46 protein-coding genes (1 of these 46 running past the window's edge) are annotated in these 57,671 nt (G+C 68.9%); 25 read left to right on the top strand and 21 right to left on the bottom strand.

From position 1 onward, the window contains the following. From A5730_RS05715 to A5730_RS05640, 16 genes are all read left to right on the top strand, one after another. Positions 1–3: the final stretch of a 6-carboxytetrahydropterin synthase gene (locus A5730_RS05715; protein ID WP_067896831.1), read on the top strand. 519 nt of this gene lie to the left of the window's left edge; only the last 3 of its 522 coding nucleotides appear in the window; its start codon lies off the left edge, out of view; it ends in the stop codon at positions 1–3. A 44-nt stretch (positions 4–47) separates the two neighbouring features. Beyond that, on the top strand, positions 48–263 hold the full coding sequence (locus tag A5730_RS05710) for a hypothetical protein (RefSeq protein WP_082946721.1): 216 nt from the start codon (positions 48–50) through the stop codon (positions 261–263). Positions 264–322: 59 nt separating this feature from the next. Then, positions 323–1,462 (top strand): flotillin family protein, encoded by a 1,140-nt coding sequence (locus tag A5730_RS05705; RefSeq protein WP_067896828.1) that lies wholly within the window; start codon positions 323–325, stop codon positions 1,460–1,462. A 99-nt stretch (positions 1,463–1,561) separates the two neighbouring features. Next, entirely contained in the window at positions 1,562–2,041 is a 480-nt protein-coding gene (locus A5730_RS05700; protein ID WP_067896826.1) for a GreA/GreB family elongation factor, read from the top strand. 114 nt (positions 2,042–2,155) lie between these two features. After that, positions 2,156–2,521: a GtrA family protein gene (locus A5730_RS05695; protein ID WP_156745703.1), complete on the top strand. Its 366-nt coding sequence runs from the start codon at positions 2,156–2,158 to the stop codon at positions 2,519–2,521. A 32-nt stretch (positions 2,522–2,553) separates the two neighbouring features. Beyond that, a complete protein-coding gene (locus tag A5730_RS05690; protein ID WP_067896820.1) occupies positions 2,554–3,954 on the top strand; it encodes an FAD-binding oxidoreductase in 1,401 nt (466 codons plus the stop codon). Next, complete coding sequence (locus A5730_RS05685) at positions 3,955–4,719, top strand: decaprenylphospho-beta-D-erythro-pentofuranosid-2-ulose 2-reductase (RefSeq protein WP_067896818.1); 765 nt, start codon at positions 3,955–3,957, stop codon at positions 4,717–4,719. It abuts the gene before it with no gap. A gap of 2 nt (positions 4,720–4,721) precedes the next feature. After that, the gene (locus A5730_RS05680; protein ID WP_067896814.1) at positions 4,722–6,656 is read left to right on the top strand and encodes a galactan 5-O-arabinofuranosyltransferase; all 1,935 of its coding nucleotides are present in this window, start codon (positions 4,722–4,724) and stop codon (positions 6,654–6,656) included. Further along, a complete protein-coding gene (locus A5730_RS05675; RefSeq protein WP_067896811.1) occupies positions 6,656–9,910 on the top strand; it encodes an arabinosyltransferase domain-containing protein in 3,255 nt (1,084 codons plus the stop codon). Before A5730_RS05680 ends, A5730_RS05675 begins: the two co-directional genes overlap by 1 nt. 11 nt (positions 9,911–9,921) lie before the next feature. After that, on the top strand, positions 9,922–10,545 hold the full coding sequence (locus A5730_RS05670; RefSeq protein ID WP_067896874.1) for a maleylpyruvate isomerase family mycothiol-dependent enzyme: 624 nt from the start codon (positions 9,922–9,924) through the stop codon (positions 10,543–10,545). A 71-nt stretch (positions 10,546–10,616) separates the two neighbouring features. Next, entirely contained in the window at positions 10,617–13,952 is a 3,336-nt protein-coding gene (locus A5730_RS05665; RefSeq protein ID WP_067896808.1) for an arabinosyltransferase domain-containing protein, read from the top strand. Then, positions 13,949–17,152 carry an arabinosyltransferase domain-containing protein gene (locus tag A5730_RS05660; protein ID WP_067896805.1) on the top strand — a complete coding sequence of 1,068 codons (3,204 nt, stop codon included), beginning with the start codon at positions 13,949–13,951 and terminating at the stop codon, positions 17,150–17,152. Before A5730_RS05665 ends, A5730_RS05660 begins: the two co-directional genes overlap by 4 nt. A 156-nt stretch (positions 17,153–17,308) precedes the next feature. Then, entirely contained in the window at positions 17,309–17,815 is a 507-nt protein-coding gene (locus tag A5730_RS05655) for a hypothetical protein (protein ID WP_067896802.1), read from the top strand. A 105-nt stretch (positions 17,816–17,920) separates the two neighbouring features. Then, positions 17,921–18,388, top strand: a complete 468-nt coding sequence (locus A5730_RS05650) for a hypothetical protein (RefSeq protein WP_067896799.1) — start codon at positions 17,921–17,923, stop codon at positions 18,386–18,388. After that, on the top strand, positions 18,385–18,822 hold the full coding sequence (locus tag A5730_RS05645) for an FHA domain-containing protein (RefSeq protein ID WP_067896796.1): 438 nt from the start codon (positions 18,385–18,387) through the stop codon (positions 18,820–18,822). The genes A5730_RS05650 and A5730_RS05645 overlap by 4 nt, the downstream gene beginning before the upstream one ends. 10 nt (positions 18,823–18,832) lie before the next feature. Then, positions 18,833–20,605, top strand: a complete 1,773-nt coding sequence (locus tag A5730_RS05640) for an acyl-CoA dehydrogenase family protein (protein ID WP_067896793.1) — start codon at positions 18,833–18,835, stop codon at positions 20,603–20,605. 40 nt (positions 20,606–20,645) lie between these two features. Here the strand turns inward: A5730_RS05640 and A5730_RS05635 are convergent, their stop codons facing one another. The 12 genes from A5730_RS05635 to glf form a co-directional block, all read right to left on the bottom strand. After that, positions 20,646–22,013, bottom strand: a complete 1,368-nt coding sequence (locus A5730_RS05635; protein ID WP_067896790.1) for a tetratricopeptide repeat protein — start codon at positions 22,011–22,013, stop codon at positions 20,646–20,648. 41 nt (positions 22,014–22,054) lie between these two features. Then, positions 22,055–23,548 (bottom strand): acyl-CoA carboxylase subunit beta, encoded by a 1,494-nt coding sequence (locus A5730_RS05630; RefSeq protein WP_231994636.1) that lies wholly within the window; start codon positions 23,546–23,548, stop codon positions 22,055–22,057. A 77-nt stretch (positions 23,549–23,625) separates the two neighbouring features. Then, positions 23,626–28,953, bottom strand: coding sequence for a polyketide synthase Pks13 (gene pks13 / locus A5730_RS05625; RefSeq protein ID WP_067896872.1), 5,328 nt, complete (start codon positions 28,951–28,953; stop codon positions 23,626–23,628). Positions 28,954–29,024: 71 nt separating this feature from the next. Continuing rightward, entirely contained in the window at positions 29,025–30,923 is a 1,899-nt protein-coding gene (fadD32, locus tag A5730_RS05620; protein ID WP_067896784.1) for a long-chain-fatty-acid--AMP ligase FadD32, read from the bottom strand. A gap of 288 nt (positions 30,924–31,211) precedes the next feature. After that, positions 31,212–32,222 carry a cutinase family protein gene (locus A5730_RS05615; RefSeq protein WP_067896782.1) on the bottom strand — a complete coding sequence of 337 codons (1,011 nt, stop codon included), beginning with the start codon at positions 32,220–32,222 and terminating at the stop codon, positions 31,212–31,214. Positions 32,223–32,432: 210 nt separating this feature from the next. Further along, positions 32,433–33,335, bottom strand: a complete 903-nt coding sequence (locus A5730_RS05610; protein WP_067896870.1) for an esterase family protein — start codon at positions 33,333–33,335, stop codon at positions 32,433–32,435. Positions 33,336–33,493: 158 nt separating this feature from the next. Next, on the bottom strand, positions 33,494–34,543 hold the full coding sequence (locus A5730_RS05605) for an esterase family protein (RefSeq protein WP_055403908.1): 1,050 nt from the start codon (positions 34,541–34,543) through the stop codon (positions 33,494–33,496). Between the two features lie 329 nt (positions 34,544–34,872). Continuing rightward, entirely contained in the window at positions 34,873–36,843 is a 1,971-nt protein-coding gene (gene aftB, locus A5730_RS05600; RefSeq protein WP_304442312.1) for a terminal beta-(1->2)-arabinofuranosyltransferase, read from the bottom strand. After that, positions 36,830–37,738: a decaprenyl-phosphate phosphoribosyltransferase gene (locus A5730_RS05595; protein WP_067896775.1), complete on the bottom strand. Its 909-nt coding sequence runs from the start codon at positions 37,736–37,738 to the stop codon at positions 36,830–36,832. Before A5730_RS05595 ends, aftB begins: the two co-directional genes overlap by 14 nt. Further along, on the bottom strand, positions 37,731–38,270 hold the full coding sequence (locus A5730_RS05590) for a phosphatase PAP2 family protein (protein WP_067896772.1): 540 nt from the start codon (positions 38,268–38,270) through the stop codon (positions 37,731–37,733). The genes A5730_RS05595 and A5730_RS05590 overlap by 8 nt, the downstream gene beginning before the upstream one ends. Continuing rightward, positions 38,263–40,158, bottom strand: coding sequence for a glycosyltransferase (locus tag A5730_RS05585; RefSeq protein ID WP_067896770.1), 1,896 nt, complete (start codon positions 40,156–40,158; stop codon positions 38,263–38,265). The genes A5730_RS05590 and A5730_RS05585 overlap by 8 nt, the downstream gene beginning before the upstream one ends. A 73-nt stretch (positions 40,159–40,231) precedes the next feature. Beyond that, the gene (gene glf / locus A5730_RS05580) at positions 40,232–41,431 is read right to left on the bottom strand and encodes a UDP-galactopyranose mutase (RefSeq protein WP_067896766.1); all 1,200 of its coding nucleotides are present in this window, start codon (positions 41,429–41,431) and stop codon (positions 40,232–40,234) included. Between the two features lie 267 nt (positions 41,432–41,698). Between glf and A5730_RS05575 the strand changes: the two genes are divergently transcribed. Both A5730_RS05575 and A5730_RS05570 read left to right on the top strand, forming a co-directional pair. Next, complete coding sequence (locus A5730_RS05575; RefSeq protein WP_197506160.1) at positions 41,699–42,829, top strand: PirG; 1,131 nt, start codon at positions 41,699–41,701, stop codon at positions 42,827–42,829. Between the two features lie 132 nt (positions 42,830–42,961). Beyond that, the gene (locus A5730_RS05570; RefSeq protein ID WP_197506158.1) at positions 42,962–44,593 is read left to right on the top strand and encodes an LGFP repeat-containing protein; all 1,632 of its coding nucleotides are present in this window, start codon (positions 42,962–42,964) and stop codon (positions 44,591–44,593) included. Here the strand turns inward: A5730_RS05570 and A5730_RS05565 are convergent. The 4 genes from A5730_RS05565 to A5730_RS05550 are packed head-to-tail and all read right to left on the bottom strand — an operon-like array spanning position 44,590 to position 47,756. Beyond that, positions 44,590–45,411: a Cof-type HAD-IIB family hydrolase gene (locus tag A5730_RS05565; protein ID WP_067896758.1), complete on the bottom strand. Its 822-nt coding sequence runs from the start codon at positions 45,409–45,411 to the stop codon at positions 44,590–44,592. The genes A5730_RS05570 and A5730_RS05565 overlap by 4 nt on opposite strands. A 15-nt stretch (positions 45,412–45,426) precedes the next feature. Next, a complete protein-coding gene (locus A5730_RS05560) occupies positions 45,427–46,212 on the bottom strand; it encodes a 1-acyl-sn-glycerol-3-phosphate acyltransferase (RefSeq protein WP_055405401.1) in 786 nt (261 codons plus the stop codon). Positions 46,213–46,226: 14 nt separating this feature from the next. Beyond that, positions 46,227–46,982: a 1-acyl-sn-glycerol-3-phosphate acyltransferase gene (locus tag A5730_RS05555; RefSeq protein WP_067896755.1), complete on the bottom strand. Its 756-nt coding sequence runs from the start codon at positions 46,980–46,982 to the stop codon at positions 46,227–46,229. 6 nt (positions 46,983–46,988) lie between these two features. Further along, on the bottom strand, positions 46,989–47,756 hold the full coding sequence (locus A5730_RS05550) for a 1-acyl-sn-glycerol-3-phosphate acyltransferase (RefSeq protein ID WP_067896752.1): 768 nt from the start codon (positions 47,754–47,756) through the stop codon (positions 46,989–46,991). Positions 47,757–47,922: 166 nt separating this feature from the next. Here A5730_RS05550 and A5730_RS05545 point away from each other — a divergent pair, with 166 nt between their 5' ends. Beyond that, entirely contained in the window at positions 47,923–49,473 is a 1,551-nt protein-coding gene (locus tag A5730_RS05545) for an MBL fold metallo-hydrolase (RefSeq protein ID WP_067896868.1), read from the top strand. Further along, positions 49,470–49,814 carry a hypothetical protein gene (locus tag A5730_RS05540; RefSeq protein ID WP_067896749.1) on the top strand — a complete coding sequence of 115 codons (345 nt, stop codon included), beginning with the start codon at positions 49,470–49,472 and terminating at the stop codon, positions 49,812–49,814. The genes A5730_RS05545 and A5730_RS05540 overlap by 4 nt, the downstream gene beginning before the upstream one ends. Positions 49,815–49,822: 8 nt before the next feature. Here A5730_RS05540 and A5730_RS05535 read toward each other — a convergent pair whose 3' ends face one another. Both A5730_RS05535 and A5730_RS05530 read right to left on the bottom strand, forming a co-directional pair. Further along, positions 49,823–51,385, bottom strand: coding sequence for an NAD(P)/FAD-dependent oxidoreductase (locus A5730_RS05535; RefSeq protein WP_067896747.1), 1,563 nt, complete (start codon positions 51,383–51,385; stop codon positions 49,823–49,825). Positions 51,386–51,459: 74 nt separating this feature from the next. Continuing rightward, the gene (locus tag A5730_RS05530) at positions 51,460–52,080 is read right to left on the bottom strand and encodes a TetR/AcrR family transcriptional regulator (RefSeq protein WP_067896744.1); all 621 of its coding nucleotides are present in this window, start codon (positions 52,078–52,080) and stop codon (positions 51,460–51,462) included. A 70-nt stretch (positions 52,081–52,150) separates the two neighbouring features. Here A5730_RS05530 and A5730_RS05525 point away from each other — a divergent pair, with 70 nt between their 5' ends. Next, positions 52,151–52,636 (top strand): DUF2834 domain-containing protein, encoded by a 486-nt coding sequence (locus A5730_RS05525; RefSeq protein WP_067896741.1) that lies wholly within the window; start codon positions 52,151–52,153, stop codon positions 52,634–52,636. On the opposite strand, the gene A5730_RS05520 is transcribed toward A5730_RS05525, so the two are convergent. Beyond that, on the bottom strand, positions 52,633–52,902 hold the full coding sequence (locus A5730_RS05520; RefSeq protein ID WP_067896738.1) for a helix-turn-helix domain-containing protein: 270 nt from the start codon (positions 52,900–52,902) through the stop codon (positions 52,633–52,635). The two genes, A5730_RS05525 and A5730_RS05520, sit on opposite strands and share 4 nt — an antisense overlap. 85 nt (positions 52,903–52,987) lie before the next feature. Between A5730_RS05520 and A5730_RS24910 the strand changes: the two genes are divergently transcribed. Then, on the top strand, positions 52,988–53,158 hold the full coding sequence (locus A5730_RS24910) for a hypothetical protein (RefSeq protein WP_197506156.1): 171 nt from the start codon (positions 52,988–52,990) through the stop codon (positions 53,156–53,158). A gap of 12 nt (positions 53,159–53,170) precedes the next feature. Then, positions 53,171–53,575 (top strand): carboxymuconolactone decarboxylase family protein, encoded by a 405-nt coding sequence (locus tag A5730_RS05515; RefSeq protein WP_197506164.1) that lies wholly within the window; start codon positions 53,171–53,173, stop codon positions 53,573–53,575. Positions 53,576–53,581: 6 nt separating this feature from the next. Here the strand turns inward: A5730_RS05515 and A5730_RS05510 are convergent, their stop codons facing one another. Then, on the bottom strand, positions 53,582–54,151 hold the full coding sequence (locus A5730_RS05510; RefSeq protein ID WP_067896736.1) for a class I SAM-dependent methyltransferase: 570 nt from the start codon (positions 54,149–54,151) through the stop codon (positions 53,582–53,584). A 55-nt stretch (positions 54,152–54,206) separates the two neighbouring features. Here A5730_RS05510 and A5730_RS05505 point away from each other — a divergent pair, with 55 nt between their 5' ends. Beyond that, on the top strand, positions 54,207–54,956 hold the full coding sequence (locus A5730_RS05505; protein WP_067896732.1) for a helix-turn-helix domain-containing protein: 750 nt from the start codon (positions 54,207–54,209) through the stop codon (positions 54,954–54,956). Here the strand turns inward: A5730_RS05505 and serS are convergent, their stop codons facing one another. Further along, positions 54,957–56,219, bottom strand: coding sequence for a serine--tRNA ligase (gene serS / locus A5730_RS05500; protein WP_067896867.1), 1,263 nt, complete (start codon positions 56,217–56,219; stop codon positions 54,957–54,959). It abuts the gene before it with no gap. Positions 56,220–56,330: 111 nt separating this feature from the next. Here serS and A5730_RS05495 point away from each other — a divergent pair. Continuing rightward, the coding region (locus A5730_RS05495; RefSeq protein ID WP_067896729.1) for a septum formation family protein at positions 56,331–57,671 on the top strand (1,341 nt) is incomplete at its 3' end.

Raw genomic sequence — 57,671 nt, 5'->3', positions numbered from 1 at the left:
TAGAACGAAACACGACGCTCGCAATGCCGATGCGGGAGTATGCGTTCGTGAGCGACGCCTCGGCAATCGGCTGCGTTGGGACGTTGACCGTGGCAACCCGCGGCGACCGCGGCGCCGGGGAGGTACTGGTCACCGTGCACGGCGCCAAGGAGGCCTTCCTGGCCTGGTCCGACGAGCCGCTGCCGAAGGGCGCCGAGGTGCTGGTGGTGGAGGTCAGGGGAGGCCGGACGGTGGTCGTCGAACCCTGGCACGGCCTCGCCTGATCTGAATTGACCACCCGGATCGTCCGGGATACAACAGCGAAACCCAAAAAGGAGTCCCCATGCTCGGTTACAAGGTGCCCTCCCCCGACGAGGCGATGCTGATCTCGGGCGGCCGAAGCAAGAGCAACGCCCCGTTTCGCGTCGTGACGGGCCACGGCGCCTTCATCATGCCGTTCTTCCGCAAGGCCCGGTTCCTCACGCTGGCGATGTGCGAGGCCGAGGTCGGCGAGAAATGCGTGACCCAGCAGGGCATTACGCTCAACGTCCGGGCGGTGATCGCCTTCAAGGTCGGCAACGACACCGAGAGCATCATCAGCGCCGCCCAGCGATTCCTGTCCGAACAGGATCAGATGTCGGTGCTGACGGGCCGGATCTTCGCCGGCCACCTGAGGTCGATCATCGGCTCGATGACCGTCGAGCAGATCATCCGGGAACGCCAGAAGCTGGCGACCGAGGTCCTCGACGGCTCCAAGGAGGAGATGGCCCGCATCGGGCTCACCGTCGACGCGCTGCAGATTCAATCCATCGACGACGACGGGCTCGGCTACATCAACGCGATGTCGGCGCCGCACAACGCGGCCATCCAGCAGCAGGCCCAGATCGCCCAGGCGCAGGCCAACCAGGCGGCCGCCGAAGCCGAGCAGGAATCGCAGCGCAAGCAGGCGGAATTCGCCCGCGAGACCGCAATCGTCAAGGCGCAGTACAAGGCCGAGGTCGATAAGGCCCAGGCCGAGGCCGCGCAGGCGGGTCCGCTGGCGGAGGCCGAGGCCCAGCGCGAGGTGCTGCAGATGCGCACCGAGTTGGCCCAGCGCGCGGCCGAACTGCGCCAGCAGGAACTGGTCGCCGAGGTGGTCAAACCCGCCGAGGCCGAGGCCGAGCGCGTGCGGATCCTGGCCGTCGCCGACGCCGAGAAGATGAAGATCCAGGCCGAGGCCGCGGCGTCGCACAACCGGGTGGCGCTGGACAAGGCGCTGATCGATCAGCTGCCCGAGATCGTGGAGAAGGCCGCCCGCGGGCTGGCCAACGCGAACGTGACCGTGCTCAATGGCGCCGAGGGGCTCACCGAGGTGGCCAGCGGGCTGGTGGCGCAGGGCCGGGCCATTTTCGACGCCCTGCGCGGCACGGTCGACTACTACGACGACTCCGACGACGCGGCGCCGATCACCACGAACTCCGAATCGGGTTCGATCGCCCACTGAGGGGGAACTCGCCGCTTGTCCAATAATGGTGACGGCCGGCTCGCCGTGGTGCGACACTGGAACGCCATCTGAGCTAATTGGGCGAAAGGGTCCACCGACGTGAGCAAGAAGGGCCAGTCAGCGGCGGACGCGGCTAAAGAGAGCCTGGCCGCGGAACTCGACCGGCTGCGGCAGCGGCGTGACCGCCTCGAGGTCGAGGTCCGCAACGACCGAGGGATGGTGGGCGATCACGGCGACGCCGCGGAGGCGATCCAGCGCGCCGAGGAGCTGGTGGGGCTCAGCGACCGGATCAACGAGCTGGACCGCCGGCTGCGCACCGGGCCCTCGCAGCCCGACGCCTCGGAAACGCTGCCCGGGGGCACCGAGGTCACCCTGCGGTTCTCCGACGGCGAGGTGGTGACGATGCACGTCATCTCGATCGTGGAAGAGACGCCCATCGGTCGCGAAGGCGAGACGTTGACCGCCCGCAGCCCCCTGGCCCAGGCCCTGGCCGGGCACAAGGCGGGCGACACCGTGACCTACTCGACCCCGCAGGGCGAGGATCAGGTCGAGTTGATAGCGGTCAAGCTGCCCCGATAGCACGCCCGCCGCATCCCGGGGCGCCCCGGCCGCCCCGTTAGACTCCCCCCAATGGTTGCCCCGCTGCCCGATGCCGCGCCGCCGAGCCCGCAGTTGAGCCTGACGACTCAGGTGATGCGTTTCGTCGCCACCGGCGGCCTGGCCGGCATCGTCGACTTCGGCCTGTACCTGGCGCTGTACAAGGCGGTGGGCGTCCAGGTCGACCTGGCCAAGGCGACCAGCTTCGTCGTCGGGACCATCACCGCCTACCTGATCAACCGTCGGTGGACGTTCCAGGCGGCGCCCAGCACCGCCCGGTTCGTCGCGGTCATGATCCTCTACGCCATCACCTTCGCCGTGCAGGTCGGGCTGAACCACCTGTGCCTGGCGCTTATGCACTATCGCGGGTGGGCGATACCCGTCGCATTCGTGATCGCGCAGGGCACCGCGACCGTGATCAACTTCATCGTGCAGCGAGCCGTTATCTTCCGCATCCGCTGAGCCACACACCGCAGGCGGTACCCTCTTTGACGATGTTGAGCACCGATGTTGTAACCACCACCACCCGGCTGACCGGCTTTGGCCGCACCGCGCCGTCGGTGGCCGAGGTGCTCTCGACCCGCGATCCGGAGGTGATCGCCAAGGCGGTGGCCCGGGTCGCCGAGTCCGGCGGCCCCAACGGGCGGGGCGTCATCGCCCGCGGGCTGGGCCGGTCCTACGGGGACAACGCCCAGAACGGCGGCGGCCTGGTGATCGACATGACCGGGCTCAATCGCATCCACTCGATCAGCGCCGACACCCGGCTGGTCGATGTCGACGCCGGGGTGAGCCTGGACCAGCTGATGAAGGCGGCGCTGCCCTTCGGGCTGTGGGTTCCGGTGCTGCCGGGCACGCGTCAGGTCACCGTGGGCGGGGCGATCGCCTGCGACATCCACGGCAAGAACCATCACAGCGCGGGCAGCTTCGGCAATCACGTCCGCTCGATGGACCTGCTGATGGCCGACGGCACCATCCGCACCATCACCCCCGACGGCCCGGACGCCTCGGACGCCGAGTTGTTCTGGGTCACGGTCGGCGGCAACGGCCTGACCGGGATCGTGCTGCGCGCCACGATCGAGATGACACCAACGGAGACGGCCTATTTCATCGCCGACGGCGTCGCCACCAAGGACCTGGACGAGACGGTCGCGGTCCACCTCGACGGCAGCGAGGCCAACTACACCTATTCGAGCGCCTGGTTCGACCTGATCAGTCCGCCGCCCAAGCTCGGCCGGGCCGCGGTCAGCCGCGGCAGCCTGGCGAAGCTGGACCAATTGCCCGCGAAGCTGGCCAAGAATCCGCTGAAATTCGATGCCCCGCAACTGTTGACGGTGCCGAACGTCTTTCCGGTCAGCGCGATGAACAAGCTGTCCTTCATGGCCATCGGCGAGGTGTACTACCGGCTGGGCGGCACCTATTCCGGCAAGATCATGAACCTGTCGCAGTTCTACCACATGCTCGACCTGGTCAGCGGATGGAACAATGCTTACGGCCCAACGGGTTTCGCCCAGCACCAGTTCCTGGTTCCGCCGGACGCGATGGACGAATTCAAGGACATCATCCGCTGGATCCAGACCAGCGGCCACTACTCGGCGTTGAACGTCTTCAAACTGTTCGGCCCGGGCAACCGCGCGCCACTGAGCTTCCCGATGGCCGGGTGGAACGTGGCGATGGACTTCCCCAACAAGCCGGGGATCAACGAGTTCCTCAACGAACTCGACCGGCGCGTACTGCAATTCGGTGGCCGGGTCTACACGGCCAAGGATTCCCGTACCAGCGCCGAAACCTTTCACGCCATGTACCCGCGCATCGACGAGTGGATCGCGGTGCGCCGCAAGGTGGATCCCTCGGGGGTGTTCGCCTCGGACATGGCCCGACGTTTGGAGCTGTTGTAAATGGTGCTCGACGCTGTGGGTAACCCGCAGACCATCCTGCTGCTCGGCGGCACCTCGGAGATTGGGCTGGCCATCTGCGAGCGCTACCTGCAGAACGCGCACGCCCGGATCGTGCTGGCCGCCATGCCCGGCGACCCGGGCCGCGACGCCGCCGTCGCTCAGATGAAGGCCGCGGGCGCGCGGTCGGTGGAGCTGATCGACTTCGAGGCCACCGACCCCGACAGCCATCCGAAGATGATCGAGGAGGCGTTCGCTCATGGCGACGTCGACGTGGCCATCGTCGCCTTCGGCATTCTCGGGGACGCCGAGGAGTTGTGGCAGAACCAGCGCAAGGCCGTGCTGGCCGCCGAAATCAATTACACCGCAGCGGTTTCAGTGGGTGTGCTGCTCGGCGAGAAGATGCGCGCCCAGGGCTTCGGCCAGATCATCGCGATGAGCTCGGCCGCGGGGGAACGGGTGCGACGGTCCAACTTCGTCTACGGCTCCACCAAGGCGGGACTTGACGGGTTTTATCTGGGACTCGGAGAAGCCCTGCGCGAGTACGGGGTTCGCGTCCTGGTGATCCGCCCGGGCCAGGTCCGCACCCGGATGAGCGCGCATGTGAAGGAAGCGCCGCTGACCGTCGACAAGGAGTACGTCGCCAACCTCGCGGTGACCTCGGCCGCAAAGGGTAAGGAATTAGTTTGGGCGCCAGGAGCATTCCGCTACGTGATGATGGTGTTGCGACACATCCCGCGGCCCATCTTCCGCAAGCTGCCCATCTGATCATGCGTAACGCCCTGGCCAGCCTCGGCCAGATGTTCGTGGCGGTGGCGGTGGCCGTCGTCGTCGCCGTGGTCTCGCTGACCGCGATCTCCCGGGTGCAGTGGCCCGCCTTCCCGTCGTCAAACCAGCTGCACGCGCTCACCACGGTGGGGCAGGTGGGCTGCCTGGCCGGTCTGGTCGCCGCGGGTTGGGCATGGCGACGGTGGCGCTGGCCCGCGCAGCTGGCCGGGCTGGTGTTCGTGTCGGCGTTCACCGTGGTGACGCTGGGCATGCCGCTGGGCGCGACCAAGTTGTACCTGTTCGGCATTTCCGTCGATCAGCAGTTCCGCACCGAGTACCTGACGCGGCTGGCCGACAGTCCGGCCCTGCGTGACATGACCTACATCGGGCTGCCGCCGTTCTACCCGCCGGGCTGGTTCTGGATCGGCGGGCGGGCCGCGGCGCTGAGCGGAACGCCGGCCTGGGAGGTGTACAAGCCCTGGGCCGTCACCTCGATCACCATCGCGGTCGCCGTGGCCCTGGTGCTGTGGTGGCGAATGATCCGGTTCTCCTACGGGCTGATCGTCACCACCGCGACGGCCGCGGCGACGCTGGCCTACGGCGCGCCCGAGCCGTACGCCGCGATGATCACCGTGCTGCTGCCGCCGGTGCTGGTGCTGACCTGGTCGGGGCTGCGGGCCGGCGAACGCGAGGCCGACAGTGCGGCTGGCCGCACACTCGAGCCCGAGCGTGAAGCTGGCCGCACACTCGAGCCGCGCCGCGGCTGGGCCGCCGTCATCGCCGCCGGTCTGTTCCTGGGATTCACCGCGACGTGGTACACGCTGCTGTTCGGCTTCAGCGCCTTCACGTTCGGCGTGATGGGCCTATGGGTGGCCGGGTCGCGCTGGCGGCAGGGCGGTTTGAGGGCGACGCTCGAACCGCTGCGCCGGCTGGCCGTCATCGCGGTCATCGCGGCGGCCATCGCGAGCACCACCTGGCTGCCCTTCCTGTTGCGGGCGGTCGGCAGCCCGGTGAGCAACTCCGGCAGCGCCGCGCACTACCTGCCGGCCGACGGCGCCGTTCTGACCTTCCCGATGCTGCAGTTCTCCCTGCTGGGGGCGGTCTGCCTGCTGGGCGCGCTGTGGCTGGTCGTGCGCGCCCGGTCGTCGGTGCGGGCAGGCGCCCTGGCCATCGGCGTGCTGGCCGTCTACCTGTGGTCGCTGCTGTCGATGCTCACCACGCTGGCGCGCACCACGCTGCTGTCGTTCCGGTTGCAGCCCACCCTGACCGTGCTGCTGGTGGCCGCCGGGGCGTTCGGATTCGTCGAGGCGACGCGGGCGCTGTCCGCGCGCGGCCGGGCCGTGCTCCCCCTTGCCGGCGCCGTCGGCCTGGCCGCGGCGATCGCGTTCAGCCAGGACATTCCCGACGTGCTGCGGCCCGACCTCACCGTTGCCTACACCGACACCGACGGCAACGGGCAGCGCGGCGACCGCAGGCCGCCGAGCTCGGAGAAGTTCTACCCCGACATCGACCACGCCATCACGACCGTGACCGGCCGGCCGCGCGACCAGACCGTCGTGATGACCGCCGACTACAGCTTCCTGTCCTTCTATCCCTATTGGGGATTTCAGGGACTGACGTCGCACTACGCCAACCCGCTGGCGCAGTTCGACCTGCGGGCCGCCCAGATCAAAAAGTGGTCCAAACTCAAGTCCGCCGACGAGCTCCTCCACGCGCTGGACACCTGCCCCTGGCCGCCGCCGACGGTGTTTCTGATGCGCCGCGGCGCGAACGGCAACTACACCCTGCGGCTCGCCGAGGACGTCTACCCCAACCAGCCCAACGTCCGTCGCTACACCGTCGACCTGCGGGCCGCGCTCTTCGAGAGCCCGCAGTTCGTGGTCCACAGCGCCGGCCCGTTCGTGGTGGCCATCCGCAAGCCCGGACCGAGCCGCTGATGAGCACCGACACCTCGCCGCCGGGCGTCGAAGAACTAGCATCTACCACCGTGGCCGACACGGGAGCGAACCACCGGATCACGCGGTGGGTTGCAATCGTCGCCGGGCTGCTCGGGGCTTTGCTGGCCCTCGCCACACCCCTGCTGCCGGTCAATCAGACCACCGCGCAGCTGAACTGGCCGCAAAACGGCACGTTCGCAAGCGTCGACGCCCCCCTGATCGGGTACGTGGCCACCGACCTCAACATCACCGTGCCGTGCCAGGCCGCCGCCGGGCTGGCCGGACCGCAGAACGCCGGCAAGACGGTGCTGTTGTCCACCGTGCCCAAGCAGGCGCCCAAGGCCGTCGACCGCGGGCTGCTCATCCAGCGCGCCAACGACTACCTGGTGGTGGTGGTGCGCAACGTCGCGGTCGTCACCGCCCCGCTCAGCCAGGTGCTCAGCCCGGCCTGCCAACGGTTGACCTTCACCGCGCACGCCGAGAAGGTCACCGCCGAATTCGTCGGGCTGACCCAGGGCCCCAACGCCGAGCACCCCGGCGCGCCGCTGCGCGGGGAGAAGAGCGGCTACGACTTCCGGCCCCAGATCGTCGGCATCTTCACCGATCTCGCCGGGCCGACGCCGCCCGGCCTGAGCTTCTCGGCGACCGTCGACACCCGCTACAGCAGCAGCCCGACGCAGCTGAAGATGGCCGCGATGATCCTCGGGGTCGTCCTGACGGCCGCCGCGCTGGTCGCGCTGCATCTGCTCGACACCGCCGACGGCACCCGGCACCGCCGCTTCCTGCCGTCGCGCTGGTGGTCGGTCAGCGGGCTGGACGCGCTGGTCATCGCCGTTCTGGTGTGGTGGCAGTTCGTCGGCGCGAACACCTCCGACGACGGCTACATCCTGACCATGGCCCGGGTGTCCGAGCACGCCGGCTACATGGCCAACTACTACCGCTGGTTCGGCACGCCGGAGGCCCCCTTCGGCTGGTACTACGACCTGCTGGCGCTGTGGGCCCACGTCAGCACGGCCAGCATCTGGATGCGACTGCCCACCCTGGCCATGGCGCTGACGTGCTGGTGGGTGATCAGCCGGGAAGTGATGCCCCGCCTGGGCCACGCCGTCAAACGAAACCGCGGTGCGGCGTGGACGGCGGCCGGCATGTTCCTAGCGGTGTGGCTGCCGCTCAACAACGGCCTGCGCCCCGAGCCGATCATCGCGCTGGGCATCCTGCTCACCTGGTGCTCGGTGGAGCGCGCGGTGGCCACCAGCCGCCTGCTGCCGGTGGCGATAGCCTGCATCATCGGCGCGCTGACCCTGTTCTCCGGGCCGACGGGCATCGCCTCGATCGGCGCGCTGCTGGTCGCGATCGGGCCGCTGCGCACCATCCTGCACCGCAGGTCCAAACGGTTCGGCGCGCTGCCGCTGGTGGCGCCGCTGCTTGCCGCGGTCACCGTCACCGCCATCCTGATCTTCCGGGACCAGACGCTGGCCGGCGAGATCCAGGCCAGCATGCTCAAGCGCGCCGTCGGGCCCAGCCTGAGTTGGTTCGACGAGCACATCCGCTACGAGCGGTTGTTCATGGCCAGCCCCGACGGGTCGGTCGCGCGCCGCTTCGCCGTGCTGGCGCTGATCCTGGCGCTGGCGATCACCGTGGCAATGTCGTTGCGCAAGGGGCGAATTCCGGGCACGGCCGCCGGGCCCAGCCGCCGCATCGTCGGCATCACCATCATCTCGTTCATCGCGATGATGTTCACGCCCACCAAGTGGACCCATCACTTCGGGGTGTTCGCCGGGTTGGCCGGATCGCTGGGTGCGCTGGCCGCGGTCGCGGTGACCGCCGCGGCGATGCGGTCCCGGCGCAACCGAACCATGTTCGCCGCGGTGGTGCTGTTCCTGGCGGCGTTGTCGTTCGCGAGCGTCAACGGCTGGTGGTATGTGTCCAATTTCGGTGTGCCATGGTCGAATTCGTTCCCGGCGTGGCATTACGCCTTCGCCACGGCACTGCTCGGGCTGACCGTTCTGGTGCTGCTGGTGGCGGCATGGTTCCATTTCGTTTCACCGAACAACGGGTCGTCGCCGACCCGCGCGACCGCAATCATCCAGTCCCCCTTGGCAATTGCGACGTGGTTGCTGGTCGTGTTCGAGGTCGCGTCGCTGACCCTGGCGATGACCGACCAGTACCCCGCCTGGTCGGTGGGCCGCTCCAACCTGCAGGCTTTGGCCGGCAAGTCGTGCGGCCTGGCCGAGGACGTGCTGGTGGAACAGGATCCCAACGCCGGGGCGCTGGCCCCGGTGGGCGCTTCGGTGGGCGACGCGCTGGGAGCGAGCCTGTCGGAAGCCTTCACCCCCAACGGCATTCCCGCCGACGTCCGCGCCGACCCGGTGATGGAGCGTCCGGGCGACCGCAGCTTCATCAACGACGACAAGCTGGTCACCGGTGCCGAGGCCGGCACCGAGGGCGGCACCAACCCGGCGCCGGGAATCAACGGTTCGGTGGCCCAGCTGCCCTACAGCCTGGATCCCTCGCGCACGCCCGTCCTGGGCAGCTGGCGCCCCGGCATCCAGGTGCCCGCGCACCTGCGGTCGGGCTGGTACCGCCTGCCGGCCCGCGATAAGGCCGGGCCGCTGCTGGTGGTAAGCGCGGCCGGCCGCTTCGACCCCCGCGAGGTCCAGGTGCAGTGGGCCACCGACGAGGAGGCCGCGAGCGGACACCCCGGCGGGTCCTTCCAGTTCGCCGACGTGGGCGCCTCGCCGGCGTGGCGCAACTTGCGGTTGCCGCTGTCGGCCATCCCCAGTAACGCCACCCAGCTGCGGTTGGTCGCCGACGACGAGGACCTGGCGCCGCAGCACTGGATCGCGCTCACACCGCCGCGGATCCCGCAGCTGCGCACGCTGCAGGACGTGGTCGGCTCCAAGGATCCGGTGTTCCTGGACTGGCTGGTCGGGCTGGCGTTCCCCTGCCAGCGGCCGTTCGGCCACCAGAACGGCGTCGACGAGACGCCGAAGTGGCGCATCCTGCCGGATCGCTTTGGCGCCGAAGCGAACTCGCCGGTGATGGACAACAACGGCGGCGGCCCGCTGGGGGTCACCGAGCTGCTGTTGAAGGCGACCACCATGGCGACCTATCTGAAGGACGACTGGTCGCGTGACTGGGGCTCGCTGCAACGGTTGACGCCGTATTACGCCGATGCCCAGCCCGCCCGGCTCCAGCTGGGGACGACCACGCGCAGCGGGCTGTGGAGCCCCGCGCCGCTGCGCAAGACATAGGCACCGCCGACATGACGGCGACCCTGATGAGCATGGCCCGCGACGAGCGGGCCGACCTGGCCGAATTTCTCGCCACCCTGACGCCACAGCAGTGGGACGCGCCCAGCCTGTGCACGCGCTGGACCGTCAAAGACGTTGTCGCGCATATGATCAGCTACGAGGAGCTCGGCGCGCTGGGGCTGCTGAAGCGCTTCGCGAAGGGCTGGGTAGTCAGGGCCAACCAGGTGGGAGTCGACGAGTTCGCCGACCTGAGCCCCCAGCAGCTGCTCGACTTCCTGCGCGCCCATCTGGAACCGCGCGGGCTGACGGCGGGTTTCGGCGGCATGATCGCGCTCGTCGACGGCACGATTCACCACCAGGACATCCGCCGCGCGCTGGACCGCCCGCGCACCGTGCCGGCCGATCGGCTCGAGCGGGTGCTCGGTCTGGTCCCCGGCAATCCCAGGCTCGGGGCCGGCCGCCGGATCCGCGGACTGCACCTGCGCGCCACCGACATCGACTGGGCGCACGGCCGCGGCCCCGAAGTGACCGGGCCCGGCGAGGCGCTCCTGATGGCGATGTCCGGCCGACCCGCGGCGCTCGCCGAGCTCGACGGCCCGGGCCTGGACACGCTGGCCGGCCGGCTGACCCGGTGAACAGCCCGAAGACCCGCTGCGCGGCCCCGCGTCCTCAGCGGACATAGTGGCTTCGCTTACGATCGAGCCTCGTGCCCCACGACGATGATCGGCGATCCCAGCGGATCCCACGCTTGGTGGCCGTCGTCGCGGGGCTTGTCGGACTGCTGCTGTGCGCGCTGGTCCCGTTGCTCCCGGTGAAGCAGACCACCGCGACCGTGCTGTGGCCGCAGGGCACCGCCGACGGGCACGTCACCCAAGTCACCGCGGCCCTGGTGTCCGGCGCGCCGCGCGCGCTAGACATCTCCATCCCGTGCGCCGCGATCGCCACGCTGCCCGCCGGCGGCGGCTTGGTGGTCTCCACCCTGCCCGCGGGCGGGTTGGACGCCGGCAAGAACGGCCTGTTCGTCAGGGCCGACAAGGACCTGGTTGTGGTCGCATTCCGCGACACCGTGGCCGTGGCGGCGCCGCGCCCGGCGGTCACCGGCGGCGCCTGCAGCGTGCTGCACGTCTGGGCCGACGCGGGCAACGCGGGGGCCGACTTCGTCGGCATCCCGGGCGCCTCCGGGATCCTGCCGTCCGAAAAGAAGCCCCAAGTCGGCGGCATCTTCACGGATCTGAAGGTGCCCGCCCAGCCGGGGCTGTCGGCCCGCATCGACATCGACACCCGGTTCATCACCGCCCCCACCGCCGTCAAGCAGCTCGCGATGGCCGTCGGAGCCCTGGCCGTCCTCACGGCCGTCGCCGCGCTGGCCGCGCTGCATCGCCGCAGTCGCGGCGGCGGCGCGCTGGTGAACTGGCGCTCGCCGATCGCTTGGCTCGCCCGCTACCGCCCGCGGGCCCGGTGGAATTCGTGGCGGCGCGTCGGGATCGCCACATGGATCGCCGACGCCGGGGTGATCGCGACGTTGCTGCTCTGGCACGTCATCGGCGCCACCTCCTCCGACGACGGCTACAACCTGACCATCGCCCGCGTCGCCCCGAAGGCCGGCTACATCGCCAACTACTACCGCTACTTCGGCACGACCGACGCGCCGTTCGACTGGTATCTGGGCCTGCTGTCGCGGTTGGCGTCGGTGAGCACCGCCGGCGTGTGGATGCGCCTGCCCGCCACGCTGGCCGGGATCACCTGCTGGCTGATCATCAGCCACTGGATCCTGCGCAGGCTGGGGCCCGGCAGGGGCGGCCTGGCCGCGAATCGGGTGGCGGTGTTCACCGCGGGCGCGGTGTTCCTGGCCGCGTGGTTGCCGTTCAACAACGGGCTGCGCCCCGAGCCGCTGATCGCGCTCGGCGTGATCATCACCTGGATGCTGGTGGAGCGCGCGATCGCCCTGCAGCGCCTGGCCCCCGCGGCCGTCGCGATCTTCGTCGCGATGCTCACCGTGACGCTGGCGCCGCAGGGCCTGATCGCCGTCGCCGCGCTGCTGACCGGGGCCCGGGCCATCGTCCAGATCATCCGGCGGCGCCGGGCCACCGACGGGCTGCTGGCTCCGGTCGCCGTGCTGGCGTCGTCGCTGTCCTTGATCACCATCGTGGTGTTCCGCGGTCAGACGCTGGCCACCGTCGCGGAGTCGGCGCGCATCAAATACGAGGTCGGGCCGACCATCGCCTGGTACCAGGACTGGCTGCGCTACTACTTCCTCACGGTGGAGTCCAACCCCGACGGGTCGATGGCGCGCCGATTCGCCGTGCTGGTGCTGCTGCTGTGCATGTTCGGCATGCTGGTCACCCTGCTGCGCCGCGGCCGCATCCCGGGCGTGGCCAGCGGCCCGGCGTGGCGGTTGATCGGCACCACGGCGTTCGGCCTGCTGTTGTTGACTTTTACGCCGACGAAGTGGGCGGTCCAGTTCGGTGCGTTCGCCGGGCTGGCCGGGGCGCTCGGCGCGGTGACCGCATTCGCCCTGGCCCGGATCGGCCTGCACAACCGCCGCAACCTGACGCTGTACGTCACCGCGCTGCTCTTCGTGCTGGCGGTCGCGACCTCCGGCGTCAACGGCTGGTTCTACGTCGGCAACTACGGGGTGCCCTGGTACGACATCCAGCCGGTCATCGCCAGCCACCCGGTGACGTCGATGTTCCTGGCGCTGTCGATCGCGACCGGGCTGCTCGCCGCCTGGCAGCACTTCCGGATGGACTACGCGGGGCACACCGAGGTCAAGGACAACCGGCGCAACCGGGTTCTCGCGTCGACCCCACTGCTGGTGGTCGCGACCATCATGGTGGTCGGTGAAGTCGCCTCACTGACCAAGGGCGCGGTGTTCCGCTACCCGCTCTACACCACCGGCAAGGCCAACCTCGCCGCCCTGACGTCCGGGCTCTCGCCGACCAGCTGCGCCATGGCCGACGACGTCCTGGCCGAGCCCGACCCCAATGCGGGCATGCTGCAGCCGGCGCCCGGCCAGACCTTCGGCCCCGACGGACCGCTCGGCGGCAGCAACCCGGTCGGCTTCAAACCCGACGGCGTCGGCGACGACCTCAGGTCGTACCCGGTGGTCACCAAGCCGGGTGTAGTGAATTCCACCGGGTCACCCAACAAGCCCAATGCCACCATGAGCGACTCGGCCGGCACCGCCGGCGGTAAAGGCCCGGTCGGGGTCAACGGCTCGCACGCGGCGCTGCCGTTCGGCCTGGACCCGGCCCGCACCCCGGTGATGGGCAGCTACGGGGAGAACTCGCTGGCCGCCACCGCGACCTCGGCGTGGTACCAGCTGCCGCCGCGTAGCCCGGACCGGCCGATCGTGGTGGTGACGGCCGCCGGCGCCATCTGGTCGTACAAGGAGGACGGCACCTTCACCTATGGGCAGCAGCTGAAACTCCAGTGGGGCCACCGCGATTTGGCCCGTCCCGACGCCCCCACGCAGCCACTGGCAGAGGTGTATCCGATCGACATCGGGCCGGAGCCGGCGTGGCGCAACCTGCGGTTCCCGCTGACCTGGGCGCCGCCCGAGGCGAACGTGGCGCGCATCGTCGCGTACGACCCGAACCTGAGCTCGGATCAGTGGTTCGCCGTCACGCCGCCGCGGGTCCCGGTGCTGGAGACTTTGCAGCAGTTGATCGGGTCGCGCACCCCGGTGCTGATGGACATCGCGACCGCCGCGAACTTCCCGTGCCAGCACCCGTTCACCGAACACCTTGGCGTTGCCGAACTTCCGGACTACCGGATCCTGCCCGATCACAAGCAGACGGCGGCCTCGTCGAACGGGTGGCAGGCCGGCGAGGACGGGGGCCCGTTCCTGGTCACCCAGGCGATGCTTCGCACCTCGACGCTCGCGACCTATCTGCGTGGCGACTGGCATCGCGACTGGGGATCCGTGGAGCAGTACTTCCGGTTGGTGCCGGCTGACCAGGCGCCGGACGCCGTTATCGAACAGGGTGTGATCACTGTGCACGGCTGGAGCCGGCAGGGACCGATTCGGGCGCTGCCATGAGCACGACGACGGCGGCCGGCAAGGACGTGCGGACGACGCGCTGGGTGGCGACCATCGCCGGGCTGCTCGGGTTCGTGCTGTCGATGGCGACCCCGCTGCTACCCGTCGTGCAGACCACCGCCACCTTGAACTGGCCACAATCCGGCCAGCTGAACAGCGTTACGGCGCCGCTGATTTCGCTGACCCCGGTCGACATCACGGCGACCGTGCCGTGCTCGGCCGTGCGCGCCCTGCCGCCCGAGGGCGGGGTCGTGCTGAGCACGGCGCCCAAGAAGGGCAAGGACGCCGCGCTGAACGCCCTGTTCGTCGTCGTCAACGGCAAGCGCGTGGACGTCACCGACCGCAATGTGGTGATCGCCAGCGCGCCGCGGGACCAGGTGGAGTCCCCGCAATGTCAGCGCATCGAGATCACCTCGACCAAGGCCGGCGCGTTCGCCACCTTCGTCGGGCTCAATGATCCGGCGGGCAAACCGATCAACGGTGGTTTCGCCGACCCGAACCTGCGGCCGCAGATCGTGGGGGTGTTCACCGACCTCACCGGCCCCGCGCCGCCGGGCTTGAAGTTGTCGGCGACCATCGACACCCGGTTCTCCACCACGCCGACGACGCTGAAGCTGACCGCGATGGTGCTGGCGATCCTGTCGACGATCGTCGCGCTGGTCGCGCTGTGGCGCCTCGACCAGTTGGACGGCCACCGGATGCGCCGGCTCATCCCCGCGAACTGGCGCACGTTCACCCTGGCCGACGTCGCGGTGATCTTCGGGTTCCTGCTGTGGCACGTGATCGGGGCGAATTCGTCGGACGACGGCTACATCCTGGGCATGGCCCGGGTGGCCGATCACGCCGGCTACATGTCGAATTACTTCCGCTGGTTCGGCAGCCCCGAGGACCCGTTCGGCTGGTATTACAACCTGCTGGCGCTGATGACCCATGTCAGCGACGCCAGCCTGTGGATGCGGTTGCCGGACTTGATCGCCGGCATCGTGTGCTGGTTGCTGCTCTCCCGTGAGGTGCTGCCCCGACTGGGGCCCGCGGTCGCGGCCAGCAGGCCGGCGAACTGGGCGGCGGGCATGGTGCTGCTCACCGCGTGGATGCCGTTCGACAACGGCCTGCGCCCCGAGCCGATCATCGCCGTCGGCTCGCTGATCACGTACGTCTTGATCGAGCGCTCCATGCGCTACAGCCGGCTGACGCCCGCCGCGCTGGCCGTCATCACCGCGGCGTTCACCCTCGGCGTCCAGCCCACCGGCCTGATCGCGGTGGCCGCGCTGGTCGCCGGTGGCCGCCCGATCCTGCGCATCCTGGTCCGCCGGCATCGGCTGGTCGGCACCTTGCCCCTGGTGGCGCCCATGCTGGCCGCGGGCACGGTCATCCTGACGGTGGTGTTCGCAGACCAAACGCTGTCAACGGTGTTGGAAGCCACCAGGATTCGGACCGCGATCGGACCCAGCCAGGCCTGGTACACCGAGAACCTGCGCTACTACTATCTGATCCTGCCCACCGTCGACGGCTCGCTGTCGCGACGCTTCGGCTTCCTGATCACCGCGCTGTGCCTCTTCACGGCCGTGTTCATCATGTTGCGGCGCAAGCGAATTCCCGGCGTCGCCCGCGGCCCGGCCTGGCGGTTGATGGGTGTCATCTTCGGCACCATGTTCTTCCTGATGTTCACCCCGACCAAGTGGGTGCACCACTTCGGGCTGTTCGCGGCGGGGGGCGCCGCGATGGCCGCGCTGACGACGGTGCTGGTGTCGCCCAAGGTGCTGCGCTGGTCGCGCAACCGGATGGCCTTCCTGGCGGCGGTGCTGTTCGTGTTGGCGCTGTGCTTTGCCACCACCAACGGCTGGTGGTACGTCTCCAGCTACGGCGTGCCGTTCAACAACAGCATGCCGAAAATCGGCGGAATCACCATCAGCGGAGTCTTTTTCGCGCTCTTCGCGATCACCGCGGTGTACGCGGCCTGGTTGCACTTCGCCGGCCCCAGCCATGGCGAGGGTCGGCTGGCCCGGGCGCTGACGGCCGCACCCGTCCCGCTGGCGGCCGGCTTCATGACGCTGGTGTTCATCGCGTCGATGACGGCCGGCATCGTGCGTCAATACCCCACCTACTCCAACGCCTGGGACAACCTGCGGGAATTCAGCGGGGGATGCGGGCTGGCCGACGACGTGCTCGTCGAGCCGGACAGCAACGCCGGCTTCATGGCGCCGCTACCGGGCGACTACGGACCGCTGGGCCCACTGGGCGGCGTCAACCCGACCGGGTTCACCCCCAACGGCGTTCCGGACCGCACCCTGGCCGAGTCGGTCAAGGAAACCTCGGTGCCGCAGCCCGGCACCGACTACGACTGGGACGCGCCGCTCAAGCTGACCACCCCGGGCGTCAACGGGTCGACGGTGCCGCTGCCGTACGGCCTCAACCCCGGGCAGGTTCCGGTGGCCGGCAGCTACACGACCGGGCCGCAACAGCAGAGCAGGCTGACCTCCGCGTGGTACCAGCTGCCGAAGGCGGACGACGGGCACCCCCTGGTGGCGGTGACCGCCGCGGGCACGATCACCGGCAACAGCGTGCTGCACCACCACACCACCGGCCAGACCGTCGTGCTGGAGTACGGCAAGCCAGGACCCGGCGGCGACGTCCTGCCGGCCGGGCGCATCGTGCCCTACGACCTCTACGGCGAGCAGCCCAAGGTGTGGCGCAACCTGCGCTTCCCGCGCGCCCAGATCCCCGCCGACGCCGTCGCTGTGCGCGTGGTCGCCGAGGACCTGTCCCTGACGCCGGACGACTGGGTCGCCCTGACCCCGCCGCGCGTGCCGGAACTGCGCTCCCTGCAGGAGTACATCGGTTCGACGCAGCCCGTGCTGATGGACTGGGCGGTCGGGTTGGCGTTCCCGTGCCAGCAACCGATGCTGCACGTCAACGGGGTCACCGAGATTCCGAAATTCCGGATCACCCCGGACTACAACGCCAAGAAGCAGGACACCGACACCTGGCAGGACGGCGTCAACGGCGGCCTGCTGGGCATCACCGACCTGCTGTTGCGGGCGCACGTGATGTCCACCTACCTGTCCCGCGACTGGGGCCGGGACTGGGGATCGCTGCGCAAGTTCGACACCATCGCCGACGCGCAGCCCGCCCAGCTCGATCTCGGCACAGCGACGCGCAGCGGCTGGTGGTCCCCGGGCCCGATCCGGATTAAGCCGTGACGATTAATAAAGGCTTTCGCCGTAATTCGGCAGCCGCCAAATAACCGCACAAATTAACGATTGAGTAATTGCAGCCGAAAGGTTTAATTCGGCCGAAGGCGGGCTAATACCTATTCCGCTGTGATCGAGTTCACACGGGACCCAATAGGTGGCATTATGCGCGCGCTGACACGCGTCGGAACATGTGCGGCGGCGATCACCGTGGTGATCACCCCGGCGGCGACGTTCGAAATCACCACGGCCGGCGCCGAGGGCGCCACCACGGTCGTCATGGACAACTACTTGCGGCGCTGCGATTTCAGCCGCGTGGCCGAGGCCCCCAAGGTGCCGAGCCCGATGCTCGGCACCGGTTCGGCGCTGATCCATACCTCCGGCTCACGAGCCGTCGCCGAGGTGCACCTGTACGACGAACCCGAGCCGGGCACCCACTTCGACGTCGGGCTCATCCAAATGCCGCGATCGTCGTCGAGCACCTGCGGACCGGGCGATCCGGGCACCGCCTTCGCCGGCATGGACACCGACGCGGCGGGCAATGGAACGGCGGTCGTGCAAGACGCCATTCGGCCCGGCACGACGGGCGTGTGGGTGATTATCGAGCGGCGCAACGGAAACTCGCAGAATCCGGCGGAGTTTTACACCTCCGAGTTCGTCGCGCCCGTCTAACTCCCGCCCCGGCAGCCAGTGCCTTAAGTCCCTATCTCGACGCCACGGTCGAGTGCTCCGATAAAGGGGTCGCCGAATGACCGGCGTCGGATGAGAGGCACGGCAATGAACGCTCCGCAACAGCCGCCGACCCCGACACGCTTTTTGTGCCGCGTGCTCGGCCCCTTCCTCGTCGTCGTCGACGTGACGGCGGTGGCGCGCGCCTCCGACATGCAGTCGCTGCTGTCGCAGTTCGAGGCGAACTCGATGTGGACGTTCGTGACCGGCGCCTTCATCCTGCTGCTCGGCCTCACTATCGTTGCCGCGCACCAAAACTGGCGCGGGGCCGCGGCGATCACCGTTTCGCTGCTCGGGTGGCTGATCGTCCTGCGCGGGGTGCTGCTGGTCGCCTTCCCCAAGTTCTTCGCCTCGCTGGCCAACGACATGATCGGCGCGCAAGGCTGGTGGATCGCGCTCTGTGTCGTCTTCGCCTTGGTCGGCCTGTACCTGACCTACGTCGGCTGGGCACCGGCGCCGAAACGGCCGACAACTCAAGGGGCGGCGGTCAACCCGGATCTGCCGCGAGCCGCGTGAGCGACCAGGGACCGCCGCCGCACCGGCCAACCGAACGCGCGGGCGAGGACGAACTCACCGGTGACATCGGCACCGCGGTACCCGCCGAGTTCGACGCCCCGGAAACCGCCGCGGAGGACGACAGGCCCACGCTGAGCCCGGGCACGGCGCTGCTCATCGTCAAGCGCGGGCCCAACACCGGCTCACGGTTCACCCTGACCCAACCGGTCATGTCCGCTGGCCGGCATCCGGAAAGCGACATCTACCTCGACGACATCACCGTCAGCCGCCGGCATGCCGAATTCCACAGCGCGGGTGGGCAATTCCGCATTATCGACGTGGGCAGCATGAATCACACCTATCTCAACCGGGAGCCCGTCGACGAGGCGGTGCTGGCCGACGGCGACGAAATCCAGATCGGCCGGGTGCGTCTGGTTTTCCTCACCAACGCGTAGCGTTTGTCCCATGAGCGACTACGCCGCAGAGGCGGTGGACAGGCTGCCGTTCTCCACCGAGGAGAAAGCCCAGCGCTACCGGACCGAGAACTACCGCGGGGCCGTCGGTCTCAACTGGTACCTCACCGACCCCACCCTGCAATTCACCATGGCGTACTACCTGCAGCCCGAGGAACTCGCGGTCGTGGAGCCGCATCTGGTGCGCATGGGCGAGCTGATGGGCGGCCCGGTCGCGCGATGGGCGGAAGAAACCGACCACAACCCGCCGCGGCTGGAGCGCTACGACCGGTGGGGACACGACGTCAGCCAGGTCGTCATGCCGGCGTCCTTCACCCAGTCCAAGCGCGCGGTCCTGGACGCCCAGCAGGCCCTGCGCGACGACGCGCGCGCCGCCAAGGTGAGCTCGGGCCTGAGCCTGTTCGCGTCCAACTATCTGCTCAACCAGGCGGACATCGGGATGGGGTGCGCGCTGGGCACCGGCGGCGGCATGGTCTCCTCGCTGGTGGCCGCCTACGCGCCGCCCGACGTGCGGGAACACGTGCTGGCCAAGTTCGCCTCGGGCGAGTGGGCGGGCGAGACCGCGCAGCTGCTGACCGAGCGCACCGGCGGCTCGGACTTGGGCGCGCTGGAGACGACCGCCAGGCGCGCCGGCGACGCGTGGATCCTGAACGGCTTCAAGTGGTTTGCGTCCAACTGTGCCGGCGAGGCGTTCGTCGTGCTGGCCAAGCCGGAGGGCGCCCCCGACTCGACGCGCGGCGTGGCCAATTTCCTGGTGTTGCGCACCCGCCGCGACGGGTCGCGCAACGGGGTGCGGGTGCGCCGCCTGAAGGACAAGCTCGGCACCCGCTCGGTGGCCTCCGGCGAGGTGGAATTCGTTGACGCCGAGGCGTTTCTGCTGTCCGGCGAGCCCACCGGTGAGGCGGGCCCGTCCGACGGCAAGGGGCTGGGCCGCATGATGGAGCTGACCAACGCCGCGCGCCTGGGCATCGCGCTGTTCGGCCTCGGCAACGCGCGCCGAGCCCTGGTGGAGTCGCTGTGTTACACCCGGCGGCGGCACGCGTTCGGCGACGCGCTGATCGACAAGCCGCTGATGCGGCGCAAGCTCGCCGAGCTGATCGTCGACGTCGAGGCCGCGCAGGCCCTGGTTTTCGACGGCACCGGGGCCGCCAACCATCGCCAGCCCCGCGGCATGCGGCAGCGCATCGCGGTGCCGGTCACCAAGCTGAAAGTGTGCCGGCTCGGAATCACCGCGGCGTCCGACGCCATCGAAATCCACGGCGGCAACGGCTATATCGAGACCTGGCCGGTGGCCCGGCTGCTGCGCGACGCGCAGGTGAACACCATCTGGGAGGGGCCCGACAACATCCTGTGCCTGGACGTGCGGCGCGGCATCGAGCAGACCCGCGCGCACGAGGCCCTGCTGGCGCGGCTGCGCGACGCGGTGTCGGTCTCCGACGACGACGACACCACCCGGCTGGTCGCCGGGCGCATCGAGGACCTGGACGCGGCGATCACGGCGTGGTCCAAACTGGACCGCGACATGGCCGAGGCGCGGCTGTTCCCATTGGCGCAATTCATGGGCGACGTGTACGCGGGGGCGCTGCTCACCGAGCAGGCCGCCTGGGAGCGCGCCGCCCGCGGCGGGGAGCGCAAGGCGCTGGTGGCCCGCCTCTACGCGCAGCGCTACCTCGCCGACCGCGGTGCGCTGCGCGGCATCGACGCCGACTCCGACGAGGCGCTGGAGCGCTTCGACGAACTCGTCGCCGGCGCGCTGCAGCTGTAAGGGGATTCGGCGCTGCCGTCTCTGCGAACGACGAAGCGCTTCAGACCATCGCGCTGCCATCCCAGAACAGGGGCAGACCGGTCCAGGTGCGAGTGTCGATGAAGTGCAGCATTGTTCGCGATGCCTGCGTGAGTTCGTGGTCGCCGCCTAGCAACCGCGTGCAGTCGTCGATCAGCCGCCGGGTCCGCTGGCCGGCCGCCTCGAATTCGTGTCCCTCCCAGAACAGCCAGGCCACAAAATAACGCCACAGCAGGGTCTCGTAGGCGTCATTGCCCGCGGTTCGGGCACTTCGGGACAGCGCTTTCTTTGCTGCCACAACGTTTTCCATCAACTCGGCGCGCTCGGAACGCTGGTCGTCGGCATCCTCGGTCACCTTGTCGACCGTGTCCTCGTCGAGGTCTCCGGTGTCCAGCCAGCCCCGGCCCGGGGGCTGCTCGATGTCGCGCTCTTCGGATTCCATGTCGACGTACAAATGGAAGGCAAGATCGCGCATTTCGTCGAGATCCTCCTCCCACTCGGCGCGCGCAGCCGAACGTTGTTCGCGCACAGCGACACTCAGCGGATGCTCGTCGCCAAGGCTGCGGGCCATGTCCTCGGCCAGTGGTTCCCAATCGGAGATGCGGTCCACTTCGGTGCCCGCCGTTTTCGGCGCCAAAAGCGCAAGAACGTAACGCGCCCGCAGGGTGATTTCGTTGTCGTGGCCGAGCGCGTTTTCGGTGGCCGTTATCAGTTTGTTGAGGCTCTCGAGAACGAAAGTGGTGGCGCCTGTGGCGTCCGCGAGCCACCCCAGCCGCGCCAGTTCGGCGGCCAGAGTCTCAGGATGACGCTCTCCCAGGAGCTGGCGGCGGTACATGACTACAGGCACCGCGTCCGAGCTGGCGCCGAAAGGGTCGCCGAGATCGTAACGGGCTTGCGCCACCATGTAGGCCGCCGACAGCGTCACCTCGTTCTCGACACCGAACGCGCGAGTCTCGGCGCCGCACAACTGCACCCAGCGGACCAGCCTGGTCCCGGCATCCTCATCGGGATACTCGACGTAGGCGACGACATGGCGTGCACGGAGCGTGTCGGGGTGCTCGGCGCCCAGCACACGCACCATGGTCGGAACCAGTTCGCGCAGTTGGTCGACCGCACCGATGTCGCCGAGAAGGAAGCGCCACCGCGCCACCGCGCCGGCCGCCACGAGCGTGTCCGGGTGTTCCGGTCCGAGTGCGTCGCGGCGCATGTCGAGGCCTGCGCCGGCATCGCGGACCGCACCTAGAGTTTCGCCGGCGCTTTGGCGAGCATTGGCCAGCGCCAGCAGCGCAGCCGCAGTCGATTCGTGTTGCGGCCCCAGCGCGGCATGCACCGATTGCCAGTTCTCAACAGCCGCCGTGACCGGATCAACCGCCTCCTGGTTTTCCGACATGCAGATCCCCTTGTCTGGCAGGCCGGTTCAACCTGACGCCGCTAAACCGGGATCAGCCCGTGCTTGCGGGCCGTGCGGAACCACAACTGCTTGTCCCGCAACAGCTTCAGCGACTTGCGCAGCAACAGCCGCGTCTCGTGCGGGTCGATGACCGCGTCGATGAAGCCGCGTTCGGCGGCGGTCCACGGGATGGCCATGTTGAGGTTGTAGCCCTCGATGAAGTCCTTCTTGATCTGCTGCGCCTCGGGCGTCGTCGGGTCGGGGAACCGCTTCATCAGCAGCTGCGCGGCCCCCTCGGCGCCGATCACCGCGATGCGCGCGGTGGGCCAGGCGAAGTTGAAGTCGGCGGTCAGCTGCCGGGACCCCATCACGGCGTACGCGCCGCCGTAGGACTTGCGCACGGTGATCGTCACCTTCGGCACGTCGGCCTCGACGACGGAGTAGAGGAAGCGCCCGCCGCGCTTGATGATTCCGCGCTTCTCCTCCTCGGCGCCAGGCAGGAAGCCCGGGGTGTCCACCACGAAGACCAGCGGGATGTTGAACGAGTCGCAGAACCGGATGAACCGCGCCGCCTTGTCGGAGGCCTCGTTGTCGATCGCCCCCGACATGTGCATGGGCTGGTTGGCGATCACCCCCACGGGGTGCCCGTCGACGCGCGCGTACCCGGTGATGATGGCCGGCCCGTGCTGCGCGGCGACGTCGAGGAAGTCGCCGTCGTCGAAGATGCGCAGCAGGATCTCGTGCATGTCGTAGGCCGCGTTGTCGGAGTCCGGCACGATCGCGTCGAGCTCCAGGTCGGTCGGGGTGATCTCCGGCTCCAGGCCGGGGTTGACGATCGGCGGCTTGCCGAAGGTGCTCGACGGCAGGAACGAGAGGAAGTCGCGCACGTACTGGAACGCCTCGGCCTCGGAGTCCACCACCTGGTGGATGTTGCCGTAACGGGCCTGCGCGTCGGAGCCACCCAGCTCGTCGAGGGTGACCTCCTCGCCGGTGACCTCGCGGATCACGTCGGGCCCGGTGACGAAGAAGTAGCCCTGGTCTCGCACCGAGACGAGCAGGTCGTCCTGGATGGGCGAATACACCGCTCCCCCGGCGCATTTGCCGAAGATGAGGGAGATCTGCGGCACCAGCCCGGACAGCGCCTCGTGCCGGCGACCCAACTCGGCGTACCACGCCAGCGACGTGACCGCGTCCTGGATCCGGGCCCCGCCGGAGTCCTGGATGCCGATGATCGGGCAGGCGACCATCGCGCACCACTCCATCAGCCGGGCGACCTTGCGGCCGAACATCTCGCCGACCGTGCCCTGGAAGACGGTCTGATCGTGGGAGAACACCCCGACCGGCCGGCCGTCGATCATGGCGTGCCCGGTGACGCACCCGTCGCCGTAGAGCGCGTTCGGGTCGTTCGGCGTCTTGGCCAGCGCCCCGACTTCCATGAAGGTGCCCGGGTCGACCAGCGCGTGGATGCGGGCGCGGGCGCTGGGGATGCCCTTCTTTTCGCGCTTGGCCGCGGCCTTCTCGCCGCCGGGTTCCATGGCCCGTTCCAGACGAACGTGTAGCTCGGCCAGCTTTTCGGCTGTCGTGTGAGCGCGAGAAGGCTCCGCACCGGTCACTACTTGCCCACCTCACTCGTCCGGCGGCGCCCCGCCTCGATGTTGTCCAACGCCTCGGTCAGGTGTGCACCCACCTTGGCGATGATCGGCTCGTCGATGGCCTGGATGTGCTCGCCACCGATCGGCACGACCTCGAGGTCGGCCACGTACTCGCCCCAGCCGCCGTCCGGCTGGCGGATGGCGTACCGAGGCTCGAACTCGATGACGTCGTCATGGTAGCGATCGGCCATGTAGAGCGTGACGTGGCCGTCGTACGGCTCGATCTGGACCGTCTCGAGCGCCCGGTTGTCCAGGTACGAGGTGCGCTGGTGCTCGATGATCCCGCCGGGCACCTGCACGCCGCTCTGCTGGACGATCTCCAACACGAACTTGACCTGGCCCTCGTCGTCAAGCTCCTCGAGATGCTCGTACGGGATCGCGGGGATCTCGACATTGAAGGTGCGCTCGGCGAACCGCGCGTAGCGGTCCCAACGCGCGCGGGTCTCCTCCTTGGTCTGCGGGATCTCCTCGCCCGCCCGCACGGTGTCGATCATGCCGACGAACGCCACGTTCGCGCCCATCCGCTTGAGCCCGATCGCGCAGGCGTAGGCCAAGGCGCCACCGAGCGACCAGCCGACCAGGACGAACGGCTTGTCCCCGTTCATCTCCAGCAGCTTGGGAACGTACTGGGCGGCCCGCTCCTGGACGCTGCCTTCCACCCGCTCCAGGCCGTACATCGGGGTATCCGCCGGCAGCCGGTTGAGCAGCGGCTCGTACACCACGGTCGAACCGCCGGCCGGGTGGAACACGAACACCGGTATCTGCGAATCGTTTTGCGGCGCCCGGATGGTGCGGACGAAGCCGTCGATCACGCCGGCCTCCAGGTAGTCCCGCACCTTCTCGGCCAGCGCCTCGATGGTCTCCGATGCCAGCACGTCCTCGGCGGTGATCGTCCCCTCGGCGCGCTCGGAGAGGCGCTGGGCCATCTTGGCGGCCTGCTCGTCGTTGAGCTTGGGCAGCGGGTTGAAGATGCCGCCCGGCGACTTGCCGGTGACGATCGCCCACGTCGCAAAGGTGACCCGCTCGGCGGCGTCGCGCGGCGGCACGTCCGAGTTGAGCGCCTTGGCGACCGCCTCCTGGTTGAGCGCTTGGGCGGCGCCGGCCAGGTTGGGCTGCTTGCCGTTGGGCGTCGGGCCCGACGGGTCCGTCGGCGGCGGCGGGATCGGCACGTCCGACGCCGGGGGCGGCGCGGGCTGCGTTTCGGGCTCCGCCTGCGGGTCCGGCGCGGGCGCCGCCAGCGAGGCCGGCGAGGCGCCGCTCAACACCTGCGCCTGCGCCTTGGCGATGTCCTCGGCGCTGTGCGTCTGCTGGTACTCGTGCAGCTGGTCGACCTCGTCACGGTGTTCGACCGCGTACTCGATCAGCTTCTCCACGTTGTAGAGGTTCGCGTCGCGCACCGCCGTCAGCTGGATCGGCGGCAGGTCGAAGTCGTACTCGACGCGGTTCTTGATGCGCACCGCCATCAGCGAGTCCAGACCCAGCTCGATCAGCGGCACCTCCCACGGCAGGTCCTCGGGCTCGTAACCCATGGCCGCGCCGACGATGGTGCCGAGGCGGTCCGCGATGGTCTCCCCGGAGTCCGGCGACCACTTGCCCATGCTCGCCGAGAAGTACCGGTTGGTCAGGCTGTCGGTCAGGGTCTCCGCGTCGGCCTCATCGCCGGACGCCTCCGGCTCGGCCACCGCCCCGTTGGTCGGCGCCGCGATGACCGCGCCCGCGCCGACGGCCGCCGGCAGGGCAACGCCTTCCTGCCCGGACCGCGCCACCAGCGCGTCGTAGACCAGCGTGAAGGACTCATCGATGCGCGCGTGCACCTGGACCGATGCGCCGCCGGGGTGGCGGGTCAGCGTCGTCACCAGCCGGGCGCCCTCGCCCGGCACCGCACGCTGCTCGGCGGCGGCCAGCTGAGCGTCCGGAAGGACCGCTGCCGCAGCGGTTCTCACCAACGTCGCCAGGTCGGTCGCGCCGCGCGGCTTGTACTCCCACACGTGCCGGCCATCCGGCAGCGCGACGTGGTTGCCGGGCATCATCACCGACGCGTCGCCGGAGAAGTGGGCGTCGAGCCAGTGTTCCTTGCGCTTGAAGCGGGTGGGTGGGATGTTCGCGTAATCGGCCGGTCCGGTGGCTCGGCTGAACAGCGTCCAGATGTCGAGGTCGTGGCCGTGCACGTAGAGCTGGGCCATGGCCGAGATCATCGACTCGACGTCGTCCTGCTTTTTGGCGAGCGTCGGAATCAATTGGGCGTCATGAAGACCCGCGGCCGCGGTGGTCAGGCCGATCTGCATCAGCGCCACCGGGTTGGGCGCGAGCTCTAAGAAGGTGGTGTGGCCGCTGTCGACGGCGTTGCGAACACCGTGGGTGAAGTAAACCGAGTGACGCATTCCCTTGACCCAGTACGCCACATCGTGGATCGGCTCGCCCCCGGGCTTGATGTAGCTTCCCTCGTGCACGGTCGAGAAGATTCCGACGCTCGGGCTCATCGGCTCGATGCCCTGCAGCTCGGCGGAGAATTCGCCGAGCAGCGGGTCCATCTGCGAGGTGTGCCCGGCGCCCTTGGTCTGCAGCTTGCGGGCGAAGCGGCCCTCGGCCTCGCAGCGGGCGACGATCGCGTCGATCTGCTCGGGCGGGCCGCCGATGACGGTCTGACTGGGCGCGGCGTAGACGCACACCTCCAGGCCGGGGAAGTCGCCGAACACGGTCTTCAGCTCGTCGGCGGAGTACTCGACGAGCGCCATCAGCCGGATGTACTCGCCGAACAGCATCGCCTCGCCCTCGCCCATCAGGTGTGAACGCGAGGCGATGACGCGCGCCGCGTCCGCCAGGGACAGGCCGCCGGAGAAGTAGGCCGACGCGGGCTCGCCGAGCGATTGACCAATCACCGCAGCGGGTTTGGCGCCGTGGTGCTTGAGCAGTTCACCCAGCGCAATCTGGATCGCGAAGATCACGACGTTGGAAGTCTCGATGCCGTATTCGTGCGAGTCGTCGAGGATCAGTTCGAGCACCGAGTAGCCGCGCTCGTCCTGAATCAGCGCGTCGACCTTCTCGATCCACTCGGCGAAGACCTCGTTGCGCAGGTACAGGTTCTTGCCCATCTTGCGGTGCTGCGCACCGAATCCGGCCATCGCCCACACCGGGCCGTTGGTCACCGGGCCGTCGACGCTGAACACGCCCGGCCGCTGCTTGCCCTCGGCGACCGCGCGCAGGCCCTTGATGGCCTCCTCGTGGTCGTGGGCCAGCACCACCGCGCGCGAACGGCCGTGGTTGCGGCGCGACAGCGCCCGCCCGATGGACTCCAGCGAGGAGGCCTGACCTTCGGGGCTTTCCATCCAGTCGGCCAGCTCGGCGGCGGCGGCCTTCTTGCGCGAGGTCAAAAAGGCCGACACGGCGAGCGGGATCAGCGGCTTGGTCGGCTCCTCGGCCTCCCGGGCCGCGAGCTCTTCCAGTGCAATCTCTTTGAGCCGCAACGCCTCATCGGTGACGCCCGGCAGCTCGTACTCTTCCTCCTCGGGCGCCTCGGCGTCGGGGATGATGTTGCCGAAGTCGTCGAACCGCAGCGCGTGGCCCTCCATGGTGGGAACCACACCCGTTTCCGAGGCAGCCTCGGCGGCGGTCTTCACCTCCGGTTCGGGCTCCGGTTCGCGCTCGATGACGTCGCGGGGCAGCACCTCGCGCACCACCAGGTGCGCGTTGGCCCCACCGAACCCGAAGCTGGACACCCCGGCCAGCGCGTAGCCGCCGTAGCGCGGCCAATCGGTCGCGGTGTCAACGACTTTCAGGCGCATCCCGTCGAAGTCGATGTACGGGCTGGGGCCGGCGAAGTTGATCGACGGCGGCAGCTTGTCGTGCTGCAGCGCCAGCACCACCTTGGCCAGGCTCGCGGCGCCCGCGGCCGACTCCAGGTGGCCCACATTGGTTTTCACCGCACCCAGCAGCGCCGGGCGGTCGGCCGGACGTCCGCGGCCGACGACGCGGCCCAGTGCCTCGGCCTCGATCGGGTCGCCCAGGACGGTCCCGGTGCCGTGCGCCTCGATGTAGTCGACGGTGCGCGGGTCGATGCCGGCGTCCTTGTAGGCCCGGCGCAGCACGTCGGCCTGCGCGTCCTGGTTGGGCGCGATCAGGCCGTTGGACCGGCCGTCGTGGTTGACCGCGCTGCCGGCGATCACGGCGAGGATCTGGTCGCCGTCGCGGCGGGCGTCGTCCACCCGCTTGAGCACCAGCATGCCGCCACCCTCGGAGCGGGTGTAGCCGTCGGCATCCGAGGAGAACGACTTGATCCGGCCGTCGGGCGACAGCACCTGGCCGATCTCGTCGAAACCGAGCGTCACCACCGGGGTGACCAACGCGTTGACGCCACCGGCGACGGCCACGTCGCACTCGCCGTTGCGCAGCGCCTGCACCGCCTGATGGGCGGCCACCAGCGAGCTCGAGCAGGCGGTGTCGACGGCGACCGACGGGCCGCGGAAGTCGTAGAAGTAGGACACCCGATTGGCGATGATCGACGTCGCCGTGCCGGTGATCGCGTACGGGTGCGCGACGGTCGGGTCGGACACCGCCAGGAAGCTGTAGTCGTTGTTGGAGACGCCGACGTACACGCCGACCGATCCGCCGCGCAGGCTCGACGCCGGAATGCGGGCGTGCTCGAGCGCCTCCCAGGTCAGCTCGAGCGCCATCCGCTGCTGCGGGTCGATGTTGTCGGCCTCGGTCTTGGCAACCGCGAAGAACTCGGAGTCGAAGCCCTTGATGTCCTTCAGGTAGCCGCCGCGGGTGCGGGCGTTGGCCAGCCGCTCGGCCAGCCGCGGCTCCTCGAGGAACTCCGACCAGCGGCCCTCGGGCAGGTCGGTGATGGCGTCGCGACCCTCCATCAGCGCTTGCCACGTCTCCTCGGGGGAGTTCATGTCGCCAGGCAGCCGGGTGGACAGGCCAACGATCGCGATGTCGACGCGCTCGGCCGGGCCGTTGCGCGTCCAGTCGGCGACGTCGTCAGCGCTGGTGTCGATCTCGGGCTCGCCCTCGATGATGCGGGTGGCCAGCGACTCGATGGTCGGGTGCTGGAAGGCCACCGCGACCGACAGGGTGACGCCGGTCATGTCTTCGATGTCGGCGGCCATCGCCACGGCGTCGCGGGACGACAGGCCGAGCTCGACCATCGGCACCGACTCGTCGATGTCGTCCGGCGACTTCCCGACGGCCTTGCCCACCCAGTTGCGCAGCCACTCGCGCATCTCGGGGACCGTTAATTTGCGCCGCTCCTCCTCATCGCTCCGCTCTGCATCGTCGCCGGCGCGCATCTCGGTCTTCTTGGCGGGCAGATTCTCCTGCTGGTCCTGGGGATCGTCTAATTCAGCCATGGTTCCTGGGTTCAGTCGTTAGCGCCGGCGAAGGCCGTCGGCGATCCGACGCCGCTACGCAGGCTGCCGTCGAGGTAGGCGGCGCGGCACGCGCGGCGCCCGATCTTGCCGCTGGAGGTACGCGGGATCGTTCCCGCCTGCACCAGCAGCAGGTCGCGGATGGTCACCCCGTGGCGGACGGCGATCGCCGCCCGGATCTCGTCCGCGATCGGCTGGTAGTCCAGCTTGTGCGTGCCGGGAGCGCGCTCGGCCACGATCACCAGCTGCTCGGAGCTGTCCTCGGGGTCGTACTTGAGGCCGGTGTGTGGGTTGTCGAACACCACCTGCGGCAGCTGGTTGGCCGGGACCGAGAACGCGGCCACGTAGCCGGTGCGCAGGGCTCGGCTGGCTTCCTGCGCCGAGTACTCGAGATCCTGCGGGTAGTGGTTGCGGCCGTCGATGATGACGAGGTCCTTGATCCGGCCCGCGATGTAGAGGTGGCCCTTGTGGTAGGTGCCGTAGTCGCCGGTGCGCACCCACATGCCGTCGTCCGGGGCGCCCTCGGCGTGCGACTGGCTGATGCGCGACTTGAGCAGGTTGCGGAACGTCTCGGTGGTCTCGTCTTCCCTGCCCCAGTAGCCGGTGCCCATGTTGTTGCCGTGCAGCCAGATCTCGCCGATCTGCCCGTCGGGAAGCTCGCTGGCGGTGTCGGGGTCGACGATGACGGCCCACTCGTCGACGCCGATGATGCCGGCGGAAACCTGCGCGACGGCCGTCGGCGAATCGGGGGCGACCTCGACGAAGCGCTGCTTGTTCAGCTCGTCGCGGTCGACGTGGATGACCGTGGGCGCCTCGTCCATGGGCGTGGTGGACACGAACAGCGTGGCCTCGGCCAGGCCGTAGGACGGCTTGATCGCGGTCTCGCGCAGGCCGTACGGCTTGAACGCCTCGTAGAACTTGCGCATCGACGCCGGGGACACCGGCTCGCTGCCGTTGAGGATCGCCTTGACGTTGCTCAGGTCCAGCGGCGGCTCGCCGTCCTTGGGCACGCCCCGCACCGCGGCGTGCTCGAACGCGAAGTTCGGGGCGACGGTGACGACCTCGCAGTTCGGGGCGTCGTCGGGCTTGCGCGCCATCTCCCGAATCCAGCGTCCGGGCCGGCGCACGAACGCGGCCGGGGTCATGAACGTGAAGTTGTAGCCGAGCACCGGCGACAGCAGCGCCGTGATCAGGCCCATGTCGTGGAAGAACGGCAGCCAGGACAGGCCGCGGTCTCCTTCCTTGCCCTCGAGGCCGTTGAGCACCTGCAGCACGTTGGTGGGCAGGTTCAGATGGGTGATCTGCACGCCGGTCGGGGTACGGGTGGAGCCGGAGGTGTACTGCAGGTAGGCGATGGTGTTCTCGTCGGCCTCGGGCTCGACCCAGGTGGACGCCACCTCGTCGGGCACCGCGTCGACGGCGATCACGCGGGGGCGTTCCTTGGCCGAGCGCGCGCGGATGAATTTGCGGACGCCTTCCGCGGCCTCGGTGGTGGTCAGGATGGTCGACGGCGTGCAGTCGTCGAGCACCGCGTGCAGCCGGCCCACGTGGCCCGGCTCGTTCGGGTCGAACAGCGGCACCGCGATCCGGCCGGCGTACAGCGCGCCGAAGAAGGCGATGAGGTAGTCCAGGTTCTGCGGGCACAGGATGGCGATGCGGTCGCCCGGCTGGGTGACCTGCTGCAGCCGGGCGCCCACCGCCCTGTTGCGGGCGCTGAAGTCGCGCCACACGATGTCGCGGTACACCCCATCGCGCTCGGTGGAGTAGTCGATGAAACGGTAGGACAGCTTGTCGCCGCGAACCCTCGCCCATTTCTCAACGTGCTTGACCAGGTTGGTGTTGTCCGGGAACCTGATCTTTCCATTCACGATGAACGGGTTGTGGTACGGCATTCCGCTCTCCTGTCACGCCTGTTTAAGTCGGCGCCACGCCGACTTTCGTCCTATGGTCGGCGACGCCGACGGTTTCCCATCTCGACCGCGGGCCAGTCCTCGCGCGGCGCCACGGGCGCCGGCCTCCTGCTCATCCCAGGCCGGCTTCAACCAGGACCGGGTCCGCGACAAAGTCTCTAGCTCTTAAATTCCTCTTAATGTTAAGGGGCGGCCCGCAGCACACCAAATCACAAGGTACCGCTGATCGGCACCCGCAACGGGCTCCAAACCGCTGTGTCCCGCGGCCGGTCATCCATGTTTGGGGTGCGGCGCGTTGGTGATCAGTCCTTGCACCCAGTTCAACGTCCAATCCGTCGCGGGCTGCCCGTCCAGGTTCCAGAACTGCGTCGTCGCGTACAACGCGTGGATGGGCTGGCCGGCCCCGCCGGCCAGGGTGTTGAGCGTGTTGGGCAGGTTGGCCACGCTGAACGCCTCGTCGGGGGCGGCGCAGATCAGGTCGCCCGGCGCGCAGATCTCGTTGGTCTTGTCGTTGAGCGCGCCGAATCCGCCGGGCCGCGGCCCGGTCATGGTCAGGCCCAGCCCGGACAGCACCGGCACCTCGTGCAGGGTGACCTCGGCGCCCTGACCCGGCGGGTTGGGCCCGATGTCCTTGCCCACGTCGGGCTGGCGGCGGCCGTCCGCGATCAACGTCACACCCAGAACCAGGTCGTCGTCGACCGGCCCTCGGCCGTTGCCGATATCGCTGGCGATGTCACCGGCGATCACCGCGCCCTGGGAGAAGCCCATCAGCACGTAGCTCGTCAGCGGGCACTTGGCGTTCATGTCCGTCATCGCCTGGACCGTCGCGCGGGTGCCCTCGGCGCGGCTTTCGTTGTACGACATCTGGGTGTCACCGCTGAGCGGGTTGTGGAACTGCGCGGTGTAAGGGGTGGTGTACTCCTGCACCCGCGACGCGGGGAACTGCTGCGTGATCGACGCGGTCACCTTGTGCAGCAATGCGTTAGGGAATTGCATCGGGTTGAGCGGATCGTCCTGCGGGGCGGATTCCCAGGTGCCGGGGACGTTGACCAACTGGACATCCGGGCACGACGCGTCCTGCGAGGCTGGCCGCGGCTTGTGCGGATGGGTGGTCGTGGACGGCGACGGAAGGACGCCGGGCGGCACCGCGCTGGGCGGCGATTCGCGGCCACGCAGCATGACGACCACGAGCACGATGACCAACAACACCACGCCCGCCATCGCCAGGGCGGCGGTCCAGGCGAGGGCTCGGTGGCGCTTGCGCCGGGCGTCGGTAGCCATGTTCTCCTGCTAGCAGAGTCGGTGGATCGCAGCGAAACGGTCCTCCGACCCCCGCCGCACCCTCTACACGGTACCGGCTCGCGGGAGTGGGTCAGCCGGGCAGCGACCGCTACCGAATGGGCGTCGACCGGCTACCGAAATGGCGCCGACCCGCGGCGCCCGGTCCCCCGCAAGCGGGCGGTGCCCCCACCGCCGCGCTTGCGATCGCCGCTACCGAATCGCGCCGACGATGTCCCCCGACATCGCGCCCAGCTGCCCCGACCACGAGCCCCAGCCGTTGTCGCCGCCGCCGGGGAAGTCGAAGTGACCGTTGTGCCCGCCGTTGCTGCGGTACTGCTGGTAGAACTCGCGGGAGCTGCCCATGGCCGCGCCGGCCTGGCCGATCATCGCGGCGTCGTCGCCGCCCATGTTGGTCGGGCTGTAGACCCACACGCGGGTGTTGTTCTGCGCCAGCAGCGAGGCGTGGACGTAGGGGTCGTGCCACTTCCACCGGCCCAGCTGGGGTGCGCCCCACATGCCGTTGCCGTCGACGCCGCCGAACTGCTGCAGGCCGGCCAGGATGGCGCCGTTGTAGTTGGTGCTCGACGGGTACAGGAAGCCCGACAGCGAGCCGGCGAAGCCGAAGCGGTCGGGGTGGAACGCGGCGAGCGCCATCGCGCCGTAGCCACCCTGCGAGGCGCCGACGGCGGCGTGGCCACCAGGTGCCAGGCCCTTGTTGGCGGCCAGCCAGTTCGGCAGCTCGCTGGACAGGAACGTGTCCCACTGCTTGCTGCCGTCCTGCTCCCAGTTGGTGTACATGCTCCAGGCCCCGCCCGCGGGCGCCACCACCGAGATTCCCTTGCCGCCCAGCGTGTTCATCGCGTTGCCCGCGGTGACCCAGTTGCTGACGTCCGGGGCCGCGTTGAAGGCGTCCAGCAGATAGACCGCGTGCGGGCCGCCCGCCAGGAAGGCCACCGGGATGTCGCGGCCCATCGCCGCCGACGGCACCATCAGGCTCTCGTAACCGGCCGCCCTCGCCTTGCCGGCCGGTCCGCCCGTCACGATGACACCGATCAAGCCGACCGCCAGCGCGGCCACGTAGACCGCCCGAAGAAGCGCCGACATACCCCGCACGACCCTCATGTCCACCCTCCATCGTCTAGTCGCTGTCTGCACATTAGCCAGCGCCGTAGTTCCCCCGCCCGCGGGGTAGTGAAACAAATCACACACCAAAACCACTGGCGGCGGAAACCCCGAGGGGTTCCCGCCGCCAGTCGCGTGATTTTTAGGGCTTAGGTGCCCTGGCCGTTGGTGCCGTTTCCGGCGGCCGCAGCGGCCGTGGCCGGCCCGGCGCCCGGGGTGGCACCCAGCGCCGACTGCAGGTCAGGCTTCATCGCCTGCAGCTGCGCGCCCCAGTAGGGCCAGTCGTGGGTGCCGTTGGCGTCGAAGTTCCACACCGCGTTGTTGCCACCGGCGGCCTTATACGCGTCCTGGAACTTCAGGTTGGAAGTCCGCACGAAGCCCTCGAGGAACTTGGCGGGCAGGTTGTCGCCACCGAGGTCGGACGGCTTGCCGTTACCGCAGTACACCCAGATGCGGGTGTTGTTGGCGACGAGCTTGCTGACCTGCAGCGACGGGTCGTTGCGCGCCCAGGCCGGGTCGCTCGACGGCCCCCACATGTCGTCCTTCTTGTAGCCACCGGCGTCACCCATGGCCAGCCCGATCAGCGACGGGCCCATGCCCTGCGACGGGTCCAGCAGCGCCGACAGCGAGCCGGCGTAAACGAACTGGTTCGGGTGGTAGGCGGCGAGGATCAACGCCGACGACCCGGCCATCGACAGACCGACGGCGGCGTTGTTGGTCGACTTGACCTGCTTCTGCGCGGACAGGTAGGCCGGCAGCTCGCTGGTCAGGAAGGTCTCCCACTTGTAGGTGGTGCAGCCGGCCTTGCCGCAGGCGGGCTTGTACCAGTCGGAGTAGAAGCTGGACTGACCACCGACGGGCATGACGACCGAAATGCCGGACTGGTTGTACCACTCGAACGCCGGGGTGTTGATGTCCCAGCCGTTGAAGTCGTCCTGCGCGCGCATTCCGTCGAGCAGGTACAGCGCGGGCGAGTTGGCGCCACCGCTTTGGAACTGAACCTTGATATCGCGGCCCATCGCCGCGGAAGGAACCTGCAGGTATTCCACCGGCAGACCGGGGCGCGAGAAGGCACCAGCGGTCGCCGAGCCCCCCACGGCGCCAATCAGGCCCGAGAGCAGCGCCGCGCCTGCGGCTGCCACCACGAGCCGCCGCGGCATGCCGGCCACGGCGCCGCGAAACCTGTCGACAAGCGTCATCCTTGCTTCCTCATCCTTCTTCGGCGCGCCCGTCATCCGGACGCGTCATGTGTGGGTCGTACTGCATACGATCTCCGCGCAGCAGTGCCCGTGTAGTCAACCACACCTTGAACCGTCGAGTCGCATCGAGGCGGGCCCGCAGAGCGCAATTCGGCCCCCGTCACCCGGCGTGTTCAAGGCGAATCTACGACGGTGTAAACGGTGTTTCCGCATGTGCTTGCGCGCTATGGCCAGCTGGTTAAGCCCGAAATGTGATGTTGCTGGGAATTTTTCATCCGGCACGGTTCGTAACGATTTTGAGATCGGCCGAAAATTCTTCTGCGCGGGCCTTACTCGCGCGGTGGAGGTGGCGCCTCTGCGGGCACCGGCAGTCCGCATCTGGCGAGCTCGTATCGCGGCACGCGGTCGATCCGGTACGTGGTGAATTCATAGGAATGCAGCAGGTTGGATAGGAATCGGTGCGGCGTCATGGGTGCGCGCACCGAACTCAGCACGGCCTGCGTCTCGGGGCATTTCAGGGCCGCTACCGCCTCCGCGACCCACTGCTCGTCCAGATAACCCGGAACACCGGGATACACCTTCACCCACGGGCCGTCGGCGATCACCCAATCGGGGAAGAGGTTCTTGTCGTGCCCGATGCGGCCGTGCTGCAGCCGTTCCGTGTGCTGCGCAAGCGGATTCGCCAATCCGATCTGGTCGATCACCCGGACGTCGAGGCCGACGTTCATGCCCACCATGCCGAGGTTGGTGAAAAACACTGCGTGCTGGGGCTTTTGGGGGGCACTACCCGGTGGCGGCTGGAGCATCGGCACCAGGTCCCACTGGATGTAATTGCCCGACGGCAGCAGTAAGGCCCCCTCCGGGGTGTTGTCCAGGGCGGTCAGGATGGCCGCCATCCGCGGATAGCCCAGGTAGTCGGCCGCGGTCAGCGGATGCGCGTGGCCGGTGGCCTGGGCGTAGAACCGGCGCTCGTCGACGATTCCGGAGTAGGTGACGTGGGTGGCGTCGTCGCCCATCCCCGGCGAGTTCGCCGCCCACAGCGACCAGCCGGCCAGACCCAGCCACAGCGCGCTCGCCGCCCCGGCCACCCAGTACCCCGTCTCCCGCGAGTAGTCCTGGCCGTCCGGGATGGCCACCGGGATGACGGCGACCGGGGCCAGCAAACAGAACAGCGGCGCCAGCAGCACCCGTCCGTGCATGAAGTCACCGCCTTGGCGGATCCAGTAGAGCGCCTGGATCAGACCGCTCACCAGGACGAAGGCCACCACCGCCGGGGGGCTCTGGACGGCCCGGGCCAGCCGCCCGTAGTCGGGGGCCAACGCGGGACGCAGGAACGAGGGCCGGCGGCGCGCGGCCAGCAGCAGCACGCCGAGCGGCACCAGGAGCACCACCGGCACCCATACCGCGTAGGGCGCGTCGAAGTTGGCCAGGTAGATCATGCCCTGCGACCACTTGTCGCCGGCCGCATCCTTGGCCAGGGCGGTCCCGGGGACCAGCAGACCGTAGTAACCCATCCGGAAGATCTCGTAACCGACGGGCAGCAATCCGCCGGCGACCACGATCAGCGCCCGACGGCGCCAGCCGCGCGCGGCGACCAGCATCATGATCAGGGCCAGCCCGCCCATCAGCGCCAGATCGGGCCGGACCAGGACGCTGAACCCGGCGACGAACGCCAGCGCGCCGACGAAGATCGGGCGATCCGGGCGGTTGCGCACCGGCTGCGCCCAGCAGACCATCATCCACCACAGCAAACCGAGATAGGCCAGCACCAGCCCGCTCTCCAGACCGGAGGTGGCGAAGTCACGAGCCGGCGGCAGCGCGACGTAGACCAGCGCACCGCCCGGCAGCATCAGCGCCCTGCGGCCGCGCAGGCTGGGCGCGTACAACCGGGCGGCCCCCAGCATCAGCAGCGCCACGCCCAGGACCGAAAGCGTCAGAGCCAGAGCCAGCGCCACGTATTCCATCCGCATCGGACCGCCCACCCAGGCCCCGGCGTACATCAGGTAGGTCCAGGCGGTCGACGTGTTGGCCTCCACCCGCTCACCCTGGTTGAACACCGGCCCGTTGCCGGCGAGCAGGTTGCGCACGGTGCGCAACACGATGAGCCCGTCGTCGGCGATCCAGCGGCGTTGCCAAGCGCCCCAACCGAACAGGACGACGACCACCACCACGCTGACCCACAGGCTGACCCGCACCATCGTGGTGTAGGGAAATACCGGCCAGCCCAACCGCCTGATGACCGGCCGGCTGCGCATCATCCGCGCTTTGAGGGCCTGCAGTTCGGGGCTAGCCGAAGGCAACGGCGGCTCCAAGCGTCGCGATCCACGCCAGGAAAAGCAGCTGCAGCACCCGGTCGCGCAGCGCAATGTCTTCGGGCTCGCCTGCCAGCCCGCCGTCGACGTCGACGGCGTAGCGCAGGATCGCGATGGTGAACGGAACCATCGATACCGCGAACCACGATCCGGAGTGGCGGTCACGCTCGAACGCCCACAACCCGTAGCAGAGCACCACCGCAGTTGCCGACATCGTCCAGACGAACCGCAGATAGGTGCTGGTGTAGCTCTCCAGGGACTTGCGGATCGCGGCGCCGGTGCGCTCGGCGACCTGCAGTTCGGCATACCGCTTGCCGGCGACCATGAACAGCGACGCGAACGCCGCCGAAAGCAGGAACCATTGCGATAGCGGGATGCCGGTCGCGGCGCCCCCGGCGATGGCCCGCAGCAGGTACGCCGACGACACGATGCAAATGTCCATGACCGCTTGGTGTTTCAGGCCGAAGCAGTACGCCAGCTGCATGCTGAGGTACACGGCCATCACCACCGCCAAGTCGGGGGTAAGCCACCAGGCGAGCGCCAGGGAAGCCGCCCCTAGGACCACCGCGAGGGTGTAGGCCAGCCATTCGGGCACCACACCCGCCGCGATCGGCCGGAACCTCTTGGTGGGGTGCTCGCGGTCGGCGTTGACGTCGCGCACGTCGTTCACCAGATAGATCGACGAGGCCGCCAGGCAGAACACCACGAACGCCACGGACACCTTGGTCAGCACGTCGGCGTAGTTGTAGTGCACCGGGCCGCCCAACGCTGCCAGCGGCGCGGCCAGCACCAGAACGTTCTTCACCCACTGCCGCGGGCGGATCGCCTTGACCACCCCGACAACCACGTTGCCCGACGGCCCGGTCACCACGTCCTCACTCATTCGGCCACACCTTCCCCGTCCGGCCCTGCAGCCGGACCGTGATTCGCGCGACGGTGGCGCCCAGCGCGATGCCGCACGCCACGTCGCTGGGATAGTGCACGCCCAGCAGCATCCGCGACAAGGCCATCGGGGGGACCAGGAGGGCGGGCAGCGGCAGACCGGTGATCCGGCCCATCAGGATGGCCGCGGCGGTGGTCGAGGTGGCGTGCGCCGACGGGAAACTGAGCTGGCTGGGCGTGCCGACGTTGACCACGACGGCCGGATCGTGCGGCCGCTGGCGCCGCACCACCCGCTTGACCACCACGGCGGCGGCGTGCGCGGCGAACGCGCCGGCCCCGGCCACCAGCCAATCCCAGCCCCGCTTCGGCATCAGCAGCGCACCGACCGCCGCCACGGCCAGCCAGCCGATGCTGTGCTCGCCGAAGTGGGACAGGCCGCGCGCCACGGTCAGCACGCCGGGGCGGTCGGCGAGCGCGGATTGCACCGCCACCAGGGCGGCCACCTCACCGCCCGGGGGGACCGATTCAGGCATGCTCTCGCTCGGCGTGCGCGGGCAGCAGCGCCGTCTCCCACTTCTGCTTGCTGGACAGCACCGGCAACGCGTCCCGATAGATCTTGCGCATCTCGTCGAACCGGCTCGCCAGCCGGCGCTGCCGGCGCAGCGAGGCGAACAGCAGCTGGAACATCTTGCGCCGATCGCGTTGCCGGTAGACCACCCCGCACCCGTCGGCCGTCGTCACGGTGACGCCGTCGACCGTGCACAGCCGGAACCAGCGGGCGTCCTGGGTGGGCACGTTGTACTGCGGACGCCGGTGCGCGTCGGGGTCGGCCTTGGTCGCGTTGTGCGCGATGCCGCGGGCCAGCCGGTAACCGATCGACACCGGGTTCACCGGCGGCTTCATCGCCTTGGTCTTGTTCGACGGCGTCGGCAGCTCGCTGGCCGCCGGCAACACGACCGCGTCCGGGTATTCCTTGCGCAGCCGGTGCACCTCGGGCAGCGCCGATTCCAGGATCGAGAAGATGTGCTCGGGGCCGGCCAGGAAGTCGTCGATGGCCCGGTTCTGGATCGCGACGGTCGAATATTCAAGGCAGGCAAGGTGTTTCAGCGTGGCCTTGAGGTGGCTGCGGACCAGGCCGGTGATGTCACCGTCCCAGTGCATGGCGGCGACCACCAGCCGGTTGCGCAGGTGGAAGTACGCCTGCCAGTCGATGGCGTCGTCCTTGTCGCTCCAGGCCATGTGCCAGATCGCCGCGCCGGGCAGCGTGACGGTCGGATACCCGTGCTCGCCGGCGCGCAGACCGTATTCGGCGTCGTCCCATTTGATGAACAGTGGCAGCGGTTGGCCCAGTTCCTCGGCGACCTGCCGCGGGATCATGCACGTCCACCAGCCGTTGAAGTCGACGTCGATCCGTCGGTGCAGCAGTGCGCTGCGAGAGCTCTTGTCGTTCAACGGAAATTCCGCGAAATCGTGGTCGTACTCCGCGTGCGGCGCGGCGGTCCACATGAAGTTGGACTGGTTGACCACCTCGCCCATGATGTGCAGGTGCGACGGCTCCTGCAGATTGAGCATCTGGCCGCCGATCAGCATCGGCTTCTTGGCGAAGCGGTGCAACGCCAGCACCCGCAGGATCGAGTCGGGCTCGATGCGGATGTCGTCGTCCATGAACAGAATCTGTTGGCAGTCCGTGTTTTTCAGCGCCTCGTACATCACGCGGCTGTAGCCGCCGGAACCGCCGAGGTTGGGCTGGTTGTGGATGGACAGCCGGCTACCCAGGCCCGCGGCCGCCGCCGCGAAGTCCGGGTGATCGCGCACCTTGCGGACACCCTGGTCCGGGACGATCACCGCGCCAATCACCTCGTCCACCAACGGATCCGCGGTGAGGTCGGCCAGGGCGTTGACGCAGTCGGCCGGCCGGTTGAACGTGGGGATCCCCACCGCGATGTTGGCCGTGCCGGGAGCGGGCTCGGTCGCATACCAGCCGCCGCTGACCAAGTTGACCGCGGTGTCGGTGGTGATGTCGAACCAGATCCAGCCGCCGTCCTCGAATGGTTTGAGCGGCACCTCGATCTCGACGATCGCCGGCTGCTCGTCGGTGCCGACGAACTGGCGGCCCTCCACGGAGATCCGCACCCCGGTGGCCTTGGTCCGGTACACGTCGACGCGGCCGGTTCCGGTCAGTTCGACGCGCAACACCACCGCCGTGCAGATCGACCAGCGGCGCCAGTAGCTGGCCGGGAACGCGTTGAAGTAGGTGGCGAACGAAACCTCGGACTCTTTGCCGATTTCCAGCGACGTGCGGCTGGTCGCGTGCGCGCGCCGGGCGTTGGTGGTCGACTCCTCCAGGTACAGCTTGCGCACGTCGAGGGGTTCCCCCGGCCGCGGCAGGATGATCCTGGAAAGCAGGCTTACAGCGGTCATTTAGCGCCGCTCTCCCCCGCAAGCGGGTGGTACCCCCACCTCATCGCTGGCCTCCTCATTTCGTCGCCGGCGGTCATCCCCCCGCACCTTCCTCCACTAGGGCTTTGCCGTCGCGCAGGTGCGGCGCGATGGTGTTGTCGTACATGTTCAGTGCGCTGGCGATCGCCATGTGCATGTCCAGGTACTGATAGGTACCCAACCGGCCACCGAAAAGCACTTTGGACGAAGCGGTTTCGGCCTTCGCGCGCGCCCGGTACGCGGCCAGCAGGGCCCGGTCGGCTTCGGTGTTGATCGGATAGTAGGGCTCGTCGTCGTCCTCGGCGAACCGGGAGAACTCGCGCATGATCACCGTCTTGTCGGTCGGGTAATCGCGCTCGGGGTGGAAGTGGCGGAACTCGTGGATGCGGGTGTAAGGGACGTCGAGATCGTTGTAGTTCATCACCGACGTGCCCTGGAAGTCGCCGCGATCGGTCAGCACCTCGACCTCGAAATCCAGTGTGCGCCAGCCCAACCGGCCTTCGGCGTAATCGAAATAGCGGTCCAGCGGGCCGGTGTAGACGATCGGCGCGTCGGGACTGTCGGCGCGCAACTGGTCGCGGACGTCGAACCAGTCGGTGTCCAGCCTGACCTCGATGCGGTCGTCGGCGGCCATGTTCTGCAGCCACGCCGTGTAGCCGTCGATCGGCAGGCCCTCGTAGGTGTCGCTGAAGTACCGGTTGTCGAAGGTGTAGCGCACCGGCAGCCGGGTGATGTTGGCGGCCGGCAGTTCCTTGGGATCGGTCTGCCATTGCTTGGCCGTGTAGCCCTTGACGAACGCCTCGTACAACGGTCGCCCGATGAGCGAGATCGCCTTCTCCTCGAGGTTCTGCGCGTCCTCGGTCTTGATCTCACCGGCCTGCTCGGCGATCAGCCGGCGCGCTTCGTCCGGGGTGAAGTACTTGCCGAAGAACTGCGACACCAGGCCCAGCCCCATCGGGAACTGATAGGCCTGCCCGTTGTGCATCGCGAACACCCGGTGCCGGTAGTCGGTGAAGTCGGTGAACTGCCGCACGTAGTCCCAAACCCTCTTATTAGAGGTGTGGAACAGGTGCGCGCCGTACTTGTGGACCTCGATGCCCGTCTGCGGCTCGGCTTCGGAATAGGCGTTGCCGCCGATGTGCGGGCGGCGTTCCACGACGAGCACGCGCTTCCCGAGTTGGGTAGCCACGCGCTCGGCAATGGTCAGGCCGAAGAATCCGGAGCCGACGACGAGGAGGTCGAAACGAGCGGTCATCGGTTGCTTAGGGTATCCGACCGCGTGGGCCTAACCCATTTGGCGAGGCCACGGAGTCCGCGATCGGCCGATTGACGAGGAGCGCGGGCGCCTCAGCCCGGCGATCACGGTCGGGGTCGCAATTACCTCACGATTCAATATCACCACTCTAGTCACAACAATCTCACTCGTACCATCGATTCTGTGTGGATCTCGCCGGGTGGAGCCGGCGGGCCACACCGACACAACACAGTTGACGATTGAGTTGTCCAGATTGAGGAGACTTCCGTGCCGAACCGACGCCGACGCAAGCTTTCGACAGCCATGAGCGCGGTCGCCGCCCTGGCAGTGGCGAGTCCTTGCGCGTATTTCCTTGTCTACGAATCGACGACCGGCAGCAAGCCACCCGAGCACCACGACTTCAAGCAGGCGGCCGTGATGAGCGACCTGCCGGGCGAGCTGATGGGCGCGCTGTCGCAGGGGCTGTCGCAGTTCGGCATCAACCTGCCCCCGGTGCCCGCGCTGGGCGGGGGTGCGACCAGCACCCCGGGCCTGACCAGCCCCGGCCTGGGCACTCCGGGCCTCGGGACTCCGGGGCTCACCAGCCCGGGCCTGACCAGCCCCGGTTTGACCAGCCCAGGCTTGACCAGTCCCGGTTTGACCAGCCCCGCGTTGACCAGCCCGAGCCTGACCAGCCCCGGCGCGGCCAGCCCCGGCTTGACGACCCCGGGCCTGGCGCCCACGACGCCGGGGCTCACCGCGCCCGGCGCGTTGCCGACCACCCCGGGTGCCGGAGTGGCGACCCCGGGCGCGGGGCTCAACCCGGCGCTTTCCAACCCCGGGCTGACCAGCCCGGCCGGCGTCGCGCCCGGAGTGGGCAGTCCGACGGCCGCCGGTGAGGTGCCGATCACGGCCCCGGCCGCGTTGGACCCGGGCGCCGACGGGACCTACCCGATCCTCGGTGACCCGTCGTCCTTCGGCAACGGCTCGCCGATCGGCGGCGGCACCGGCCTCGGCAGCGGCGGCGGCGGGAGCTCGAGCGGCGGCAGCGGCGGTCTGGTCAACGACGTCATGCAGGCCGCCAACCAGTTGGGCGCCGGTCAGGCCATCGACCTGCTCAAGGGCTTGGTGATGCCGGCGATCACGCAGGGACTGCACGGCGGCGCGGGGGCGCTGCCGGGCGCCGCCGGTGCGCTGCCGGGTGCGGCGGGTGCGCTGCCGGGCGCGGCCGCCGGCGCGTTGCCGGCTGCTGCGGGCGCTCTGCCCGGCGCGGCGGGCGCTCTGCCCGGCGCGGCGGGTGCCCTGCCGGGTGCAGCGGGCGCTCTGCCCGCTGCCGCGGGGGCCCTGCCGGCCGCCGCGGGCGCTGCCGGGGCGTTGCCGGCCGCCGCCGGTGCGGCGCCGGTCCTGCCTCCCGTCTAGACCTTCGGGGAACCCTCCAACCAGACGGCACCGCAGATTTTTTCTGCGGTGCCGTCGATTTTTGTCCACATTCGGGACGCCCAGCTCGTGTCGTCTCATCATTAACATTAGAAACACAAGTAACATCGGCTGGTGTCTCCTAGCCGTGGGCCGACGACGTTGCTCACCGCCATCGTGGCGACCGTCGTCATCGTGTCTTGGGTGGCGGACACGACGCGCGACCGCGGCACAGCCGGGTCGCCGCCGGCCCGCGGCACCCAACTGGCCGAACAGCCGCTGGTCGGCCTGGGCGGGGGCGTGACGGTTCGCCAGATCAGCCAGGACACCCCGTTCTCCCTCGTCGCGCTCACCGGCGACCTGGCCGGCACGTCGACGCGGGTGCGGGCGAGGCGCCCCGACGGTTCCTGGGGGCCGTGGTACCAGACCGAGTACGAAACGGCGGCGCCCGACGGGGCGACGGCCGCCGGGTCCCTGGAGGGGCCGCGCGGCACCGACCCGGTGTTCGTCGGCACCACCACGACCGTCGAGATCGCGGTCACCCGTCCGATCGATGCGCCGGTGACCCAAGCGCCGCCCGCACCGCCCAGCGAGGCCGCCCTGGGTTACAAGCCGGCGTCCCGCGAACAGCCGTTCGGGCAGAACATCTCCGCCATCCTCATCTCGCCGCCGCAAGCGCCCACCGAGACGCAGTGGACCCCACCGTCCGGGGTCCTGATGCCCGGGCAGGCGCCCGCCATCATCAGCCGGGCGCAGTGGGGCGCCGACGAATCGCTGCGATGCGGTAGTCCCCAGTACGACAACGGGATTCGCGCCGCCGTTGTGCACCACACCGCGGGCAGCAACGACTACTCGCCGCTGGAATCGGCCGGGATCGTCAAGGCCATTTACACCTATCACAGCAAGACCCTGGGCTGGTGCGACATCGCCTACAACGCCCTGGTCGACAAGTACGGCCAGGTGTTCGAGGGCAGCGCCGGGGGACTCACCAAAGCGGTCGAGGCGTTCCACACCGGCGGCTTCAACCGCAACACCTGGGGCGTGGCGATGATCGGCAATTTCGACGACGTACCCCCGACCCCGATTCAGCTGCGCACCCTGGGCCGGCTGCTCGGCTGGCGACTGGGCCTGGACGACGTCGACCCGAAGGGCACGGTCGCGCTGGAGTCGGCAGACAGTCACTACACCACCTTCCCGGCCGGTTCCGTCGCGACGTTGCCGACCATCTTCACCCACCGCGACGTCGGCAACACCGATTGCCCGGGCAACGCCGCCTACGCCCTGATGGACGAAGTGCGCGACATCGCTTCGCATTTCAACGATCCGCCGGAGGAGTTGATCAAGGCCCTGCAGGGCGGCGCGATCTACGACCACTGGCAGGCGATGGGCGGGATGAACAGCGTGCTCGGCGCGCCGACCTCACCGGAAGACAGCGCCGAGGGCGACGCTCGGTACGTCACCTTCGCAAGGGGTGCCATGTACTGGTCGCCCGCCACCGGCGCCCAGCCCGTCACCGGCGCGATCTACGACGCCTGGGCGTCACTGAGCTACGAACGAGGCCCGCTCGGTTTGCCGACCAGCGCGGAGATCCAAGAGCCGCTGCAGATTACGCAGAATTTCCAGCACGGGACGCTGAACTACGAGCGCCTCACCGGCAACGTCACCGAGGTCGCCGAGGGAATCACCACGCCGCTGTCGACCCAATCCCCCAGCGGCCCAACGGTTCCGCCCGAGCACTTTTCGCTGCCGGCGCATCCGTCGACCTAGGGGCTGAGCCACCAGCGTTCCAGCACCCGCCCCACCCCGTCGTCGTTGTTGACGGTGGTGACCTCGTCGGCCGCGGCCAGCACGTCGGGGTGGGCATTGCCCATCGCCACGCCATGGCCGGCCCAGCGCAGCATCGGTAGGTCGTTGGGCATGTCGCCGAAGGCCACCACCTCCTCGCTGCCGATCTGCAGCGGCCTGGCCACCTCGTCCACACCGGTGGCCTTGCTGATGCCCAACGGCACGATTTCCACCAGGCCGTTGTTGGTGGAGTAGGTGATATCGCCCTCCAGGCCGACATGCTTGGCCAGCGCGGCGGCCATATCGGCGCTGCGGGCCCCGTTGCGGCGGATCAGCAGCTTGATGGCAGGCGCGCTGAGCAGGTCCTCGATCGACACCTCGGTGTTGTCCGGGTTCAGCCACGCATGTTCGTAGCCGGGCGAGCTGATGAACTGCGGGGTCGCCGTGTCGTGGGCGCGTTCGCCGATGCGCTCGACGGCAAGGCCCGCCCCCGGGATGACGCGCGTGGCGATCTCGGCCAGCTCGGCCAGGGTGTCGACCGGCAGCGTGCGCGCGGACACCACCCGGTCGGTCGACGGGTCGTAGACGACCGCGCCGTTGGCGCACACCGCGATCGGCGCGAAGCCGAGCGCGTCGACCACGGGGCGTATCCAGCGCGGCGGGCGGCCGGTCGCCACGACGAACTTCGCGCCTGCGCCGACCGCGGCGCGGATGGCGTCGCGGGTGCGCGGGGTGATGGTTTCGTTGTCGTCGAAGAGGGTGCCGTCGACGTCGCAGGCGATGAGCGCCGGCTGGGTCACGTTGACGTCATCTGGTCAGTGCACTCCGCTCTGGTCCTGCCCGGGCCGGGTCACGCCATCGGTGCCGTATTTCTGCATCCGCGCCTGCAGCTCCGACAGGCGGATCGCCCGGGAATCGTCCTGGGTGGGCGCGGCACCCCCGAGCCGCCGCGGCACCCAGAACTCGCCTTCCGGGTGCGGATACTCCTCCTGCACCTGGTACAGCAACGCGTTCATCGCCTGGCGCAGCTCCGCGTTGAGCTGTTCGGGCGTCCCGCGCGGCGGCAGCGGCCGCCCGGCGGCGACGGTGATCGGAACCTTGTTGCGCCACACCTTCTTTGGATGATCCTTGGGCCAGATCCGGTGGGCGCCCCAGACGATGACCGGCACGATGGGCACCTGGGCGTCCAGGGCCATCCGGGCCGCACCGGTCTTGAACTCCCGCAGCTCGAAGCTGCGGCTGATCGTGGCTTCGGGGTGCATCCCGATCAGCTCGCCCTGCCGCAGGCGCTGCGTGGCAAGCTCGAACGCGCCGTTCCCGTTGGTGCGGTCCACCGGGATCAGCCGGGCGTGGTTGATGACGTAGTTGACCGCCTTCACGTCGGCCATTTCCGCCTTGATCATGAAGTACGCGCGGCGGTGGCGTTCGCGCACGGCGAGCAGCGTCGGCAGCCAGTCCAGGTAGCTGGTGTGGTTCTGCGCCAGCAGCGCGCCGCCCCGCTCGGGGATGTTGTCCAGCCCCCGATAGGTGAACTTGGTCCCCTGCATCGCGACCATCGGCGGCACGATCCACTCGCACAACCGGTAGAACCCCTCGGGCATGTCGTCTCCTTCGCCTACCCTGACGGCCGTTCGCTGCGGCCGGCTGCCCGCGCCGCAGCCTCGTCCGCCTCCATCCGCGCGGCCTCGGCCATTGTCGGTGCCCCGCCGCCGAGGCGGCGCGGCGTCCAGTACGCCCCGGGTTCGTGCGGATACTGCTGTTGCACTTGGTGCAGCAGCGCGGTCATCGACTCGCGCAGCGCGGCGTCGGTCCGCGCGATGTCTTCGGCCGCCGGCACCGGCGCGCCCACCTGCACTTTAATCGGCATCTTGCCGCGCCGGAGGTTGCGCGGGTGATCTTTTGTCCAGATACGGTGCGCACCCCAGACGATCACCGGAACGATCGGGACGCGGGCCTCGATGGCCATCCGGGCGGCGCCAGTCTTGAACTCCTTGAGCTCGAAGCTGCGGCTGATGGTGGCCTCCGGATAGACCCCGACCAGCTCGCCCTCGCGGAGACGTTGCACGGCCACCGCGTAGGCGCCGGCCCCCGCTCCGCGGTCCACCGGAATGGTCCGGGTGTGTTTGATCAGGAAGTTGACGATCTTCACCTGTTGCATCTCGGCCTTGATCATGAACCTGAGCCGGCGGTGCCGCCGGTGCACGGCCAGCGCGGCGGGCAGGAAGTCGACGTAGCTGGTGTGGTTGATCGCGATCACGGCGCCGCCGGAGGCCGGGATGTTCTCCTCGCCGCCGTAGGAGATCTGGGTGCCGGTGGCCACAACCACCAGCCGAGCCAGAACCTCGAGCGTGCGGAAGATCGGCTCCACCATTGATCGCTACTCCGGCGGTCGCGCGTTCCGAGCCCGCCGAGCCGCGCGCTCGGCCGCCTCCTCGGCGTCCATCTGGGCGGCCTCGGCCAGCGACGGGGCGCTACCGCCCAACCGGCGCGGCACCCAGTACTCGCCGGCGGGATGCGGCCCATACATCTCCTGGGCCCGCTCGAGCAGGTGTTGCATCCGCGAGTGCAGCAACCCCTTGAGCTCCTCGACGCCCAGCGTCGGTTCGATCGGCTCGCCGACGAGCACCGTGATGGGCACCTTCGGGCGCCACAGCTTCTTGGGGTGGCCCTTGGTCCAGATGCGCTGCGCGCCCCAGACGATCACGGGAACGATCGGCACCCCGGCCTCGACCGCCATCCGGGCCGCCCCCGACTTGAATTCCTTGATCTCGAAGCTGCGGCTGATCGTGGCTTCCGGGTAGACGCCGACCAGCTCGCCGTCCTTGAGATTCCTGACCGCTTCCTCGTAGGAGGCGGCCCCGTCCTGACGATTGACGGAGATGTGCCGCAGGCTGCGCATGATCGGCCCGGTGATCTTGTTGTCGAACACCTCCTGCTTGGCCATGAACCGCACCTTGCGGCCCAGACCCTGCTGGTAGGCGGGTAGGCCCGCGAACGTGAAGTCGAGGTAGCCGGTGTGGTTGATGGCGATGACCGCGCCGCCGCTTTTGGGCAGGTTTTCCACGCCCGCGACTGTGATCTTGAGACCCTGTAGGCGCCACACCAAGCGGGCAAGCTGAATGACAGTCCCGTATACCGGTTCCACAGCTGCCCAGCCTAGTGCTCCTGGCTGTGAGTCACCCGAAGTGCCGAAACGGGGCGCCCTGCGACGTCACGCCGGCCCCGCCGCCTCGCGCTAAGCTCGGGGGCTGAAAAGTCGTTACCCGGCCGCGGGCCGCTAAGGCCCCTCCAGCGGCCCCAGGAAGGTGTTTGTGCAGGTCACGAGCGTAGGTCACGCCGGATTTCTGATCGAGACCCCCGCGGGCAGCATCCTTTGCGACCCCTGGGTCAACCCCGCCTACTTCGCGTCGTGGTTCCCCTTCCCGGACAACACCGGGCTGGACTGGGACCGGCTGGGTGACTGCGACTACCTGTACCTGTCGCACCTGCACAAGGATCACTTCGACGCCAAGAATCTGGCCGAGCACGTCAACAAGGACGCGGTGGTGCTGCTGCCCGACTTCCCGGTGCCCGACCTCCGAAATGCGTTGCAGGAGCTGGGGTTTTATCGGTTCTTCGAGACCAGCAACTCGGTCAAGCACCGGGTCAGCGGCCCGAAGGGCGACCTGGACGTGATGATCATCGCCCTGCGGGCGCCGGCCGACGGCCCGCTCGGCGACTCTGCCCTGGTGGTGTCCGACGGCGTGACAACCGCTTTCAACATGAACGACGCCCGGCCGGTCGACTTGGACGTGCTGACGTCCGCCTTCGGACACATCGACGTGCACATGCTGCAGTACTCCGGTGCGATCTGGTACCCGATGGTCTACGACATGCCGGCCCGCGCGAAGGAGTCGTTCGGTGTCCAGAAGCGGCAGCGGCAGATGGACCGCGCCCGCCAGTACATCGCCCAGGTCGGCGCGACGTGGGTGATCCCGTCGGCGGGGCCGCCGTGCTTCTTGGACCCCGAATTGCGTCACCTCAACGACGACCACGACGATGCGGCGAACATCTTTCCCGACCAGATGGTGTTCCTCGACCAGATGCGCACCCACGGCCACGACGGCGGCCTGCTGATGATCCCCGGCTCGACCGCCGACTTCACCGGCACCGCGTTGAACTCGCTGCGCCATCCGCTGCCCGACGACCAAGTCGAGGCGATCTTCACCACCGGGAAGCGGGCCTACCTCGCCGACTACGCCGAGCGGATGGCGCCCGTGCTGGCCGCGGAGCGGGCCGGCTGGGCCCCGGCCACCGGGGAACCGCTGCTTGAGCCGCTGCGCGCGCTGTTCGAACCGATCATGGCCCAAAGCGACGAGATCTGCGACGGCATCGGCTATCCCGTCGAGCTCGTCATCGGCCCGGAGACGGTGGTCCTGGACTTTCCGAAACGTGCCGTGCGGGAACGCATTCCCGACGAAAAGGTGAGATACGGGTTCGCCATCGCCCCCGAGTTGGTCCGCACCGTGCTGCGCGACCGGGAACCGGACTGGGTCAACACCATCTTCCTGTCCACCCGATTCCGGGCGTGGCGCGTCGGCGGCTACAACGAATACCTGTACACCTTCTTCAAGTGCCTCACCGACGAACGAATCGCCTACGCCGACGGCTGGTTCGCCGAGACGCATGACGATACCTCGTCGATCACGCTGGAGGGCTGGGAGATTCAGCGGCGCTGCCCCCACCTGAAGGCCGACCTGTCGAGATTCGGTGTGGTGGAGGGCAACACGTTGACCTGCAATCTGCACGGCTGGCAGTGGCGGTTGGACGACGGGCGCTGCCTGACGGCGCGCGGCCACGAACTGCGAAGTTCCCGGGCATGAACCACGGCCCCGGCCAGTCTTACGACGACGGCCTGGTTCAGCTGGATCGCGCGGCGATCACGTTGCGGCGCTATCACTTTCCGTCGGGCACGTCGAAAGTCATCGCCCTGAGCGCGATTCGTGGCTACAAGGCCGAGGGGCTGGGCCTGCTCACCCACCGGTTCCGGATCTGGGGCAGCTCGGACCTACGTCGCTGGTTGCCGCTGGATGTGAGCCGGCCGTTCAGGTCGACGCTGATCACCCTGGACGTGCCCGGCATTTCGCCCAGCCCGGCCTTCACACCGGCGCGACCGGACGAGTTCACCGCCCTGCTGGACGAGCTGCTGAGCCGGCGCGGTTAGCGCCGCCGCTAGGCCGTGCGGTCTTCGAGCGCGCGGCGCGCCGCGTTGTAGCCGGGGGTGAAGGTGATGCCCGGACCGCCGTGGCAGCCGGCGCTGCCCAGGTACAGCCCTTCGATCGGGATGGGCTGACCGCGAAAACCCTTGGGGCCGGGCCGGTTCGGCCCGATCTGGTCCGAGCTCAGCAGCCCGTGGCAGTAGTCGCCGCCCGGGGCGCCGAACATCACGCCCATGTGTTTGGGAGTGAAGGTGGTGTGCCGGATGATGCTGCGCTCGAAGTTCGGCGCCAGCCGGGTGATCTTGTCGATCACGCGCTGGCCCATCTCGACCTTCGCGTCGCCGTAGTCGGCGCCCCCCTCGATGGGGAACCACAGCGCGAACGCCGAGGCGGCGTGCTTGCCCTCGGGCGCCAGGTCCGGATCGTTCTGCGTCGGAATCTGCAGCACCACCGTGGGGTCGGCCGGCACGATCCCGCGGCGGCAGTCCTCCCACTGCTGCTGGACCTCCTCCGGCGTGCAGAACAGGCCTATCGACGCCTGCATGGCCGGGTCGTTGAGCGCCTCGTAGGGGGCGGCGAACTCCGGCGCCTCCTCGAGCGCGAAGTGCATCTGCAGGTAGCTGCCGCGGTGGTCGGTCCGGGCGAACCGCTCCCGAATGTCGGCGGGCACCAGGGCCGGATCGATCAGGTCGTTGACGGTGACGTCGGGCGCGATGCCGGAGACGACGATCGGGGCGGTCAACTCCTCGCCGGCCTCGGTGCGCACCCCGCGCACCCGACCGTCGGCGACCAGGATCTCGGTGACCTTGGATCGCAGCCGCACTTCGCCGCCCTGACTTTCCAGCAGCGCGCCCAGGTGCGAGGTCAGCGCGCCGATGCCGCCGCGCAGCTTCTTCATCTGCATGGTGTCGCCATCCGGGACGCCCAAGCCGAAGGCGAGCGCGGCCGCGCTGCCGGGCGTGGCCGGCCCGCGATACAGGGTGTTGACGGCCAGCACCGTCATCGAGCCGCGCAGCGCGCCGTGCTTCTCGCGGTCGGGAAGGTAGCGGTCCAGCACGTCGGTGACCGATCCGAAGAGCATGTCATCGATGGCGGAGCGTTCGAATTCGTTTGTCGCGCAGGCATACATCTCGTCGAAGGTCTTGGGCTCGGTGCCCGCCTCGAACCGGCCCAACGCCCGCGTGGGGGCCTGGCTCCAGGCCATCAGCCCCGCCATCCCGTTGACGGCGTCGGCCCCGTGCACCTCGTTGAGGTGGGTGAACAGCTTGATCGGGTCGCTGTACTGGATAAGCGGGTCGTCCCCGACGCCGCGGACCGCCACCGACATCACCTCGAGGTCGATGGTCGGCAAGGTGTCCAGGCCGAGTTCCTCGACGACCACCATCGAGGTGGGGAATTGCACCGAGCCAGCGATCTCGAACTGGTACCCGTCGAAAAGCTCCACCGTGGACGCCATTCCGCCGGCGTACAGCTTGGAATCCAGGCACACCGTCCGCAGCCCGGCCTTCTGTAGAAGCACCGCCGCGGCCAGACCGTTGTGCCCGGCACCGATAACTATCGCGTCATAGTCAGTCATGTCCTGCCCTCCAGCAATGGAGGCTGGCATGGTCGCAAAGTTTTGTCAATTGTGACGAAACTTTACGAAGCTTTTCAGTCGGCGTCGGTGACCCACGAGCCGGTGATGCCCGCCCGGAGCGACTCCAGCGCGGCGTGGCACATGCGCGCCAGCTCGCCGAGCGATCGGTCCTCACCGAGCATCCAGAACTCCATCGCCCCGAACACCCCCGCGGCGATGCACCGCGCGGTCACCCGGGCGCGCAACCTCGCGTCCAGCGTCTCGCGCGCCGCGCAGCTACGCCGGTGCAGCTGTGCCTCGATGGCGTCGGCGAAGTCCGCCTGGACCTCCTGCATATGGCGGACGATGCGGCCGGGGTCCAACTCACCACCGCGCAGGGCGGCGATCTTCGCCACTGCCTCAACGTCATAGGGAAACGAGAAGACGGCCGATTGCACCGAATCGATGATCGGTTCGGCGTCGGGCCGGGCGTCCAGCGCGGCCCGAAACCAGTTCAGCCCCGTGTAGTCGGCAAACAACAGATCGTGCTTGGACTTGAAGTGCCGATAGAACGTCCGGAGCGAGACCCCGGCGTCCGCCGCGATCTGCTCGGCCGAGGTCTCCTCGACGCCCTGGCCCAGGAAACGCACCATGGCGGCCTGGATCAGCGCCTCCCGCGTGCGCTCGCTGCGCACCGTCTGCGCCGGCCTGACCATGCAAGTAAGGTACCCCACCCGGCTTTTGTCACTATTGACAAAACTTTGGTCGGGGGGTGAGACTGCGCGCATGGTCTCGCTTCTTGTGCATGCCGTTCTCGGGCTCAGTGTCATCGGCTGGATCGTCGCCGCGAACTCAAAGGTCTTCGCCCGGCCCGCCGGCGGCCCGTTGTTCTCGCCGCTGGAGTGCGTCTACTACCTCGTCGGGATCGCGTCGGTGGCCTTGGGCTGGTACTTCAACATCACCTACGTCGCGCAGTATTCGCACGGTTCCACCAACCCGCTGTGGGGCGAACACGGGAGCTGGGCCGAATACATCAGGCTGATGTTCACCAACCCGGCCGCGTCCTCCGCCAGCCAGGACTACACGATCGCGAATGTCGTTCTGCTGCCATTGTTTACGATCGTCGACGGCTACCGCCGTGGGCTGCGGCATCCGTGGCTGTACTTCGTGTCCAGCCTGTTCACCAGCTTCGCGTTCGCGTTCGCCTTCTACTTCGCCACCATGGAGCGCCAGCGCCGGCACCAGCAGGCCCGCGAGACGGTGGACGCCTAGGTTCCCTTCGCCCAGCGCCGGGCCCACTGGTCCAGGGGGTTGAGGGCCTCGCCCAGCGACAGGCCGGCCTCGCTGAGCTCGTAACACTGGTCGTCGCGCTGGACGACCAGCCCCGCGCCCGTCAGGTCGCCGAGACGGTCATACAAAACGCTGGGAGACATGCCGTCGCAGCGCTCCCGCAAAGCCCGCGCCCCCAGCGGGCCGTCGCGAAGCTCCCACAGGATCCGCAACGCCCAGCGCCGCCCGAGGAGATCCAGGGCCGCCATGAGGGGCCGCCCCGTTGTCGACCCCCGCACCGGGTGCCCCGGGCGAACCACCGGTTGACGTTTCGGATTCCGTAACGTAGCTTTCTTGTCCATGGTTACGGAAATAGTAACGCCTCGCATCGGCGTCCTCGACCCGCCGTACGAGCACGCGGTGGCGGCGCTGCTGCAGAAGATGATGCCGCCGAACGTGCCGCCCATCGCCCTGTTCCGCACCGTGGTGCGCAACATGCCCATGGCCGAGGCCATGACGCTCTGAGGCGGCTACGAGCTGAGCCGCAAGCTGTCGCTGTCCCTCCGCGACCGCGAGATCGTCATCGACCGCACCTGCGCTCGCTGCGGGTGTGAATACGAGTGGGGCGTGCACGTCGCGTTTTTCGCGGAGAAGGTGCGCCTCGACAGCGAGCAGGTCCGCTCCTTGACCCACGGCGGCGCCGACGACCCCTGCTGGACCGCCGAGCGGGATCGGCTCCTGGTCCGCGCCGTGGATTCGCTCTGCGACCGTCGCGACATCGACGACGCCCTCTGGGCGGCGCTGCGCGCCGAGTTCGACGAACGCGAGATCCTCGACCTCACGATGCTGTGCGGGTGGTATCACGCGATCAGCTTCACCGCGCGCGCCGCCCGGGTGCCGCTCGAGGCGGGCAGCCCCACCTTCGCCGGCATCGGTCGCTGACCGCGCTCAGCTCGGTTTGATGGCGCGCCACCGTTGCCGCCCACCGGAAGCGTCGATCTGCACATCGGCGAATCCGGCGTTCCGCAGGCGCGCGCCCAGATCCGTCGGTGCGATCGGGTTGTAGGTGTCGGCGATGTGCAGGAGCCGGAACGTCAGCGACGGGACGCCGTCGGTGCCGGCGAACGCCCCGCCCGGCTGCAGCACCCGGAACGCCTCGGCGAAGAGCCGGTTCTGCAAGTCGGCGCTGGGAACGTGGTGCAGCATCGTGAAGCACACCACCGAGGTGAAGTGATCGGCGGGCAGCCCGGTGTCGGTGCCGTCGCCGTGGATGATGCGGGCCCGGTCGCCGTAGCGGCGCTGCAAGCGATCGGCCATCGCGGCGTCCACCTCGACGGCGGTGAGCGAATCGGCCCTGTCCAGCAGGGCGCGTGTCGTCGCCCCGTATCCGGGACCGATTTCCAAAGTCCGCGAACCTAATTCGACGCCGTCCAGCGCCCAGGGCAACAGCTGGCCCTCCACCGCCTTCTCCCAGGCCGCCGAGCTACACCGGCGCCGGTGCAAGAGATTCATTGCCATAGCCGTAAAGCTAACCGCTCGTGCCGGATGCGGGCTTCCGATATTCTGCCGTGTTATGTCGGAAATCAGCCATCACGGGCGGGCGACGTCGTCGCAGGCGCTGCCGCCGGGGGCGCGGATCGAGCGGCACCGGCATCCCTTGCACCAGATCGTCTACCCGTCGTCGGGGGCGGTCTCCGTCACCACCCCGGCCGGCACCTGGATCACGCCGGCGAACCGGGCGATCTGGATCCCGGCGGGCTGCTGGCACGAACATAAGTTCCACGGCCCCACGCGATTTCACGGCGTCGCACTCGATCCCCGCCGCTACCGTCGCGGGCCGGCGGCGCCCGCAGTCCTGGCGGTCACCCCGTTGATGCGCGAACTCATCATCGCGTGTTCGCAAACCGACGGCACCGACACCGACGAGCACCACCGGATGCTGGCCGTGCTCCAGGATCAATTGCGGGCGACCAGCGCCGGCGAGCCGCTGTGGATTCCCACACCCGTCGACGCCCGGCTGCGCGAAGCGTGCGCGTTGATCGCCGACAACCTGGCCGCGCCGTTGACGTTGCCGCAGATCGGCCACCGGATCGGCGTCAGCCAGCGCACGCTGAGCCGTCTGTTCGGCGACGAGCTGGCGATGACCTTCCCGCAGTGGCGCACGCAGCTTCGCCTGCAGCACGCGCTGGTGCTGCTCGCCGAGCGGCACGACGTCACGTCGGTGGCGGCCGAATGTGGTTGGGCCACAACGAGTGCCTTCATCGACACCTATCGGCGGGCCTTCGGCCACACCCCGGGCAGGCTGGCGGCGAGGGCGCGTTAGCTAGCTAGCGACGGGCTCGAGCAGCTCCGTGCCGACGAACGGCACCAGCGCGTCGGGCACCCGTACGCTGCCGTCGGGCTGTTGGTGGTTTTCCAGGATCGCCACCAGCCACCGGGTGGTGCCGAGCGTGCCGTTGAGGGTGGCCGCGGTCTGGGGCTTGCCGTTGGCGTCGCGGTAGCGCGTCGCCAGCCGGCGCGCCTGAAAGGTGGTGCAGTTCGACGTGGAGGTCAGCTCTCGGTAGGTGCCCTGCGTGGGAACCCATGCCTCGCAATCGAATTTGCGGGCCGCCGACGATCCGAGATCACCCGCCGCGACGTCGATCACCCGATAGGGCACCTCGATGCGGGCCAGCATCTCGCGTTGCCATCCCAGCAGCCGTTCGTGCTCGGCCTCGGCCTCGTCGGGCGTGCAGTAGACGAACCCTTCGACCTTGTCGAACTGGTGCACCCGGATGATGCCGCGGGTGTCCTTGCCGTAGCTGCCGGCCTCCCGCCGGAAGCACGACGACCAGCCCGCGTATCGCAGCGGCCCGGCGGACAGGTCCAGGATCTCGTCGGCGTGGTAACCGGCCAGCGGCACCTCCGAGGTGCCGACCAGGTACAGGTCGTCGGCCTCGACCCGATAGATCTCGTCGGCGTGCGCGCCCAGGAATCCGGTGCCGGCCATCACCTCCGGGCGCACCAGCACCGGCGGGATCATCGGGATGAAGCCGTTCTCGACGGCCAGCCGCAGGGCCAGTTGCAGCAGCCCCAGCTGCAGGAGCGCGCCCCGGCCGGTCAGGAAGTAGAACCGCGAGCCGGACACCTTTGCGCCGCGCTGCATGTCGATGAGTCCCAGCGCCTCGCCGAGCTCCAGGTGGTCCTTCGGGTTGTCGAGTTGCGCGGGTTCGCCCACCACGTCCAGGACGCGGTAGTCGTCTTCGCCGCCGGCGGGCACCCCCTCGATGACGACGTTGGAGATCGCCATGTGCGCCGCGGTGAACGCGGCCTCGGCCTCGGCCTGCTCGCTCTCGGCGGCCTTCACCTGCTCGGCCAGTTCCTTGGCGCGCGCCAGCTTGGCCGGGCGCTCCTCGGGGGACGCGGCGCCGACGCTCTTGCTGGCGGATTTCTGTTCCGCGCGCAGCGCGTCGGCCGACGAGATCGCCGCCCGCCGGGCGGTGTCGGCCGCCAGCAAGGCGTCGACCAGGGCCGGGTCCTCGCCACGGTCGAGTTGGGAGCGGCGCACGGCGTCGGGGTCTTCCCGGAGCAGCTTCAGGTCGATCACGGCCAAGACACTACTTTTTCGGGCTCCGGTCGATCGCAGAGCATCCACCCGGGCCGATCCCAGGACTCACATCAGTAACTTTTGTCACGCGCCACAGGTGGTGCTGTCAGAATGGAGCCGATGTCGCAAGCCCCCGAGACGGACCATCCGGAAGCCCCGGCGTCCGCCGCGCCGGCCGCCGAGCCGGACCAGCCGCACGCCGGCTTCCGGTGGCCGCGCAGTCTGCAGGCGACGGCCACCCGCCGCGCGCTGCTGCTGACCGCGCTGGGCGCCCTGTTGATCGCCGGCCTGGTGACCGCGCTTCCGGTCGGCGGGACCGGCCCGGGCCGGCTGTCCGGCTATCTCGACGGCAATCCGGTGCCTACCACCGGAAGCAAGAGTGACGCCGCGTTCAACAAGGCCGCCAGCGGCGACTGCCTGACGTGGCCGGACACCACCCCGGAGTCGGCGAAGATCGTCAACTGCGCCGACGACCACAAGTTCGAAGTGGCGGAATCCGTCGACATGCGCACCTTCCCGGGTGCCGAGTACGGTCCCAACGCCGCTCCGCCGTCGCCCGCGCGCATTCAGCAGATCACCCAGGAGCAATGCGAGTCCGCGGTGCGCAACTACCTGGGCCCCAAGTTCGATCCCAACAGCAAGTTCATCGTCAGCCTGCTGTGGCCCGGTGACCGCGCCTGGCGCCAGTCCGGCGAGCGGCGGATGCTCTGCGGGCTGCAGCTGCCCGCCACCAACAACCAGCAGCAGCCGTTCAAGGGCAAGGTCGCCCAGATCGACCAGTCCAAGGTCTGGCCGGCCGGCACCTGCTTGGGCATCGACACGAACACCAACCAGCCGATCGACGCCCCGGTCGAATGTGCCGCACCGCACGCGATGGAGGTGACCGGCACGGTCAACCTGGCCGAGAAGTTTCCCGGTGCGCTGCCGGCCGAGCCCGACCAGGACGGGTTCATCAAGGACCTGTGCACCAAGATGACGGACGCCTACCTGGCGCCGGTCAAGTTGCGCACCACCACCCTGACGCTGATCTACCCCACCGTGCCGCTGGCCAGCTGGACGGCCGGCAGCCGCGAGGTCGCCTGCAGCATCGGCGCGACGCTGGGCAACGGAGGCTGGGCCACCCTGGTCAACAGCGCCAAGGGCCAGCTGCTGATCAACGGTCAGCCGCCGGTGCCGCCACCCGACATCCCCGAAGAGCGGCTCACGATGCCGCCGATACCGCTGCAGGTGCCGGCCCAGGCGCCGGCTCAGGCGCCGTCGAGCCAGGCGGGCTCGGTCCCGGAGATCCCGCCGAACAACCAGCACCTGCCGGGCCAGCAGCCGGTGGAGACGGCGCCCCAGGCGCCGGCAACGAATTCCCCGGCTCCGCAGGCGCCGCCCCCCGCGGACGCCGGAGCACCGCCGCAGGCCCCGCCTCCCGCGGACGCCGGAGCGCCCCCCGCGGCGCCCAAC

This window comes from Mycobacterium sp. ACS4054 (assembly GCF_001667275.1).
GTDB lineage: Bacteria > Actinomycetota > Actinomycetes > Mycobacteriales > Mycobacteriaceae > Mycobacterium.
Note: the sequence above shows the minus strand (reverse complement) of the source record. Positions and strands in the feature narration are given on the sequence as shown.

Bases quoted from the DNA above. Each gene is read 5' to 3' on its own strand.
- A5730_RS05705 (WP_067896828.1), top strand. From the start codon at position 323: ATGCTCGGTTACAAGGTGCCCTCCCCCGACGAGGCGATGCTGATCTCG.
- A5730_RS05535 (WP_067896747.1), bottom strand. From the start codon at position 51,385: ATGACTGACTATGACGCGATAGTTATCGGTGCCGGGCACAACGGTCTG.
- A5730_RS05510 (WP_067896736.1), bottom strand. From the start codon at position 54,151: ATGGCAATGAATCTCTTGCACCGGCGCCGGTGTAGCTCGGCGGCCTGG.
- A5730_RS05525 (WP_067896741.1), top strand. From the start codon at position 52,151: ATGGTCTCGCTTCTTGTGCATGCCGTTCTCGGGCTCAGTGTCATCGGC.
- A5730_RS05585 (WP_067896770.1), bottom strand. From the start codon at position 40,158: ATGACCGCTGTAAGCCTGCTTTCCAGGATCATCCTGCCGCGGCCGGGG.
- A5730_RS05530 (WP_067896744.1), bottom strand. From the start codon at position 52,080: ATGGTCAGGCCGGCGCAGACGGTGCGCAGCGAGCGCACGCGGGAGGCG.
- A5730_RS05555 (WP_067896755.1), bottom strand. From the start codon at position 46,982: ATGGTGGAGCCGATCTTCCGCACGCTCGAGGTTCTGGCTCGGCTGGTG.
- fadD32 (WP_067896784.1), bottom strand. From the start codon at position 30,923: ATGCCGTACCACAACCCGTTCATCGTGAATGGAAAGATCAGGTTCCCG.
- A5730_RS05695 (WP_156745703.1), top strand. From the start codon at position 2,156: ATGCGTTTCGTCGCCACCGGCGGCCTGGCCGGCATCGTCGACTTCGGC.
- A5730_RS05640 (WP_067896793.1), top strand. From the start codon at position 18,833: ATGAGCGACTACGCCGCAGAGGCGGTGGACAGGCTGCCGTTCTCCACC.
- A5730_RS05685 (WP_067896818.1), top strand. From the start codon at position 3,955: ATGGTGCTCGACGCTGTGGGTAACCCGCAGACCATCCTGCTGCTCGGC.
- A5730_RS05650 (WP_067896799.1), top strand. From the start codon at position 17,921: ATGAACGCTCCGCAACAGCCGCCGACCCCGACACGCTTTTTGTGCCGC.
- A5730_RS05505 (WP_067896732.1), top strand. From the start codon at position 54,207: ATGTCGGAAATCAGCCATCACGGGCGGGCGACGTCGTCGCAGGCGCTG.
- A5730_RS05590 (WP_067896772.1), bottom strand. From the start codon at position 38,270: ATGCCTGAATCGGTCCCCCCGGGCGGTGAGGTGGCCGCCCTGGTGGCG.
- A5730_RS05660 (WP_067896805.1), top strand. From the start codon at position 13,949: ATGAGCACGACGACGGCGGCCGGCAAGGACGTGCGGACGACGCGCTGG.
- A5730_RS05635 (WP_067896790.1), bottom strand. From the start codon at position 22,013: ATGTCGGAAAACCAGGAGGCGGTTGATCCGGTCACGGCGGCTGTTGAG.
- A5730_RS05615 (WP_067896782.1), bottom strand. From the start codon at position 32,222: ATGGCTACCGACGCCCGGCGCAAGCGCCACCGAGCCCTCGCCTGGACC.
- pks13 (WP_067896872.1), bottom strand. From the start codon at position 28,953: ATGCGCGCCGGCGACGATGCAGAGCGGAGCGATGAGGAGGAGCGGCGC.
- A5730_RS05605 (WP_055403908.1), bottom strand. From the start codon at position 34,543: ATGACGCTTGTCGACAGGTTTCGCGGCGCCGTGGCCGGCATGCCGCGG.
- A5730_RS05690 (WP_067896820.1), top strand. From the start codon at position 2,554: ATGTTGAGCACCGATGTTGTAACCACCACCACCCGGCTGACCGGCTTT.
- A5730_RS05655 (WP_067896802.1), top strand. From the start codon at position 17,309: ATGCGCGCGCTGACACGCGTCGGAACATGTGCGGCGGCGATCACCGTG.
- A5730_RS05595 (WP_067896775.1), bottom strand. From the start codon at position 37,738: ATGAGTGAGGACGTGGTGACCGGGCCGTCGGGCAACGTGGTTGTCGGG.
- A5730_RS05520 (WP_067896738.1), bottom strand. From the start codon at position 52,902: ATGGCGGCCCTGGATCTCCTCGGGCGGCGCTGGGCGTTGCGGATCCTG.
- glf (WP_067896766.1), bottom strand. From the start codon at position 41,431: ATGACCGCTCGTTTCGACCTCCTCGTCGTCGGCTCCGGATTCTTCGGC.
- A5730_RS05560 (WP_055405401.1), bottom strand. From the start codon at position 46,212: ATGCCCGAGGGGTTCTACCGGTTGTGCGAGTGGATCGTGCCGCCGATG.
- A5730_RS05670 (WP_067896874.1), top strand. From the start codon at position 9,922: ATGACGGCGACCCTGATGAGCATGGCCCGCGACGAGCGGGCCGACCTG.
- A5730_RS05680 (WP_067896814.1), top strand. From the start codon at position 4,722: ATGCGTAACGCCCTGGCCAGCCTCGGCCAGATGTTCGTGGCGGTGGCG.
- A5730_RS05630 (WP_231994636.1), bottom strand. From the start codon at position 23,548: ATGGAACCCGGCGGCGAGAAGGCCGCGGCCAAGCGCGAAAAGAAGGGC.
- A5730_RS05540 (WP_067896749.1), top strand. From the start codon at position 49,470: ATGAACCACGGCCCCGGCCAGTCTTACGACGACGGCCTGGTTCAGCTG.
- A5730_RS05675 (WP_067896811.1), top strand. From the start codon at position 6,656: ATGAGCACCGACACCTCGCCGCCGGGCGTCGAAGAACTAGCATCTACC.